General features: G+C 64.3%; 22 protein-coding genes and 3 pseudogenes. 16 read left to right on the forward strand and 9 right to left on the reverse strand.

All coding sequences use genetic code 11. The features are described 5' to 3' along the window. The 3 genes from F0Q45_RS07165 to F0Q45_RS07175 form a co-directional block, all read right to left on the reverse strand. Window positions 1-1,644: PE family protein (locus F0Q45_RS07165; protein WP_149653284.1), on the reverse strand; the 1,644-nt coding region annotated here is incomplete at its 3' end. Between the two features lie 225 nt (window positions 1,645-1,869). Beyond that, entirely contained in the window at window positions 1,870-3,621 is a 1,752-nt protein-coding gene (locus tag F0Q45_RS07170; protein WP_149653285.1) for a glycerol-3-phosphate dehydrogenase/oxidase, read from the reverse strand. A 79-nt stretch (window positions 3,622-3,700) separates the two neighbouring features. Continuing rightward, entirely contained in the window at window positions 3,701-5,128 is a 1,428-nt protein-coding gene (locus F0Q45_RS07175; RefSeq protein ID WP_149653286.1) for an NAD(P)H-quinone dehydrogenase, read from the reverse strand. A gap of 143 nt (window positions 5,129-5,271) precedes the next feature. On the opposite strand from F0Q45_RS07175, the gene F0Q45_RS07180 reads away from it, so the two are divergent. From F0Q45_RS07180 to F0Q45_RS07190, 3 genes are all read left to right on the forward strand, one after another. Then, window positions 5,272-5,751 (forward strand): gamma-glutamylcyclotransferase, encoded by a 480-nt coding sequence (locus F0Q45_RS07180; RefSeq protein WP_149653287.1) that lies wholly within the window; start codon window positions 5,272-5,274, stop codon window positions 5,749-5,751. A 280-nt stretch (window positions 5,752-6,031) separates the two neighbouring features. Further along, window positions 6,032-6,364, forward strand: coding sequence for a DUF1490 family protein (locus F0Q45_RS07185; protein ID WP_262490901.1), 333 nt, complete (start codon window positions 6,032-6,034; stop codon window positions 6,362-6,364). 55 nt (window positions 6,365-6,419) lie between these two features. Then, complete coding sequence (locus F0Q45_RS07190) at window positions 6,420-8,696, forward strand: copper-translocating P-type ATPase (RefSeq protein WP_149653303.1); 2,277 nt, start codon at window positions 6,420-6,422, stop codon at window positions 8,694-8,696. A 7-nt stretch (window positions 8,697-8,703) separates the two neighbouring features. Here F0Q45_RS07190 and F0Q45_RS07195 read toward each other — a convergent pair whose 3' ends face one another. Beyond that, window positions 8,704-9,876 carry an amidohydrolase gene (locus tag F0Q45_RS07195; RefSeq protein WP_149653288.1) on the reverse strand — a complete coding sequence of 391 codons (1,173 nt, stop codon included), beginning with the start codon at window positions 9,874-9,876 and terminating at the stop codon, window positions 8,704-8,706. Next, entirely contained in the window at window positions 9,873-11,060 is a 1,188-nt protein-coding gene (locus F0Q45_RS07200) for an amidohydrolase (protein ID WP_149653289.1), read from the reverse strand. Before F0Q45_RS07200 ends, F0Q45_RS07195 begins: the two co-directional genes overlap by 4 nt. A 379-nt stretch (window positions 11,061-11,439) precedes the next feature. On the opposite strand from F0Q45_RS07200, the gene F0Q45_RS07205 reads away from it, so the two are divergent. The 3 genes from F0Q45_RS07205 to F0Q45_RS07215 all read left to right on the forward strand — a co-directional run bounded on the left by F0Q45_RS07205 (window position 11,440) and on the right by F0Q45_RS07215 (window position 15,856). Beyond that, window positions 11,440-13,368 carry a PPE family protein gene (locus F0Q45_RS07205; RefSeq protein WP_149653290.1) on the forward strand — a complete coding sequence of 643 codons (1,929 nt, stop codon included), beginning with the start codon at window positions 11,440-11,442 and terminating at the stop codon, window positions 13,366-13,368. An 88-nt stretch (window positions 13,369-13,456) separates the two neighbouring features. After that, the gene (locus tag F0Q45_RS07210) at window positions 13,457-14,272 is read left to right on the forward strand and encodes a purine-nucleoside phosphorylase (protein WP_149653291.1); all 816 of its coding nucleotides are present in this window, start codon (window positions 13,457-13,459) and stop codon (window positions 14,270-14,272) included. 3 nt (window positions 14,273-14,275) lie between these two features. Next, window positions 14,276-15,856: a phospho-sugar mutase gene (locus F0Q45_RS07215; protein ID WP_149653292.1), complete on the forward strand. Its 1,581-nt coding sequence runs from the start codon at window positions 14,276-14,278 to the stop codon at window positions 15,854-15,856. Window positions 15,857-15,866: 10 nt separating this feature from the next. Here F0Q45_RS07215 and upp read toward each other — a convergent pair whose 3' ends face one another. Then, window positions 15,867-16,490, reverse strand: a complete 624-nt coding sequence (upp, locus tag F0Q45_RS07220) for a uracil phosphoribosyltransferase (RefSeq protein WP_149653293.1) — start codon at window positions 16,488-16,490, stop codon at window positions 15,867-15,869. Window positions 16,491-16,572: 82 nt separating this feature from the next. On the opposite strand from upp, the gene F0Q45_RS07225 reads away from it, so the two are divergent. Then, window positions 16,573-17,469, forward strand: a complete 897-nt coding sequence (locus F0Q45_RS07225) for an alkaline phosphatase family protein (protein WP_149653294.1) — start codon at window positions 16,573-16,575, stop codon at window positions 17,467-17,469. Between the two features lie 48 nt (window positions 17,470-17,517). Next, a complete protein-coding gene (gene satS, locus F0Q45_RS07230; protein WP_149653295.1) occupies window positions 17,518-18,831 on the forward strand; it encodes a protein export chaperone SatS in 1,314 nt (437 codons plus the stop codon). Window positions 18,832-19,268: 437 nt separating this feature from the next. On the opposite strand, the gene F0Q45_RS07235 is transcribed toward satS, so the two are convergent. The 3 genes from F0Q45_RS07235 to F0Q45_RS07245 form a co-directional block, all read right to left on the reverse strand. Further along, a complete protein-coding gene (locus F0Q45_RS07235) occupies window positions 19,269-20,402 on the reverse strand; it encodes a BTAD domain-containing putative transcriptional regulator (RefSeq protein WP_149653296.1) in 1,134 nt (377 codons plus the stop codon). 344 nt (window positions 20,403-20,746) lie between these two features. Continuing rightward, complete coding sequence (locus F0Q45_RS07240) at window positions 20,747-21,496, reverse strand: TetR/AcrR family transcriptional regulator (RefSeq protein WP_149653304.1); 750 nt, start codon at window positions 21,494-21,496, stop codon at window positions 20,747-20,749. A 297-nt stretch (window positions 21,497-21,793) separates the two neighbouring features. Further along, window positions 21,794-22,789, reverse strand: a complete 996-nt coding sequence (locus tag F0Q45_RS07245; RefSeq protein ID WP_149653305.1) for a LysR family transcriptional regulator — start codon at window positions 22,787-22,789, stop codon at window positions 21,794-21,796. A 452-nt stretch (window positions 22,790-23,241) separates the two neighbouring features. On the opposite strand from F0Q45_RS07245, the pseudogene F0Q45_RS07250 reads away from it, so the two are divergent. The 8 genes and pseudogenes from F0Q45_RS07250 to F0Q45_RS07285 all read left to right on the forward strand — a co-directional run. Beyond that, window positions 23,242-23,556 (forward strand): annotated as a pseudogene (locus F0Q45_RS07250) (DUF6262 family protein); the annotation flags it as partial. A gap of 473 nt (window positions 23,557-24,029) precedes the next feature. Further along, a pseudogene (locus F0Q45_RS30125) lies at window positions 24,030-24,131 on the forward strand (hypothetical protein); the annotation flags it as partial. Window positions 24,132-24,140: 9 nt separating this feature from the next. Next, window positions 24,141-25,913 (forward strand): PfaD family polyunsaturated fatty acid/polyketide biosynthesis protein, encoded by a 1,773-nt coding sequence (locus tag F0Q45_RS07260; RefSeq protein WP_223163882.1) that lies wholly within the window; start codon window positions 24,141-24,143, stop codon window positions 25,911-25,913. Then, the gene (locus F0Q45_RS07265) at window positions 25,906-29,250 is read left to right on the forward strand and encodes a type I polyketide synthase (RefSeq protein WP_149653298.1); all 3,345 of its coding nucleotides are present in this window, start codon (window positions 25,906-25,908) and stop codon (window positions 29,248-29,250) included. Before F0Q45_RS07260 ends, F0Q45_RS07265 begins: the two co-directional genes overlap by 8 nt. Before the next feature lie 251 nt (window positions 29,251-29,501). Beyond that, a complete protein-coding gene (locus tag F0Q45_RS07270; RefSeq protein ID WP_188112827.1) occupies window positions 29,502-31,559 on the forward strand; it encodes an SDR family NAD(P)-dependent oxidoreductase in 2,058 nt (685 codons plus the stop codon). Next, window positions 31,556-38,989 (forward strand): beta-ketoacyl synthase N-terminal-like domain-containing protein, encoded by a 7,434-nt coding sequence (locus F0Q45_RS07275; protein WP_188112828.1) that lies wholly within the window; start codon window positions 31,556-31,558, stop codon window positions 38,987-38,989. Before F0Q45_RS07270 ends, F0Q45_RS07275 begins: the two co-directional genes overlap by 4 nt. Window positions 38,990-39,259: 270 nt before the next feature. Further along, window positions 39,260-39,438, forward strand: a pseudogene (locus F0Q45_RS07280) (transposase); the annotation flags it as partial. 367 nt (window positions 39,439-39,805) lie between these two features. Further along, the coding region (locus tag F0Q45_RS07285) for an adenylate/guanylate cyclase domain-containing protein (RefSeq protein ID WP_188112829.1) at window positions 39,806-41,076 on the forward strand (1,271 nt) is incomplete at its 3' end.

The following is a 41,076-nucleotide window of genomic DNA, read 5'->3' on the forward strand; positions in this document are numbered from 1 at the left end:
CCCACCGGCCTCGACAACGAGTGTTCCGGTGTTATCGCCGCCAGCACCGCCGCTGCCGCCGATACCCCCAGCGCCCCCGGCGCCCCCGGCGCCGCCAACTCCGGCGTTACCACCAGCACCGCCATTGCCGAACAGCGGCGAAGCGGCGCCGCCGTTGCCGCCCACACCCCCGGCGCCGCCGGCGCCACCGACGCCAAGGGCGCTGCCGCCATCACCCCCATCCCCGCCGGTGCCGGCCGTTTGGTCTACACCGACAACAAGCTGGTCGACGTCTGTAGTCATGGCGCCCGCATTGCCGCCGACGCCGCCCGCCCCGCCAGCAGCGCCGAGGCCGCCCGTGCCGCCAGTGCCACCGCCACCACCGGCACCACCATTGCCAAACAGGAGTCCCCCGGCCCCGCCCCCACCACCGGCACCGCCTGCGCTCCCAGCGCCGCCAGAGAAGGGGCTATCAACACCATTTCCGCCGTTACCGCCCGACCCGCTCGCCGTTAGTATTCCCTCAATAAAGACGGTATTGAACGAAGCTTCGATATCGGCATTGCCGCCGTTGCCGCCGGCGCCGCCGGAGCTGCCGGGTGCCACGCCGTTGCTGCCGTTACCGCCGTTACCGGCGATGGTCTGGATGAGCGATATGTCGTTGCTATTCGGGGCTCCAGCGGCGACTGTGGCATCGCCGCCGTTGCCGCCGGGGGCCCCGGCCCCCCCGGCAATCGAGGTGCCGCCGTTGCCGCCATTGCCACCCGTGGCGCTGCCTATATCGCTAGCGTCGTATTGGTTGGTGTTCGCGCTTGCGCCGTCGCCGCCGGCGCCCCCGGTGGGAGTGAGCAGCGTCCCGTTAGCGCCGTTGCCTCCGTTCACGCCAGTCTGGGGACTACCACCAGTTGCGTCCGGCGGGGAGACACCAGGTTGGGCCGCAGGGCCGGGGGTGGGATTGACTGCGTTGGCCCCGGCCGCGCCCGTACCACCCATACCGCCGGCCCCGCCGTCACCGACCAACCCCGCATTACCGCCCAGACCACCCGAGCCGCCCATGCCCCCGTTAACGCCGGCCACACCGACCCCACCCACACCGCCTGATCCGCCATTACCGTAAAGCCAGCCACCAGCACCACCAGCACCACCGGCCGCGCCGCTACCCCCGGTGCCACCAGCTCCGCCACTGCCCCACAACCCCGCATTGCCACCCGAGCCGCCGACCTGCCCCGCCAACCCAGCCCCACCGGCCCCGCCGTTGCCAAACAACAACCCACCAGGCCCACCCGGCTGCCCCGGCCCGCCATTGGCGCCGTTACCAATCAACTGCCGCCCCAACACCGCCTGGGTGGGCCCATTGATCACACCCAGCAGCACCTGCTGAGCGTTCGCGGCCTCCGCAGCCGCATACGAGAACCCGCCCCCACGCAACGCCTGCGCAAACTGCTCATGAAACTCTGCCGCCCGCGCGCTCAGCAACTGATACTGCTGGGCATAAGCCCCAAACACCGCCGCAACCGCCGCCGACACCTCATCAGCGCCAGCCGCCAACACGCCCACCGTCTGACCCGCCGCCGCCGCATTGGCCGCGCCGATGCCCGCACCAATACCGACGACATCCGACGCTACCGCCACTAATGTCTCCGGCGCCGCAAACACAAAACCCATCACGCACCCACTTCCACCTCAGACGGCCGGCCATCACGAGCATCGGCTGGAAAATCGTAGCGTGACCTGGGTCACAACGTCTCGTTTTCCGACCAACCTTCGCCGGCACGGACCAAGCGCCCGGTCAGCAACGCTGCCCGATTGACTCAATCCACACCGAACGCGATTCGGCGACGTAATCTGCGCTCGGCCATGGCGTCTGCTGACCGTGTCAACCTGATGCGCTCAGTTGAGCGGCACCGGCTCCAGAATCTCAGCACGCGCTTCCGGTGCGCTGGCCCGCAACTCATCGGCCGACACATCGTCGGGCTGGGCTTGCGAGAGCACCTCGGCTTGCACCCGCGCTTGGTAGTTTGCGACCTCGCGCTCGCTGTCCTCAGCGGTCCAGCCCAGCACTGGTGCCACCGCGTCGGCCACCTCCCGAGCGCAGTCAACACCGCGATGCGGATACTCAATGGAAATCCGCATCCGGCGGGCCAAGATGTCCTCCAGGTGCAGCGCGCCTTCGGCCATGACGGCATACAGTGCTTCAACCCGCAGGTAGCCGGGGGCCTCCTTGATTGGGCTCAGCAGTCCAGGATCCTCAGCCGCCAACGCCAACACTTCGTCGATCAGTGAGCCGTAGCGGTCCAGCAGGTGGCGCACCCGGTACGGGTGCAGACCGTGCATGGCGCCGACATGCTCAACCTGGTTGACCAGCGCAAAGTAGCCGTCAGCACCCAGCAGGCTCACCTTCTGGGTGATCGACGGCGCCACCCGGGCCGGAACAAACTGCACCGCGGCGTCGATCGCGTCGGCCGCCATCACCCGGTAGGTGGTGTACTTGCCGCCGGCGATGGCCACCAGACCCGCCGCCGGCACCGCGACAGCGTGTTCGCGTGACAGCTTGGAGGTTTCGTCGCTTTCCCCGGCGAGCAGGGGACGCAAGCCGGCGTACACGCCGTCGATGTCGGCGTGCGTCAACGGGGTGGCCAGCACCGCGTTGACCGTTCCCAGGATGTAATCGATGTCGGCCTTGGTGGCTGCGGGGTGAGCCAGATCGAGGTCCCAATCGGTGTCGGTGGTCCCGATAATCCAGTGGCTGCCCCACGGGATGATGAACATCACCGACTTCTCGGTGCGCAGGATCATCGCCACGTCGCTAACAATTCGGTCCCTCGGTACCACCACGTGCACACCCTTAGACGCGCGCACCTGAAATCGCCCGCGCTGCTTGGACAACGCCTGGATCTCGTCGGTCCAGACCCCGGTCGCGTTGACCACGACGTGGCCGCGGACCTCGGTGATCGAGCCGTCCTCGGAGTCGCGAACCCGCACGCCGATCACCCGGTCGCCCTCGCGCAGCAACGCGACCACCTGGGTGGAGCAACGGACGACCGCGCCGTAATGGGCCGCGGTGCGCGCGACGGTCATGGTGTGCCGGGCATCGTCAACGACGGTGTCGTAGTAGCGGATGCCGCCGATCAGCGAGGTCCGCTTTAGCCCCGGGCTCAATCGCAATGCCCCGGCACGGGTCAAATGCTTTTGCGCCGGAACCGATTTCGCCCCGCCGAGGCGGTCGTAGAGGAAGATTCCCGCGGCAATGTAGGGGCGCTCCCAGCCGCGCTTGGTCAGCGGGAACAGAAACGGCAGCGGCTTGACCAGATGCGGCGCCAACCGGGTCAGCGACAGCTCCCGCTCGTACAGCGCCTCGCGTACCAGCCCGAATTCCAGTTGCTCGAGGTAGCGCAGGCCGCCGTGAAACATCTTCGACGAGCGGCTCGACGTGCCGGAAGCCAAGTCGCGGGCCTCGACCAAGGCCACCTTGAGACCGCGGGTGGCAGCGTCCAGCGCGCACCCGGAACCCACCACGCCGCCGCCGATGACCACCACGTCGAATTGCTCGGCGCCCAGCCGCTCCCAGGCCAACGCGCGCTGCTGCGGTGCCAGTGCCCCGGCGGACTGCTCGCTTTGCGGTGCGTGGATCGGGTTGCTCACGAAACGGGACTCCTGTCGATTACTGGCCGGTAGGGTTTGCACCACCAGGCTAGTTCGTGCGGGGCCTCAGGGCTGTCCATCAGTCCAGATCGTCGTGCGCCATTAACCGGCGCGCCGCCTCAGTGATCGACCCGGATAACGACGGGTAAACGGCGAGTGTCTGCGCCAACTCGTTGACCGTAATGCGGTTCTGCACGGCCACCGCGATCGGCAGGATCAGCTCCGAGGCGATTGGTGCCACCACCACGCCGCCGATCACCACACCGGTGGATCGCCGGCAAAAGATCTTGACGAAGCCTTGCCGCAGACCCGACATCTTGGCTCGGGCGTTGGTCCGCAATGGCAGCGTGATGGTCCGCGCGGTCACCGACCCGTCGTCGATTGCCGATTGCGGCACGCCGACGGCGGCGATTTCGGGCCGGGTGAACACCGTTGCCGCGACGGTACGCAAGCGGATCGGGCTGACACCTTCGCCCAGCGCGTGGTACATCGCGATACGGCCTTGCATCGCCGCGACCGAAGCCAACGGCAGCAGGCCGGTACAGTCGCCGGCGGCGTAGATACCGGGCACCGACGTCCGCGACACGCGGTCCACGGTCAAATAACTACCGGGCCCCAGCTCAATGCCCACCCGCTCGAGGCCCAGGCCGCTGGTATTGGGAACCGACCCGATGGTCATCAAAGCGTGGCTGCCTTCGACGGTGCGGCCATCGGTCATGGTGACCAACACACCGGCTTCGGTGCGGCTGACCGATTCTGCCCGAGCGTTTTTGACTAGCCGGACCCCGCGTTCGGCGAACGACTCTTCCAACACCAGGGCGGCGTCGGCGTCCTCATAGGGCAGCACCCGGTCCCGGCTGGCCACCACCGTCACCTGCACCCCCAATTCGGTGTAGGCGTGCACGAACTCGGCGCCGGTGACTCCCGAGCCCACCACGATCAGGTGGTGCGGTAAGGCGTCCAGCTCGTAGAGCTGCCGCCAGGTCAGGATGCGTTCACCGTCGGGTTGGGCCGATGGCAGTACCCGCGGGCTGGCTCCGGTGGCGATCAGCACGACGTCGGCGTCGTGCTCGCTGCTGGTGCCGTCGGGCCCCGAATCGGAATGGGTCGCCTTGACGCGGTGGCTGGCCAGCCCCGGCGTGGGGTCGATCAGCTCACCGCGGCCGGCAACGACGTGGACTCCCATGCCGAGCAGCTGGGTGGTGATGTCGGCCGATTGCTCGGCGGCCAGCGCTTTGACCCGGGCATGAATGTGCGGCAGCGAGATCTTGGCGTCGTCGATGTGGATGTCGAAGCCGAGGAGCCGCGATCGGCGCAGCTCGGTGCGCAGGCCGGTGGAGGCAATGAAGGTTTTGGATGGCACACAGTCATCCAGCACCGCGGCCCCGCCGATGCCGTCGGAGTCGATGACGGTGACTTGGACTGATTCGGGGCGTGCGGTGGCTGCCACCAGCGCGGCCTCGTAGCCGGCCGGGCCGCCACCGAGGATCACAATGCGCGTCACCACAGGCCTAACCTAGCGCGTCGTTAGGCCGCCGCTGTTGTCCAGACGGGACCCGCCACCGTGGTGCGAGAAAGGAGGTGTGCGTCACACCGAGTTCGGCCCCGCGGATGGACGCCATCCGTTCATGTGACGTTTAAGCTTTCTCCGTGCCGCTCTACGCCGCGTATGGATCGAACATGCATCCCGAGCAGATGCTCAAGCGCGCACCCCACTCGCCGATGGCCGGAACCGGCTGGTTGCCGGGGTGGCGGCTGACCTTCGGGGGCGAGGACATCGGCTGGGAAGGGGCATTGGCCACCGTCGTCGAGGACCCTGATTCCAGGGTGTTCGTCGTGCTTTACGACATGACACCCGCCGACGAGATGAACCTGGACCGCTGGGAGGGCTCCGAGTTCGGTGTCCACCAGAAAATCCGCTGCCGGGTGGAGCGACTGTCCTCGGACACCACAACCGACCCCGTGTTGGCGTGGCTGTACGTGCTGGATGCCTGGGAGGGCGGGCTACCGTCGGCGCGCTACCTGGGGGTAATGGCAGACGCTGCCGAAATCGCCGGCGCGCCAGCCGATTACGTGCACGACCTACGCACCCGCCCGGCTCGCAACATCGGCCCGGGCACGACTGCCTGACCCCGTCGGCGGGTGGGGACTCGGAAGCCTTACCCGACCCTGAGAGGCCATTAGAGTCGGTGTTTTAGGCCCAGGCCATGGCAATCATCATTGCGGCGTTGTAACAGCTAATTATTCGGTCACGCAGGGCCCCGCAACGGCGGACCGCCACAGGACGAACCAGGCGCCGGCCAACAGAAGAAAAGTTATCGAAACCCACCGTTGCATCCTGTGGATTTGCCGTGAACGGAGTCGATAGCGATCATGCCGATACCCTATAGGGGTATAGTACAATTACGCAATGCTGGTGGACATAGTTGAAAGGAAAGATCTAATGCTTGCCTGGCAGGGGTTATTGGCGAAGGCGGTACCCGCGGTGGTAACCGGCGTGGTGGGGGCAGCGACATATGAGGCGCTGCGTAGGGCGGTGGGGAAGGTTCCCGTGCGGGATGCGACTGTCACCGCGACCGCCTGGGGGTTACGTGGTATCCGCACGGCCGAGCGCAAGGCTCAGGAAGGCTCTGAGCACGCCCGCCTCACTTTCGCCGATGTGCTTGCCGAGGCCAAAGAGCGCATCGGAGAACCGGTTTCACTGTCCGCAGTGCCTGACGCCTGCCACGACCATGGTCACTGACACGTGCCCCGGCCCCGATGTCGCCTTGAGCGTCGTTTCCAACGCGGCAGGCCGGATGCGAGTGCATGCCAACGGGTTCCATTTCGACGAGGTGCGGGCGGTGGCGATCGAGGACACCGTCGCCAAGGTGGCCGGTGTGCGTGCCGTTCATGCGTATCCGAGAACCGCATCGGTGGTGGTGTGGTACTCGCCCGATAGCTGCGATACCTCGGCTGTCTTGTCGGCAATCACTGCTGCCGAACAGATTCCAGCAGAGTTGGTCCCCACACGTGCGCCGCATTCAGCTGAGGTGCGCAGCGCTGACGTGGTAAGCAGAATCATCGGCCGCCTGTTCGGCCGGCAGGATGATGCCGCCGGGAACCACGACGCGTGTGGACAGGTTCAGGTCGCGTCGTGCCATGCGTCACCGGGCGCAGATCCCGGGCATGAGCGGCGGACCTGGTTGCGCCGAGTCTGGTTGGCCTGGCCGTTTGGTCTGGCTTCGGCGGCCTTGACGATGATGTCCGCCCCGTGGGCGGGGTGGCTGGCATTGGCCGCAACGGTGCCTGTGCAATTCGTGGCCGGCTGGTCGATTCTCAAGGAGGCAGTACGGCAGGCGCGGGCGTCGAGCGCCAATATGGATACGCTCATCGCGCTGGGCACGCTGACCGCATTCACCTACTCCACGTACGAGTTATTTGCCGGTGGGCCGCTGTTTTTCGACACCTCGGCATTGATCATCGCCTTTGTGGTGCTGGGCCGCTACTTGGAGGCCAGGGCTCGGGGCAAGGCTTCGGAGGCGATCACCAAGTTGCTGGCGATGGGCGCCAAGGAGGCTCGGCTGCTTGTCGACGGCGAAGAGCAGCTGGTGCCGGTTGATCAGGTTCGAGTCGGCGACCTGGTGCGGGTACGGCCTGGCGAAAAGATTCCCGTCGACGGTGTAGTCGTTGACGGGCGTGCTGCCGTCGACGAGTCGATGCTTACCGGCGAATCAGTACCCGTCGAGAAAGCGGTGGGCGCCCGCGTCGCCGGGGCCACAGTCAACATCGACGGACTGCTGACCGTGCGGGCCACCGCCGTCGGAGCGGACACCGCGCTGGCGCAGATCGTGCGCCTGGTCGAGCAAGCGCAAGGCGGCAAGGCCCCGGTGCAGCGGCTGGCCGATCGGGTGTCGGCGGTGTTTGTGCCAGCCGTGGTAGGGGTTGCCGCGCTGACCTTTGCCGGGTGGAGCCTGTTCGCCGGCAACCCAGTGGCTGGCATGACCGCGGCGATCGCGGTGCTGATCATCGCGTGCCCGTGTGCACTAGGCCTGGCCACCCCCACGGCGATCATGGTCGGCACCGGCCGTGGTGCCGATATGGGAATCCTGGTCAAGGGCGGCGAAGTGCTGGAAGCTTCCAAGAAAATCGACACGGTGGTGTTCGACAAGACCGGTACCCTCACCCACGCCCAAATGCGGCTTACCGACGTTGTTGCCGGCAACGGGAGCGATGCTGACCAGGTGCTGCAGCTCGCCGCGGCGGTCGAGTCGGGCTCCGAACACCCCATCGGTGCCGCGATTGTCGCCGGTGCGCGCGAGCGAGCGTTGCAGATTCCGGCTGCTACGGCTTTTGCCAACCTCGCCGGGCACGGAGTGCGGGCCCAGATCAACGGCGAAGCGGTGGTGGTAGGGCGGCGCAAGCTCGTCGCTGAGCACGATTTGCTGCTACCCGGCCATCTTGCGGCGGCGGCCACGGAGCTCGAAGAGCAGGGCCGCACCGCGGTGTTCGTCGGGCAAGACGACGAGGTTGTGGGTGTACTCGCCGTAGCCGACACCGTCAAAGACGACGCCGTCGATGTGGTCCGCCAGCTGCACGCTATGGGGCTGCATGTCGCCATGATCACTGGCGACAATGCCCGCACTGCCGCGGCAATCGCCAAACAGGTCGGCATCGACCGAGTGCTGGCCGAGGTACTGCCGCACGACAAGGTCACCGAGATTCAACGGCTCCAAGCCGAGGGCCGGATCGTCGCGATGGTCGGTGACGGGGTCAACGACGCCCCGGCCTTGGTACAGGCCGACCTGGGCATCGCGATCGGCACCGGTACCGACGTGGCCATTGAGGCCTCCGACATCACCTTGATGTCCGGCCGGCTCGACGGCGTCGTGCAGTCCATTGAGCTCTCGCGGCGCACCCTGCGCACGATCTACCAAAATCTCGGCTTCGCCTTCGGCTACAACACCGCCGCGATACCCCTGGCCGCGCTGGGCATGTTGAATCCGGTGGTGGCGGGCGCCGCGATGGGGCTCTCCTCGGTTAGCGTCGTGACCAACTCGCTGCGGCTGCGCCGCTTCGGCCGCGAGCGGTCCTAGGAGCTCCTCAGCAGAAAGCGGCTGCCTGCTCGACGACGTTGACCAGCACACGCACCCCGATATCCAGGGCCCGCTCGTCGAGGTCGAAGGTCGGTTGGTGCAGATCCAACTGCGGTCCCTCGCCGGACCACACGCCCAGACGTGCCATCGCGCCGGGGACCTCCTCGAGATACCAGGAGAAGTCCTCGCCACCGCCGGACTGTCGCGTATCAGCCAGGACGTCGGGACCAACAGCTTCGATGGCGTGGGTCAGGATGCGGGTCGAGACGTCCTCATTAACCACCGGAGGCACGCCGCGGTGGTATTGCAGCGTGTGCTCGATCGCCAGCGGCGACAGCAGCGCGTGGACCGCTTGGCGGATGATGTCCTCGAGGTCCACCCAGGTCTGACGGCTGGCGGTACGAACGGTTCCGGAGAGAACACCGGTTTGCGGAATGGCGTTGGCAGCCACCCCCGCATTGACGGCGCCCCACACCAGCACGGTGCTGTTGCGTGGGTCAATGCGGCGCGACAGCACGCCGGGCAACCCGGTGATCAGCGTGCCCAACCCGTACACCAGGTCGGCGGTCAAGTGTGGACGCGAGGTGTGACCGCCCGGCGAATGCAGGGTGATCTCGATCGAATCGGCCGCTGACGTGATGGGGCCATGTCTGACCGCGACCTTGCCGACTTCCAGCCGCGGATCGCAATGCAGGGCGAAGATCCGCGACACCCCGGCCAACGCCCCGGCCGCGATCGCGTCGATGGCACCACCGGGCATCAGCTCTTCGGCGGCCTGGAAGATCAGCCGCACCCCGACCGGCAGCTCGGGCACCGACGCCAACGCCAGCGCGGTAGCCAGCAGGATCGCGGTGTGCGCGTCATGCCCGCAGGCGTGCGCGATGTTGGGCATTGTCGAGGCGTACGGCGCGCCGGTGCGCTCGGCCATCGGCAACGCATCCATGTCGGCTCGCAGAGCTATCCGCGGCTGATGCTCCGGACCGAAGTCGCAGGTCAGACCGGTACCGCCGGGCAGCACTTTGGGGTTCAATCCGGCGTCGGCCAACCGTTCGGCGACAAATTGGGTGGTGGCAAACTCCTGGCGGCCCAACTCGGGATAGCGGTGGATGTGGCGACGCCAGGCGACCAAGTCGTCGTGGTGTGCAGCCAGCCAGGATTCGGCGCTATCGACGAGGCTCATTGTGCCGCCGCCCGTTGATCGCGGGCCGCCAGCATCCGGTCGCGCTCCTCGGGGGTCTGCGCAAGACGAACAACAGTGCGCGCCAACATGATTGCGCCGTCAACGATCGCGCGTTCGGCGCTGGGTCCGGCGGCCGCCGCCGCGAAGGCACGCTGGTGGACGGTGGCCCCGCCGGCGTCGACACCGATCACCGGGTGGATCCCCGGCAGCACCTGGGTCACGTTGCCCATATCGGTGCTACCCATCGGGAGCGTGGATTCGACGGCGGGCGGGACCGGTTCGCGCCCGAGGCGGCACATTTCCGCGCGACAGGTGTCGACGAGCCAGCGGTCCGGCTTGAGCTCGGCGTATGCGGGTGCTGCGGTGTCGATGTCGTATTCACAACCGGCGGCCAGTGCTCCCGCGGCAAAGCAAGCGAACATCCGACCTTCCAGGTCGCGCAGCGATTCCGATTCGACCGCACGCATCGCATAGTGCAGCGTCGTATGTGCGGGGATGACGTTGACCGCCTGCCCGCCGTCGGCGACGATGCCGTGCGCCAGCTGCCCGGGCGCCAGTTGCTGGCGCAGCAGGCCGATAGCCACCTGCGCGATGGTCGCGGCGTCGGCGGCATTGACCCCCAGGTGTGGCGCGACGGCGGCGTGCGATTCCTGACCCCGGTAGCGCACGGTGACCTCGGACAACGCCAGCGATCGGGCCCCGGCGATATCGGTCGGCCCGGGATGCGCCATGACCGCCAGCGCGACGTCGTCGAAGACGCCGGCCTGCAACATCAGCGCCTTACCGCCGCCGGACTCTTCGGCAGGAGTGCCCAGCAGCGCGACGGTCAGGCCGAGGTCGTCGGCCACTTCGGCCAGCGCCAGGGCCGTGCCCACCGCCGAGGCTGCGATGATGTTGTGACCGCAGGCGTGTCCGATCTCGGGCAGCGCGTCGTACTCGGCGCAGATTCCGACCACCAGCGGTCCGTCGCCGAAGTCGGCGCGAAACGCGGTGTCCAATCCGGCTGCGGCGGTGGTGATGGCAAAGCCGCGTTCGGCGACCAGGACTTGCGCCTTGGCGCAGCTGCGGTATTCGGCGAAGGCCAACTCGGGCTCCGCGTGGATCGCGTGGGACAGCTCTACCAGTTCACCGCTACGGCGCCGCACCACTTCCTCTGCGCTGTCGGAAGCATTGAGTGCGGGCATCCTCGCAGTATCTCATCGACAGCCACGTACCCGGGGGCCCTAGGCACCAGGAACGCCCCTGGCAACCCGCGCCGGGTTCTTCAATTCCGCGGACATCACCACAAAATGAGAACTCCGGTCATAGGCCGCGGAAGCCAGCGGGTCTGTCGTTACCTCTCGAAGTGATTCGTTGGGGTCGGACGCGTGTAGTTTCGGGCAGGCGCCGGCACACGGAAATAAGCCGGCATCGGTCGCGTCCGGCCACGATGCGTAATGAGGCGAAACGGGCGTCAATAAGTGTTATTCACACTATTATCGAGTGACCGTCTGGGCGGCAGGTACGTGTTGAGATGCCGTGACCGTCCTGCTTGCCGAATTGCGTCGGAAGGCCAGGTGAACGATGAATTACTCAGTGTTGGCGCCGGAGGTCAACTCGGCGCTGATGTTCTCTGGTGCGGGTGCACAGCCGATGCTGCAGGCGTCGGCGGCCTGGGGTGGTCTATCCGAAGAGTTAGCGGTGGCGTCACGTGCTTTCGAACTCGTGACATCCGGGTTGTCCGGCGGGGCGTGGCAGGGGCCGGCAGCGGCGGCGATGACGGCCGCGGCGGCACCATACGCGGCATGGTTGGGTGCTGCCGCGAGCCAGGCCGCACGTACGGCAGCTCAAGCAACAGCAGTGACCAGTGCATTTGAGGCAGCACTGGCTGCCACGATCCACCCCATTGTGGTGTCGGCTAACCGTCAGGCGTTCATGGCCTTGGTATTGTCGAATTTATTCGGTCAGAACGCGCCGGCAATTGCGGCTGCTGAATTCGCCTACGAAGAGATGTGGGCCCAGGACGTGTCCGCGATGGCGGGATATCACGCGGCGGCGTCTACGGTGGCCGCACAACTTGCACCGCTCCAGGCCCTGCTGCCAAATCTCAACGGCATCGGCAACAAGGGTGCCGGCAACGTGGGCAGCGGCAACACCGGCAACTTGAACGTGGGCAGCGGGAACCAAGGCGACGCGAATCTGGGCAGCGGAAATCGCGGCAATCAAAACCTGGGCAGCGGAAACATTGGCAATCAAAACGTCGGCAGCGGTAACAGCGGCAATCAGAACCTGGGCAGCGGAAACATTGGCGGCCGAAACCTAGGCGGTGGTAACTTCGGCAGCAATAATGTCGGCTTCGGCAATGGTGGTCCAATAGCTACGCCGGCCAACGGCAACATTGGCAACGGAAACTTTGGCAACCAAAACTTTGGCAACGGAAACACCGGCAACCAAAATACGGGGATCGGAAACCACGGCGACAACAACATCGGCTTCGGCAACAGGGGCGACAACAACATCGGCTTCGGTAACAGGGGCAATGACAACATCGGCTTCGGCAACACCGGGTCCGGAAACATTGGCTTTGGACTCAGTGGCAATAACCAGATCGGCATCGGCGGCCTGAACTCCGGTAGCGGCAATATTGGCTTCGGCAACTCCGGCTCCGGCAATATCGGCTTCTTCAATTCCGGAAACAATAACTGGGGCATTGCAAACTCAGGCACCACAAACACCGGTATCGGCAACTCAGGCACCATCAACACCGGCATCGCCAACTCAGGCAGCCTTAACACCGGATTCGGTAACTCGGGCGGCTCATCCATCCTCTTCGACGGCGGAAACACCGGCTTCGGGAACTCAGGTAACTTCAACACGGGCGTAGGAAACGCCGGAAGCTTCAATGTCGGTAATTTTAATTCGGGTGGGTTTGCCACCGGTTCTTTTAACTCCGGCATTGATGTTACGGGGAGTTTCAACTCAGGGGACAACAACACGGGTTTCTTCAACGCTGGGCGATTTAACACCGGTTTTTGGAATTCGGGGAACACGAATACCGGCGGGTTCAACTCGGGCGCATTGAACACCGGCTTCGGCAGCTCGGTCGACCAGGCGGTCCCGAACTCAGGCTGGGGAAACACCGGTAATGGCAATTCCGGCTTCTTCAACTCAGGCATCCAGAACTCCGGCTTCCGCAATACCGGCGATCAAAATACGGGGTTCGCGAATGAAGGGAGCCTCGACAGCGGCTTCTTCAACTCTGGCGCCAACGCCCACGTAGGCGTCATGAATTCGGGCGGAAGCGGAGGAGCTGGCGGTATTAAAGCAGGCTTCTTCAATTCAGGAACCGGCGCCATAGTCTCAGGCTTCTTCAATTCAGGCAGCATTGGTGAAACGTCAGGTTTCTTCAACTCCGGCGGCGGCTTTAATTCGGGCCTGAACAACGCAGGGGGCGGCTCAAACTCGGGCGCCTTCAACCGGGGCACCGACCAGTCGGGTTTCTTCGGTCAATAGGACTCACCGGCGAGCAGACGCAGAGTCGCACTGCGGGGCCGCCTCGCGTGCGACTCTGCGTCTGCTCGCGCTGAGTAGGCTGCCCCCTATGCGCGGCCCGCAGGCTGATCCCAACGAACTCGCCCAGCGCGCAGCGCAGGTCATCGCGGAACGCACCGGAATCGGTGAGCACGGCGTCGCGGTAATCCTGGGTTCGGGCTGGTCCGCTGCCATTGCCGCGCTGGGCGCCCCCACGACCGTGCTGCCCCAGGGCGAGCTGCCCGGGTTCGCACCCCCAACGGCGGCCGGGCATGTCGGCGAGCTGTTGTCCGTGCCCATCGGCGAGCACCGGGTGCTGGTGCTGGCCGGCCGCATCCACGCCTACGAGGGCCATGACTTGCGGCACGTCGTTCATCCCGTGCGCACCGCATGCGCGGCCGGGGCGCACACCATCGTGCTCACCAACGCGGCCGGCGGACTGCGGCCGACGATGCAAGTCGGGCAGCCGGTGCTGATCGGCGACCACCTGAACCTGACCGCCCGCTCGCCGCTGGTCGGGGCGCAGTTCGTCGACCTGACCGACGCGTACTCGCCGCGGTTGCGAAGGCTCGCCCGCGAATGCGACCCGGAGCTGACCGAGGGCGTATACGCCGCCTTGCCGGGGCCACATTACGAGACGCCCGCCGAGATTCGGATGCTGCGCACGTTGGGCGCCGATCTGGTCGGCATGTCGACCGTGCACGAGACCATCGCCGCCCGCGCCGCGGGAGCCGAAGTGCTGGGCGTCTCCCTGGTGACAAATTTGGCGGCCGGTATCACCGGTGAGCCGCTGAGCCACACCGAAGTGCTTGCCGCCGGCGCCGCCTCGGCCGCCCGGATGGGCTCACTGCTGGCCGCTGTGATCGAGCGCGTGGCTCGGATCTAAGCCGTGACGCCCGAGGAGTGGATCGCCCACGATCCTGACCCGGCGACCGCCGCCGAACTCGCCGCATGCACCGCCGCGGAGCTGGCAGCGCGGTTCGCCTGCCCCCTGAGGTTCGGCACCGCGGGACTACGCGGACCGGTGCGCGCCGGGCCGGACGCGATGAACCTCGCGGTGGTGGTGCGGGCCAGCTGGGCAGTGGCACAGGTGCTGACCCAACGACCCGACCCGCATTCGCAATCGGTCGTCGTCGGACGCGACGCCCGGCACGGTTCAACCTCCTTCGCCACTGCGACAGCTGAAGTACTTGCGGCCCAGGGCTTTTCAGTCACACTGCTGCACGACCCGGTACCCACACCGATCGTGGCCTTCGCGGTTCGCCACACCGGCGCCGCCGCCGGCATCCAGATCACGGCGTCGCACAACCCGGCCGCCGACAACGGGTACAAGGTGTACTTCGACGGCGGCATCCAGATCATCTCCCCCACCGATCGCCGCATCGAAGCCGCGATGGCCGCGGCTCCCCCGGCCGATCAGATCGCCAGGACACCCGTCGGGCCCGCCCGCACCGACCTCGTCGATCGCTACATCGAGCGCGCGGCCGGAGTCCGCCGCTCTACCGGGTCGGTGCGGGTTGCCCTGACCCCGATGCACGGGGTGGGCGGTGCGGTGGCCGTCGAGACGCTGCGGCGGGCCGGCTTCTCGGATGTGCACACCGTCGCCGCACAGTTCGCGCCGGACCCGGACTTCCCCACCGTCGCGTTCCCGAATCCCGAGGAGCCCGGCGCCACCGACGCGCTGCTGGCCCTGGCGGCCGACCGCCGCGCCGACGTCGCGATCGCGCTGGATCCCGACGCCGACCGCTGCGCGGTCGCAATACCCACCGACACCGGTTGGCGGATGCTGTCCGGCGACGAAACCGGTTGGCTGCTGGGCGATTACCTGCTGGCCCAACCCCAGCCCGCGATCCCGATAGTGGCCAGCACCGTGGTGTCGTCGCGAATGTTGGCCGCGATTGCCGCTCATTACGGCGCCGGGCACGTCGAGACGCCCACCGGATTCAAATGGCTGGCCCGCGCCGACGCCGACCGGCCCGGCACCCTGGTGTACGCGTACGAGGAGGCGATCGGCCACTGCGTCGACCCCGCCGCGGTGCGCGACAAAGACGGCATCAGCGCCGCGGTATTGGTATGCGATCTGGTGGCAGCGCTCAAACAGCAAAGCCGGTCAGTGCCGGACGCGCTCGACGCCCTCGCCCGGCGCCACGGCGTCCACCAGGTTGCCGCAGTGCCCCGTCGTGTCGCCGATGCCGGCGAGGCCGCCGGTGTGCTGCGCCGGCTGCGTGCGGCTCCGCCGGATCGGCTGGGGGGGTTTGCTGCAGCGATGTCCGAGGTCGCCGATGCGCTGGTCTTCACCGGTGGCGATGCAGCCACCTCGGTCCGGGTGGTGGTTCGACCCTCGGGCACCGAGCCAAAGCTAAAGTGCTACTTGGAGGTTCGCTGCGCGGTTACCAGTGACTTGGCACCTGCTCGCCGACGGGCCCGGGAGCTGCTCGAGGTGTTGGTGTCCTTGGTGCGGAGCTGGTGACGGGGTCAGCTTAGCGGGGCCCGAACTGACGATCGCCCGCATCACCGAGACCCGGCACGATATACGCCGCCTCGTCGAGCCCCTCGTCGATGGCGGCAGTGAACAGCCGCGCGTGGGGCGCCACCTTCTCGAGCGCCGCAATGCCCTCTGGCGCCGCGCACACACACAGCACCGTGATGTCCGTCGCCCCGCGCGACAGCAGCAGACCGATGCAGTACGTCATCGATCCCCCGGTCGCCAACATGGGATCCAGGACCATGACCGGCAGGTCGGTCAGATCGTCGGGCAACGATTCGAGATAAGGAACTGGCTGGTGCGATTTCTCGTCGCGGGCGACGCCGACAAAGCCGACGTGCGACTCCCGCAGCACCGCGTGCGCCTCGTCGACCATGCCCAACCCGGCCCGCAGCACCGGCACCAGCAGCGGCGGTTTGGCCAGACGCACCCCTATCGTCTCCCCGCTCGGTGTGCGCACCACGACCGGTTCGGTGGGCGCGTCGCGCGTGGCCTCGTACACCAACACCAGCGTCAGCTCGCGCAGCGCGGCCCGGAAGGCAGCGTTGCCGGTGCGCTCGTCGCGCAGCACGGTCATTCGCGCCGCCGCCAGCGGATGGTCGATCACGTGGACATCCACGGGGTGTGACCCTATATAACGATCAGATTCAGGCCTGCTGACACGCCTGTTTTCGTCACCGCGGCGGCTCAGGGACGCCCCTATACTTTCCGGCGTGCGGGGGCTGCGAATTTGTCTGACCAGGTCTTATCGGGCCCTGGCGGTGTTCGGCGCGGTCGCCGTGTCAGTGCCGAGCCAAGGGGTGCCGACGCCCGGAGTGCAATGGGCGGCGACGTCCTTACCGACCTTTGCGCACGTGGTGATCGTGGTCGAGGAGAACCGCTCGCAGGCCGCCATCATCGGCAACCAGTCGGCCCCCTTCATCAACGCGCTTGCCGCCAACGGCGCGATGATGGCGCAATCGTTCGCCGAGACGCATCCCAGCGAACCGAACTACTTGGCCTTGTTCGCCGGCAGCACCTTTGGCCTGAAGTCGAACGCCTGCCCGGTCAATGGCGGGACAACACCTAACCTGGCCTCCGAATTGCTCGCCGCCGGGCACACGTTCGTCGGCTTCGCTGAAGATCTGCCCGAAGTGGGCTCACCAGTCTGCAGTGCCGGCAAATACGGTCGCAAGCACGTGCCATGGGTCAACTTCAGCAACGTGCCGCCAACATTGTCCGTGCCGTTCTCGTTGTTTCCGACGCCGGAGCGGTACGCCAGCCTGCCGACGGTGTCGTTCGTCATCCCCAACGCCGACAACAACATGCACGACGGCACCATCGCTGCGGGCGACGCCTGGCTCAACCGCAACCTCGCTGCCTACGCCAACTGGGCCAAGGCCAACAACAGCCTGCTCATCGTCACTTGGGACGAGGACGACGGCGGCAGTCGCAACCAAATTCCGACAGTGTTCTACGGCGCCCACGTACAGCCAGGTACCTATGACGAAACCATCAGCCACTACAACGTGCTTTCCACGCTGGAGCAGATGTACCGCCTATCCAGGACGGGCTACGCGGCGAATGCTCCGGTTATCACCGATCTTTGGGGCGAGTAACCACTACCGGCCCGGGCCCGCTGACCAGGCGTCGCTATTGTGTGCGGCATGGCTGCTGACCTCGTGCCCATCCGCCTGAGCCTTTCCGACGGTGACCGTTACACGCTGTGGGCACCGCGCTGGCGCGATTCCGGCGACGAATGGGAGGCGTTTTTGGGCAAGGACGATGACTTGTACGCCTTCGCGAGCATCGCCGACTTGGTGGCCTTCGTGCGCAGCGACACCGACAACGACCTGGTGGACCATCCGGCGTGGCAGGACCTGACCGAAACGCACGCGCACGACTTCGATCCGCCCGACGATAAACGCTTCGATCTGGTCGCCGTCGAGGAGCTGGTGGCTGAAAAACCGACCGAGGAGTCGGTGGCGGCGTTGGCCGGTGTGCTGGGGATCGTGTCGTCCATCGGCTCGGTGTGCGAGCTGGCGGCGGTCTCGAAGTTTTTCAACGGCAATCCCTCGCTGGGCACAGTGTCGGGCGGAATCGACAACTTCTCCGGTAAGGCCGGCCAGAAACGCTGGAATGCGATTGCCGAGATCATCGGGCGCAGCTGGGACGACGTGCTGCAGTCCATCGACGACATCGTCACCGTTCCAGAGGTTGACGCCGACCTCTCGGCCGAGGCTGCCGAGGAGCTGGAAGAGGAGCGCGAAGAGCCTGAGGCGGAGGCTTCGGACACCGAAGCTGTCGACGAGTCAGACGAACCGACCGACGCGGACTCCGAGGACGCCGAGGAGGAAGCCGTCGAAGAAGCCGACGACGAGGCCGATGCCGATGAACCCCGCGCGGCCGGTGACACCGCCGTCTTGGGTAGTGACGAGGACTTCTGGCTGAAAGTCGGCATCGACCCAATCCAGATCATGACCGGCGGCGGTACCTTTTTCACCCTGCGCTGCTACCTCGACGATCGCCCTATCTTCTTAGGCCGCAATGGCCGAATCAGCGTGTTCGGCTCAGAACGAGCGCTGGCCCGCTACCTAGCCGACGAGCACGACCATGACTTGTCGGATCTGAGCACCTACGACGACATCCGTACCGCGGCCACCGACGGTTCGCTGGCGGTGGATGTCACTGCCGACAACGTCTATGTGCTCAGCGGTCTGGTCGACGATTTCGCCGACGGCCCCGACGCGGTGGATCGTGATCAGCTGGACCTGGCCGTCGAGGTGCTCCGCGACATCGGTGACTACTCCGAGGAAAGCACGGTCGACAAGGCGCTTGACCCCGGCAAGCCACTGGGAAAATTGATCGCCCACGTGCTGGATCCAGACTCGGTCAGCAAGCCGGCAGCCCCGTATGCCAAAGCGGTACGCGAATGGGAACAACTCGAAAAGTTCGTCGAGTCCCGGCTACGGCGCGAGTAGGCAGCCAAGAGAAGTGCCAACGCCACAGTCCCGGCCAAGAGGTCTCGCTTAGGCCAGTTCGTCGGCAGTGCCGCCAAGCGACGTTCGACGGCTCACACAGACTCCGCGTCATGTCCGCCCTGGGAACTCGCTGATGTAGTTGCCCCAGCGGGCCGAGATTTTTTGCGGTGTAGGGATTTCGGCAGCTGTGATGAGCTTGGTTGGCTGATATAGCGGGGTGACCGAACAATGCCCCGCCGTGCTCGGGCCCGCAACCGATGGATACTGCCTGGCGCCAGCTGATCACCAACCAGCAGCATCACGTCATCCAACCGGCCCTGCCAATTCTCCCGTCCCAAAGCCACACGCCAGATCCTCCCCGCCCGCCAAACCAAAACTGCTACAGCACAACGAAACTCAGTGGCCAAAACAGCACCGCCCTAGTTTGCGACGAGCTCTCAGGAGGCGGTTTCGAACATTAGCTGGTGATCGGCAATGCGAATCCGGTCACCGTGGGTTAGGGCGGTGCAGGTATGGATACGTCGGCCAGAAACGCAAACGCCGTTTAGTGATCGCAAATCCACTATGACGAAACTGGAACCGGTGTCGACGATCGCAGCGTGGTGGCGGCTGACTTTGGCACCCGAAAGGATGATGTCGTTGTCCGGGCTGCGGCCGATACGGGTGGTGGTGGCGACCAGTGGATACCTACGTTCGTTCGCGTCGCGTAGTGAGGGGCCGCGGGCGACGCCCGGAAGCGCCGTCATGTAGTGCGACAGGGTGCTGATGGTGTCGTCAGCGTTCGCTTGAGCAGCCTTGCAGACGTCGAGCGGCTGCTGCCGAAGGATTCGCCCGTATAGCGCACGCACTGTAGGAGCGGGGTCGACGCCGAGGTCATCTGCCAGCCTGCCCTTCAGTCGACGATAGGCATCGAGCGCATCGGATTGACGGTCGGCCAGATAGTAAGCGGCGATCAGCTGTGCCCAAAGCGGTTCCCGGTAAGGGTGGTCAGTGGTGAGTGTCTCGAGCCCATCGATCACAGATTGAGGTCGGCCGCACGCGATTTCAACTTCAGCGCGAGCGATGTGTGTGACAACCTTCTCCTCGGCCAGTCCGGTAGCAAAGGCGTCGACGAAGTTGAAGTCGCGCAGGTCATCGAGCACTGGACCACGCCACTCGGCAAGCGCGGCCGAGAAGTGGCCGCTAGCCTGCTCAAACCGCGCAGCCGCGGCAGCCCGTACACCGGCGTTCTTTTCGGTCACAAATCTGCTGAGGTCGTAGTCGCCGTCGGCGACTGCGAGTCGATACCCTGGCGGCGTGTTTGCCAGGAATCCGCGGGTCTCGATGCCGGCGCCGGCCACCAGGCGACGCAGCTTTGACACATATGCATAAAGCGTGTCTCGCGCTCCTGCAGGAGCTCCCTGCGCCCACGCTGCTTCGATCAATGTATCGATTGCGACGGGTCGGTTGCGATTGATCAGCAACACCGCCAGCACCGCCCGTTGCTTGGGGGTACCCAACGGTACAGCTGTACCATCGATCGTCATCTCCAATGGCCCGAGGACGCCGAACCCAATACGATCTTGCGCCATCGAGCCTCTAATCCCCGCCTAAGGGAGTCGCAGCTTCCACAACTCCCTATTGTGAGTGAGACGCGAGTCGTTGGCGGTGGGATTACCGAATCGTGCCGGTGAACCGCCCAGCTGTACCGCTGTATCGCCGCCACGCGCTTGACCGCTGACCGCCCGGGTCAATTCGCCATCCCCGGATTGCCGTCGTTTCTCGGCTGGACGTGTGTATCGGCAAGACACCGGCGGTTTTCATCGACTGGTCCAAGACCCGCCGCCGCGAACTGCCTACCGCACCGGAAACAGCATCCCGGCGCTGCCGGTCGACAAGGCCCACCTTGTTGGTGACGACGGCGAGCACACCCGATTCATGACGCTTGCGGGACCTCTAGCTCCTCAGTGAGGTACCGCTGCAGGGTCGGCGCAATGGTTCGCGCGATATCCTGGGCCGACATTGACGCGAACGGCTCGATCTGCACGATGTAGCGAGCCATGAGCACGCCCAGCAATTGCGACGCGACGAACTGGGCACGGATCCTGCCCGTCCCCGGCGGATTGTCGACCAGAGAACCCACCTCGGCGGTGACCACTTCCTGCAGGAATGAACCTGCCAAACTCGCCTCGTCACCGGCAAGCAGCGACCGCAGGGTAGCGATCAACCCAACGCCAAGTTCGGAATCCCACATCGGCAGCAGCGTGGACGGCAGCTCGAACCCGAGTTCTTCGACCGGGGTTTTCCGCATGCGGCCCAGCACTTGCTTCGGGTCGATGGGAAGGCGGATCGCGGCGGCGAAAAGCTGCTGCTTGGTTCCGAAGTAGTGATGCACCAGCGCGGCATCTACTTCCGCCCCTTCGGCCACCGTCCGTATTGATGTTCGGTCGACGCCGTTGCGCGCAAACAGTTCGCGAGCAGTGGCGAGGATGCGCTCACGAGTGTTGGAGTTGTTGCCAGGGGGGCGACCGCGCCGTCGGCGCCGCCCGTCGGCGGTCACGCTGCTACCACTCACGTTGTCGACGTTCCGCGGGTTGTTGCGGGTCGATGCATCTGGCGCGCCACACAGTTCCCCAGAAGCACGGAATCCTGTGGCTTGGGCCGGGCGCCTGGTTGCTGGCTGCATGCCCGCCGCCGCGGTATTGGGAAGAACGGTATGTGCGCTGTTGCTTTCGGCATTGTCCATCACGGCCGCTTCCTTTCTGCGAAGCAGATTTTCGAAGATGCCACTTGCACGGGCAAGTGCCATCGCCTATTCCGCGCAAATTCGTCGCGGGGGCGTAGAGATATTGATGCGGTAGGCACGCCGCCCTTCGCCATTCCGCTGACGTGTTTCCGCTTCCGGTGGCTGAACTGAGTGAATGCAACTGAGTTGCTGCGATGGGGTCGCGAGCGAGCTGCTGCGGGGCACACGTTGACATTGCTAACAGCCGAATTTCGGGGACCGACCTGGCAAATTCGACGATCTGTGCCGATGAGCCTGATTACTGGTGCTTGTCATCACGTGGTCAAGCAGGCTTCGTATCGCTGTGGGCGGGATGCGCCCGCCGACCCAGATAGCTCGCAGCGTGCGTCGAAGGTCCAACTCGGGAATGGTGATGGCGTGTAGTCGGCCCGAAGCCAAGTCGTCGGCCACGGCCAACCGGCTGATGATTGCCGGTCCCGCGCCAGCGAGGACCGCGGCGCGCATTGCTGCTGCGGATCCTAATCCGAGTGCGGGAGGCGCTTGCTGCACCGTATCGCCCAGCGCCTGACATAGGGCGGTTGTGAGCGTATCGCGGAGGCGTGAGCGGGGTTCGCGGGTAACCAGCGGTGTTTGGGCGAGTTCGCGAGCACTTACCACTCGTGAGTGTCGAGTCCATTTGTGCCCTTGCGGCACGACGACTACCAGTTCGTCGTGTCCCACCACACAGTGGCCTAATCCCACAGGCGGATCGGGGTTTTCGACGAATCCGAGATCGGCAGTGCCGTCGCGAACCGAGGCAATCGCATTCTCGCTGTTGGTGTCAGTCACCATCACGTGGGGCGTGGTGCTGCCCGGCCCGCTGGCTGTGGCCTGCAGAGACAGCAACCAGTGGGGCATCAGCTGTTCGGCGATTGTCTCGCTGGCTACCACCCTGATTCGTTGGCGGCGTTCGTTTCGCAGCGAGTCCAGGACCTCGTCGGCTTGGTGGGCGACCTCAAGCACGCGGGCAGCCGACTCGGCGACGACGACGCCCGCCGGAGTCAGGTGTGAGCCCTGTGGCGTGCGGCAGGCCAGCGTCAGCCCGACCCTCGCCTCCAAGGACGCGAGCCGCCTCGACACAGCTTGTTGGGTCAACCCAAGTCTGCGGGCAGCACCGCCGAGACTGCCTGTCACAGCGACAGCATGAAAGATTTCGAAGGAGCCGAGTTCGGGCATCCGAGAACTTAGTGCCATCGTCGCCTGGGGGGCCGTGATCGGCATAGAAACCTCCTTTGCCTGGAATCTGGAGCGTCATGTTGAAGCCCTATGGTGCCGGAATGTCGCCGCGGTGTGACTGCGCGCTGAGCGGCGCGGCCGTAGCGGGCGCGCACCTTCGCCCACTTGGGTAGTCGGAGTCCTTGCAGCGTTGCCTTGCCGCCTCCCCGCAGCCTCGAGCGGCCGGTGTTGCGAGAGAACACGGAAGACAGAAGCTGGTGCCCTCCTCAATCCAGGTCCGATCTCACGGTGGATCCGGACTTGAAGCCTTGTTGGACTTGCATCTCATCACTATCGAGTCCCGACCTTTACAAATCCTTACCGTGTCATTTGCCACGAGGGTGGGACCACCGGTTGGCCAGTAACTATGGACCACATGTTTGGCTCATTGGGGATGAGCGGCGGTCGTTGGCCGGGTCCACCAACGTCACGAGCACACGCTGCAACGAGCCCGCGACGCGCTCACCGCCCTCGCTACCAGCGGCGAGCCGGTCACCATCGCCATGCTGGCCACCCGCGCCGGGGTGCCGCGATCCTGGATCTACACCCAGCCCGAAACGCGCGAACGGATCGAACATCTCCAGCAAACCACACCCGTCGCCCACAGCGGTGCGGGTGTTCACCGTGCCAGCGATGAATCACTGCGCCGCCGCCTCGACCTGGCATACCAACGAATCGGCCAGCTACGCCACGCGTTGGCCCGCGCCCACGGTCAACTGCGCACGGCCGGCACACCGACGGCCTAGCAGTGTCGTCATCGACACCAATCCACAACACAAATGCCCTGTTCAAAACGCATATCCTGAGCTACGAGGTCGAGATAAACTGGGCCAGCAGTGGGTCGGTCATGACGGCCAGCCATTCATCGGGGCTGCGGTTGGACGTCAGCACGGTCGAGGCCCGCTGGTGGCGGGCCACACAAGCTCGTAGAAACCCGTAACGGTTCCAACCGCAGGGCACAACGCTGCGTTGTGATGTCACAACATGATGGCGGCTACTCAAGGCATTGCGGGCGGCGAATGATCAACGGCACAGACCATTCCAACTTGCCCAGAGGCTGAAATGGCAACGGTCGCTAACCATCTGCATCGTCTTCTCGGTTGGGACGTACGTATTGGCGCGCCGTTGTTTGAGGCGCCCCGCGATGCTACATCGCGCCCGCGATACCGCTCGGGGCCTGGGTGGGGAGGCAATCGTCACGCCCGGCACCAGTGCGATCGGACTCCTCGAATACCACCAGGTGGACCGCGCCCGCGAGGCAGGCCGGATGGCGACCCGCGAAGTCCTGCCGCAGATCACGGAACTGCACACCGCTGAGTAGAGGTGAGCCGTGACGGGAGTGATCGCCAAATGTGGGCCGGCGGCCCACATGACAGTTGCCGGGATGCCAGAGCGCGGCGATGAGCCGCTTCTGATGCGCAATATGGCATCGACTGGATCAGCGACTCCGCTAGGCGGTCGGCAGCAGCCTTTGCCCGGCGCCGCGTTCGCCGCCGAAGACTTGGTTCACATCATTGCCTACATTCGTCACCCACTACTGGTCTTGCGCCATGATTCGACGCGACATCTGGGCTTAGCCACGGCTGCCAGCATGCCGGGCGCATCCTCGTCGGTGTCCGTGCTCGGTACTCTCCCGCCGATGTATCCCGAGTGGCTCGGCGATCGAACCTTTTGCGAGTCCCATGGTGTCCGCTTCCCATACCTTTGCGGATCGATGGCCAATGGCATCGCCACACCGGAGTTGGTGGTAGCGATGGGGAAGGCGGGAATGCTGGGGTTCTTCGGAGCCGGCGGTTTGTCCTACCACAATGTGGATCGGGCGTTGTCGATTGTCGAGGAGGGGCTTTCCAGGACCAGGGGAGTCGCTTGGGGCGCCAACCTGATCCATTCGCCGAATGAAGCGTCGCTGGAGAACCGGTTGGCGGAACTCTACATCTCCCGCGATGTCCGCAAGGTCGAAGCGTCGGCGTTTATGCGGATCACTCCTGCGATAGTGCACTACGCAGTTCGCGGTCTAGCAACTGATCCGGCTGGCCACATAGTGCGTAAGAACAGCGTCTTTGCGAAGGTATCCCGCCCGGAAGTCGCTCGCCAATTCATGGCACCGGCGCCACCGGCCATCGTTGCGGCGCTGCTGGAATCGGGCAAGATCACCGCCCGGGAAGCCGAGCTTGCGCGGGTCGTCGCCGTGGCCGAGGACATCACTGTCGAAGCAGACAGCGGCGGGCACACCGACAACCGAGCCTTGCCTGCGCTGTTCCCCGAGATTGTTGCTCTGCGCGACCAACTCGCAACGCAATATCGCTTACCGCGGCCGGTGCGAGTCGGCGCAGCGGGCGGGCTTGGTACTCCACTCTCGGTCGCCGGTGCATTTGCCATGGGCGCTGCGTATGTGATGACGGGATCGGTCAACCAAGCCTGCGTGGAGTCGGGTCTCTCAGCGCAAGGACGCAAACTGCTGGCCAGCGTCGGTGTCGCCGATGTCATGATGGCGCCCGCGGCCGATATGTTCGAACTCGGTGTCAATCTGCAGGTGCTCAAGCGAGGCTCGATGTTCGGACCTCGCGCAAGGAAACTTTACGAACTGTACGTAACCAAGTCGGGTCTCGACGAGATCGTTGGCGATCAGCGCACAGAACTTGAGAAAATTCTCTGCCAGAGCGTTGCGGAAGTCTGGTCGGAGACCGAGCAGTTCTGGCGCAGCCGTGATCCTGCTGTCCTGGACCTGGCTGCCCGGAATCCAAAGCAGCAGATGGCCTTGGTGTTTCGCTGGTATCTGGGTAAGTCAAGCCGTTGGGCAATAGATGGCGTCGCCAATCGCACGCTCGATTATCAGATCTGGTGTGGCCCGGCTATGGGGGCCTTCAATAGCTGGGTCCGCGATAGCTTCCTCGAGCCGCCCGAGCAACGGGAGGTGGTTCAAGTCGCACTCAACCTGCTGGAGGGGGCCGCTCGAATCATACGGGCACAACAGGCCCGCGCGTGCGGTCTTCCGATGCCCGCCCAAGCATTCAACTACAAGCCCCGCCGATTATCCGTCGAAGAAACAGCGGCAGTTTCAGCACCTCCCCAAGCTAGGAAAGGGATTGGCCAATATGTCTAAGCGTCCCCCCATCGCCGTGGTGGGCGTCAGCGCCCTGTTTCCGGGCTCTCCTGATTCCCAGTGCTTCTGGCGCAACATTGTTGATGGAGTTGATCTGCTCTCCGACGTACCCGAATCGCACTGGCGTATCGGTGATTACTATGACGCCGCATTAGATGAACCCGACAAGATGTATGCGCAACGTGGTGGTTTCCTTCCCTACGTCGAGTTCTCACCTGCTGAGTTCGGTATCCCGCCCAACGTTGTCCCGGCAACCGACACCGCGCAACTACTGGCGCTAGCGGTCGCCAAGCACGTCCTGCAAGACGTTGCGGGCGGGGCCTTCTCCCATATTGACCGGGACCGGGTCTCCGTAGTGCTGGGCGTGGCCACTGCCACCGAGATGGTCGCCCACATGTCGGGTCGATTGCAGGCGCCGCTATGGGAGCGGGCACTTCGTGATGTTGGAATTGCGGGCGAGCAGCTCAAGCTGTTCAACCAACGCATCGCTGCCGCATACGTTCCCTGGCAAGAGAATACTTTTCCGGGACTGTTGGCCAACGTCGTCGCCGGACGTATTGCAAACCGATTCGACCTCGGCGGAACCAACTGCGTCGTGGACGCTGCCTGCGCAAGTTCACTCGCTGCTGTCCAAATCGCGCTCAACGAACTATATCTCGGCGAATCGGATATGGTAATCACCGGTGGTGTGGACGCGCTCAACGACATCCTGATGTTCATGTGCTTCGCCAAGGTCACCGCATTGTCCCCGTCGGGGGACTGCCGACCGTTCTCGGACAAGGCGGATGGGACGATGCTCGGCGAGGGGATTGCGATGATGGCGCTGAAGCGCCTCGAAGACGCCGAGCGCGATGGTGACCAGATATATGCGATTATCCGCGGTCTCGGTTCATCGTCGGACGGTCGGGCGAAAAGCATCTATGCGCCCAATCCTTCCGGGCAGGCACAAGCGTTACGGCGCGCTTACGATGCGGCCGGTTACGGTCCGGAAACCGTTGGGCTGCTTGAGGCGCACGGGACCGGTACCAAAGCTGGGGACGCGGCTGAGTTTGCAGCGCTTCGAGAGGTTTTCGACGCGTCAGGACGTGAAGATCGACAATGGTGCGCCCTTGGATCAGTGAAATCGCAAGTGGGTCACACAAAGGCCGCTTCAGGCGCCTGCGGACTGTTCAAGGCGATAATGGCGCTTCACCACAAGACGCTGCCGCCGACCATCAAGATCGACCAGCCGAACCCCGATCTCGAGTTCAATTCATCACCGTTCTACCTCTCGACGCAATCCAAGCCGTGGATTGCGGAGGAGGGCATGCCGCGACGGGCTTCCGTCAGTTCGTTTGGCTTCGGCGGAACCAATTTTCATGTGACGCTCGAAGAATACACCGACGGCGGTACCCGTCAGAAGCCATATCGATCCTGGAAGTCCGAACTGGTAGTAGTGGGCGCGGATACCGCGCCGGCCTTGGCCGACGAAGCGGCACGCCTATCAGCGTCGCTCACCGACCATGATGACATGCTCCAGTACATCGCCTACGCGACGCAGAAGAGCTACGACCCGGCCCAGCAACACCGTTTGGCGCTTGTTGCTGACAGTGTCGCGACTCTTCGTTCTATGCTCGATGAAGCTGCTAACAGGCTAGCCACCGAAAACAATGCGGCAGCATTCGCATCGCCCAGGGGCTACTTTTTTTCGGCGCAGGAAGGGGCACCGGTTGCTCTGCTGTTTCCTGGCCAGGGTAGCCAATACGTGGGGATGGGCGCCGACGTCCCACGGCTATTCGAACCCGCGCTGTCCCCCTGGGAGATCGCCCGCGCATCACTTCTTGAAGCCGACTCGGATCTACATCAGATTGTTTGGCCGAGACCAGTTTTCACCGAGGAAGAGCAGGCGCGCCAGAGCGCCGAGCTAGCCAGAACTGAATGGGCACAACCTGCGATTGGCGCGCATAGCCTCAGCCTGCTGCAGGTTGTTCGCGCGTTGGGCATCAAACCTGTTGCCGTGGGCGGCCACAGCTTCGGGGAAGTCGTAGCGTTGTGTGCCGCAGGTGTTTTAGACGACGCAGCTGTACTTCGAGTTGCCCGCAAACGTGGCGCTCTCATGGCCGAAGCTGCCGGGGACAGGGCAGGGACGATGTGTGCGGTTTCGGCGCCGTGTGAGATAGTGCGAGAGCTCCTTCAGCGCTGGGGCACAGAGGTGGTGATCGCCAACCACAACAGTCCAACACAGGTCATCGTTTCGGGCGGGGTGCATGAGGTCGCAGACGCCATGGGAAAGCTGTCCGCCCTTGGTATCACATCGACACAACTGAACGTGGCCACAGCGTTTCATTCGCAGATCGTCGCCGAATCCTCGGCACCCTTCAAAGCCTACCTGGCCGACATCCCACTCCACCCCCCCTCAATCCCGGTGTACGCCAACGCCACTGCGAGACCTTACGACAATGACCCCGGAGCTGTTCGCGCCACGCTTGCAGCACAGATAGCACAGCCCGTCCGTTTCCTTGAGCAAGTGCGCTCAATGTGGACCGCGGGCGCACGAACCTTTGTGGAGGTCGGCCCGGACGGTGTTCTGACTAATCTGGTGAGTAAGTGCTTGGTCGGCCTGCCTCACTACGCTGTCGCGCTTGACCGTAAGGGCAGCAATGGAATTCGGGCACTGTTACTCGGACTTGCCCAGCTGGTAGCAGCCGGAGTGCCGATGAATCTTGCCAGTCTGTGGGCTGATTACCGCATCGTCGCGGATCCGCGAACCGGCCAAGAGCCCAAACTCATTCTCAAGATCAATGGCGCCAATTACGGCAAGCCTCAGATCGATGATCGTCCCACCAGTCCACCCGCGCCCCTTCCGAAGGGGAGCATGCCACCGAACACCGCAGCCGTGGCATCGTCGGCGCAACGACAGATCCGGCCAGTAGCCACGCCCGCGGATAGCGTGGCTTTGCCAGTAGCTGCGACAGTGATGACGGCGCCGACGGTAGCTGCACCCGCGCCCAGCGCGGGAGTGCTTGCGGCGGCTGCGGTGGGGGTCGGCACCGACCTGGTGGTTGACATGTTGCACGTTGTCGCCGACAAGACCGGTTATCCAGTGGAGATGCTGGAATTGTCGATGTCACTGGAAGCCGATTTGGGCATCGACTCGATCAAGCGCGTGGAGATCTTGTCGGCCGTACAGCAGCGGGTGCCGTCGTTGCCCGAAGTCGAGGCTTCGGCAATGGCCGGACTGACTACGTTGCAGGAGATTGTCGACTACCTCGCCACCCTGTTGCCGCCAACGACGCACGCCACCAACGGCAACACCGCGTCGTTGATCCAGCGGAGTGCTCGTCTCCCTTTCGTTTGACCGGAGCGTCGATCGCGCGCTACGTGGTGCGTGCGATCGCTGCTCCGGCTCGCGGAATGGGTGTTCCTGGCCTGCATGAAGCAAGCCGCGTGGAAATTGTCGGCGAGACTGCCGTCGGCTGCGCCTTGGCGAAGATTCTAAGAACGCAGGGTATTCCTGCCGTCCCCGTAGCGGAGACGAGCCCGGACTCGACCTGCGTGCTACACCTGGGCGGCCTTGCCGCGACCAGAGGCCGCGAGGAAGCCCTGGCCGTGAACCGTCAGGTCTTCGCCGATGCTGTGCGGGTTGCCGCCCAAATGGAGCTGAACGGGGGGGTCTTCGTTACGGTTCAGGACACCGGCGGCACATTCGGTTTGCTTACCGACGCCGGCCCCCGGGCATGGGCCGGCGGCCTGTCCGCGTTGACCAAGACCGCGGCACTCGAATGGCCCAATGCCCATGCCAAGGCCATCGACATCGACACCACGAATCAATCCCCGCAACACGTTGCCGAACAGATCGCGACCGAGATCATGACTGGCGGCCCCGAACTTGAAGTGGGCGTCGGCAGTATCCACGGTCGCGTGACGTTAACGACGGAAGAGTCCCGCATCAGCGCTTGGGACGCGAGGCTCGACCATCGTGACATCATCCTGGTCTCCGGGGGTGGCCGCGGTGTCACGGCCGCGTCGGTGATCGCGCTCGCTGCGGAAACCCAGGCCGGCTTGGTGCTGATTGGGCGTTCGGCATTGAGCGAAGAACCGGCTGCCGCGCACGGGTTGACGACGGCCGCGGACCTCAAGCGCGCGCTGCTCACCGAGGCCCAGAGGCAGGGCGCCAAACTCACGCCCAGACAGTTGGAACAGCAAGTCCAGCGGGTGCAGGCTGACCGCGAGATTCGCGCGACAATCGCCGCAATCAAGGCAGCCGGCTCGCGCGTCATGTACCAAGCGGTCGATGTTCGTGATAGCGCTCAGCTGGGCGTACTGCTGAACCGCGTACGAGCCGAGTTAGGACCGATTACCGGGTTGGTTCACGGCGCGGGTGTGGTGGCCGATGCGCGCCTGAGCCGCAAGACACTGGATCAGTTCGACCGAGTTTTCAGCACCAAAGTCGCTGGCCTCGGCGCCTTGCTCGATGCAACTGCGGGCGACCCGTTGAAGATCATCCTGTTGTTCTCATCGGTTTCGGCGCGCGGTGGAAATGTCGGGCAGTCCGATTATGCGATGGCCAACGAGGTCCTCAACCAAGTCGCGTTATCAGAGCAAGCTCGCCGCGGTCCTCGGTGTCTGGTGCGCGCGCTGGGCTGGGGGCCCTGGGAGGCCGGGATGGTCAGTCCGGCTCTGCGGGCGGTGTTTGAATCTCGAGGCGTCACGACTATTCCGCTCGATGACGGTGCACGCGCATTCGTGTCCGATGCGCTCGACAGCACGACGGAAGACGTGCAGATAGTGCTCGGCGGCGGCGTGGGCACAGGCGGGCTTCCGCACCCGCTATCTGGGAGCGGGCGAGTGGCCCGCGTGCTGGCGCACGCGGCGATACAGCCTTACCTACACGATCACCGCGTTGGGCAGCAGGTGGTGCTGCCGGTGGTGCAGGTAGCGGAATGGTTTGTGAGCGCGGCCGGGAGCTGCCGGCCAGGCCTGCGCGTCGAGCGGCTGCTCGACCTTCGGGTTCTTCGCGGCGTGCGACTGCAGGGCTTCAACGATGCGGGCGATGTGTTCTTAGTGCGGTGCCGGCTACTAGGAGGCTCCGCGCATCGGCTCGAACTGTCGTTGCTTAACGCAGCCGGCGCGGCCTGCTACTCCGCGACTGTTGAGATGGGCGCCGGCAATCGGGATATGCCGACCGTCGCGCCGCCGACGTTGAACGGGGAGCAGCTGGCTCAACAACGTTTCTATGGCGATGAGGCGCTCTTTCACGGTCCAGCCTTCCAAGTTATCGAGCGGCTTAGCTGGCGTGATCCATTCGGCGCCGTCGCGCACCTGCACGGGTCCAGAGAGGCAGGTTGGCCACAGCGGTGCTGGGCGACAGATCCAGCCGCGCTGGACGGCTGCCTGCAACTCGGTATCCTATGGGGCCTCAAACAAACCGGATATCGCATGCTGCCCATGCGCATTGGAGAAATTGTCCTCTCCCCTTACCCGCTCACGCACGGCACGCTGTGCTGCTACCTGGACAACGGGAAGTCAAACAGCAACGGCATCGTCTGCGACCTCAAGCTCACCGAAGCCCGCGGCACAGTGATCGCTGAACTGAGATGCGTCGAGATGTATCCGTATCACATCACTGCCAGCGAGGCGGGGAGCGACAAGGCATGGGCGAGATGAAATTTGAGCCAATCGCAATCGTCGGTCAGGGCTGCGTCTTTCCGGGCGGATTGAATCCCGATGAGCTCTGGACAACCATCTCCGAGGGTCGAGACGTCCTGGGCGCACCTCCGGAGGGCTACTGGGGGGTCGATCCGGCCAACATCATGCGGGAGCACATCAGCGGACCTTGCTTCGACCACACCTGGTCGGATCTGGGCGGTTATGTGCGCGGCTTCGACGACGTCTTCGATGCGGACGGCTTTATGCTCGCCGCAGACTCCTTGCGCAACCTCGACCCGCTTTGTCAATGGACGATGTATGCCGCCCGGCAAGCCATCGAGAGTGCCGGCTGGCAGGTGGGCACGGTTCCCGGTCGCGCCGGCGTCGTCCTGGGAAACCTGAGCTATCCCACCCACACGATGGCCGCTCTTGCCGCAACGGTGTGGCGGGCAGAGGCAACCGCCGTAGACTGGCGCAACCGATTCAATTCCGGACTGCCCGCACATCTTGTCGCGCGCGCCCTGGGCTTGACCGCAGCCGCTTTCTCGCTCGATGCCGCTTGCGCTTCGTCGCTTTACGCGATCAAGGTGGCCTGCGACCGTTTGCACGATGGACGAGCTGACATCATGCTGGCCGGTGGCGCCAACCGTGCCGACGCTTTGTTTCTGCATGTCGGATTCAGCGCCCTGCAAGCGTTGAGCCGTGCCGGCAAGTCGCGCCCGTTCCATCGCCAAGCCGACGGCCTGGTTCCCGCCGAGGGTGCCGGCTTCGTAGCCCTCAGGCGGTTTGACGATGCGCTCGCCTCGGGTCAGCAGATACTCGGCCTTATTCGGGCGGTGGGCGTTGCCAACGATGGCCGCTCAAGCAGCCTGTTGACACCTTCTCCGGAAGGCCAAGAGCGCGCCATGCGGTCGGCCTATGACATGGCCGACCTGGATCCGCACGACATTTCGATGATCGAGTGTCACGCCACAGGCACGCCGCTCGGGGACCTTACTGAACTGAAAAGCATGACCCGCATCTTCTCGAAATGCGAAGACCTGCCTATCGGTTCCCTGAAATCCAATCTGGGCCATTCCATTACGGCTTCCGGCATGGGTGGTCTCATCAAGGTTGTTGCGGCCATCCGCGCGAAGCTGCGCCCACCCACGTTGCACGTTGAGGACCCGGTGCCGTTCATCGCAAAGTCGCCATTTCGACTGCTCACCACGGCTGAGTCATGGACCAGCAGCGGACCACGCCGCGCCGCGGTCAACAACTTCGGCTTCGGCGGCAATAACGCGCACCTCATCGTCGAAGAATGGCTGCAACCAGCCGCGCCCACCGTCAGCGCCCCGAGATGGCGGGTGAACCCACATTCCGCCGACGCCGACATTGCGATCGTCGGGCTCAGCATCATCGCCGGCGACGGCTACGAAACATCGGAAGTGGCATACCATCTCGCAGCAGGGCAAAAAATTGTCACTCGAGAGTCCGACGGTGTAATCCGCGCCCGCATGTCCACCCTCTCGCTGGACGTGACGAAAGTCCGATTCCCGCCAAGCGACCTGAAAAATGCGCTACCTCAACAGATTGCCGTGCTCTGTGCCGCTCTGAATATCGGTGAAGTCATCAAGGGCCTGCCCGCGACGACCACTAGTGTTTTCATCGGGATGGGCTGCGATGCCGACGTGGCTCGATGGGGCGTTCGCTGGCGTCTTGCCGACACGGTTGATGACCCGCACCGACTCGCGCAGGCGCGCGAGGGTGTCGTTCCGGGTCTGGTTGCCAGCGCCGTGGTCGGCTCAATGCCCAATATCGTCGCCAACCGGCTCAACGGCCAATTCGACCTATGCGGTCCAAGCTTCACCGTGTCACGTGAGCAGCTTTCCGGCACAACGGCACTGGACTTGGCGGCCCGCGCGCTTCGACATGGCGAGATTGATGCAGCAGTGGTAGGAGCGGTCGACCTCAGCTGTGAGCCCGTCCACGAGGCAGCAGCACGCAACCTGCTCACCGCAGACGAGCAAATCCCCGGCGATGCGGCCGTCCTCATGGTGCTCAAGCGCGCCGACGATGCTCGTCGAGACAACGACACGATCTACTCGCTATTGCCCGCAACACGTGACCCGAATGGTCACTGCGGCACAGCACCGACAGCCTACAGCGTTACACCGTTACTGGGCCACGCCCACGCGGCCGCCGGACTGCTTCAGGTAGCAGCCGGCGTTCTTCTCGGCTTCCTTGGCACCGAACCCGACGGTCGCCCCGCAGCCTGCGCGCAACGTGCGGTCGTCATGACGCTCCATGGGATGGCCGGTGAACATCAACAACTGACTTTGCTTGCGCCATCGCGACAACGGCGCGACAGCACAACACAACGTCGCGTCCTCGTGCGCCAACTGGCCGCCGCACGCGGCGACACAAGAAATGCGAGGCTAGTCAACTTCGCCGCACATATGCCGCCGGTGCGGCTGCCCGCGGACCTGGACTCAGCCCGCGTGCCGGTGGGGACTGACAGACGTTCACTCGCCGATCAGGCGCTACCGCATCCCGGAAACGGATTACTGCTGCACAACGCAGGACCGATGTCCGTAGCCAACGGCTCGTCACCCGTCGACCACACCGCCGATCAGTCGACCGCCACCCTGCTGCCGAGGCCCCCCGTCATAGCCAAGGCCACTGACGCATATAGGTTGCCAGCTCTCGGCGAAACACTGTCATTGCCCGCGACGCTGCAGCCGCCTAGCAACGGTGGCCAGCGCTCTCGCGAGTTAGTTGCATCCGCCTCGAATGGCCGACCTTCGAACAACGATCCCGACGAGTTCGACGCCCCCTGCCTGCCGATAACCAACAGGCCACCACGCCAGGTCGACAACGGCGCACACCGGGCCGCTCAGCCGGAACCGCCGCCCGACGCGGTGCTCCCGGAGCCGACAGTAAAGCGCAACCCCACCGGGCTGGCATTGGACAAAGCGGGCTTACGGGTGCACGCCTCGGGCAAGATCTCGGAAATCTACGGTCCTGCCTTTGCCGTTCAAGACGGCTATGCAAGGCAGACGCGCATGCCTGAACCGCCGCTGTTGTTGGCGGATCGGCTACTGGGCATCGACGCAGAGCCGGGCAAGCCCGGCACGGGCACACTGTGGACCGAGACCGACGTTACCGCCGACGCGTGGTGGCTACACCAAGGTCGAATGCCAGCCGGCATCATGATCGAAAGCGGGCAGGCCGACCTGATGCTCATCTCCTGGATGGGTGCAGATTTCGCCAACAGGGGCGAGCGAGTGTACCGCCTGTTGGGCTGCGAGTTGACCTTCCTGGGTGGCTTGCCCGAGATCGGCGACACCCTTCGCTTCGACATCCATGTCGATGGTCACGCTCGCCAAGGTGACATCCGCCTGTTCTTCTTCCACTATGACTGCACCACAGGAGATGCCGTACGGCTGACGGTCCGCAATGGGCAGGCCGGCTTTTTCTCCGACGAGGAACTGGCCGCCTCCGGCGGGGTTGTGTGGACGCCCGAGCACGAGACCGTCACGGGTCGCCTTGATTCCCCACCTTGCCCGACCTCGCGACGCTCGTTGTCGGCGAACGATGTCAAAGCCCTTGCAGGCGGCCAGATATGGTCGACGTTGGGGGAAGGGTTCGAATGCGCCGCAAGCCACACTCGCACGCCAACTATCGCCGGCGGCAACATGTTGTTCATCGATGAAGTGACACAGATCGACTTCTCCGGAGGACCGTGGGGCCGGGGCTATCTGCGCGGCGTCCAACAAGTCACACCCGAAGCCTGGTTCTTCGATGGGCATTTCAAAAATGACCCCTGCATGCCGGGCACGTTGATGTTCGAAGGTGCGCTGCAGGCGATGGCCATTTACCTGACCGCGGCCGGCATGACACTAGGCTGCGACGGCTGGCGCTTTGAACCCGTTCCGTTTGAGACCTATAAATTGAAGTGCCGCGGGCAGGTCACTCCTACCTCGCGCACAGTCGTCTATGAGGTTCTCGCCCGAGAACTCATCAATGGGCCCGAACCGACGCTGTTCGCCGACGTGCTCTGCACTGTCGACGGCTTGGCGGCCTTCCATTGCCGCCGCTTGGGTTTGAAGCTTTCGCCGGGTTGGCCGATGGATCAGGGCCTGCCTGAACTTGATGACTATGCTGAGCCAAAGCCGGTCGTGGTGGTCGACAACTTTCGCCTCGACTACAAGTCCTTGCTGGCTTGCGCATGGGGTAAGCCGTCGCACGCCTTTGGCGCGCTCTACCAACGCTTCGATACCACTCGCAAAGTTGCCCGGTTGCCGTCACCCCCCTACCACTTCATGTCACGCATCACCGAGGTGGTCGGCGAGATGGGGGAGATGAAACCGGGCGCAAGTGTGGTCGCCGAGTACGACGTGCCGCCCGACGCTTGGTATTTCACCACCAACGGCTGCCCAACGATGCCCAATGCGGTCCTGATGGAAGTCTGTCTGCAGCCCTGCGGGTGGCTGGCCAGCTTCATCGGATGTTCGTTGTCCACCGACGTGGACCTGTTCTTCCGCAACCTCGACGGCACTGGCGTGCAACACCAGGAGGTCACACCTTCCACCGGAGCTTTGCGCACCGAAGTCCAGCTGAAGAACGTCAACAAGGTCGCCGACACCATCATCGTGAGCTTTGCGGTTCAAATCTATGCCGGTCAGGTCCTGTGCTATCGCGCCGACACTGTCTTTGGCTACTTCCCGGGCCAAGCCCTGGAGAAACAGCAGGGCCTGCGGACCAGTGACGAGGAGCGTGAGCACTTCTCGGAAGCGTCCGCGGCGGCCGACGTGGACTTGACCACCCGTCCGCATGGCTACTTCGGACGTGGCGCTCGGCTGGCCGAACCGATGCTGCTCATGATCGACCGGGTAACCGGACGCTGGCACACCGCGGGCAGAGCAGGTTTGGGACGATGGCGCGCTGTCAAGGACGTGAACCCCGCAGAGTGGTTCTTCAAGGCCCATTTCTTCTCCGACCCCGTACAGCCCGGGTCTTTGGGAATCGAATCGATGGTCAACCTTCTCCAGTTTGCAATGCTTGATCTCGGGCTCGGCCAGGACGCAGGCCCGGATGCGCAGTTCGAACCGATCGCCTGCGACCAGCCCATGACGTGGCGGTACCGCGGTCAGGTTCGGCCACGCAACAAACTCGTCACAACGCAGCTGGAAATCACCAAGATTGAGCGCAACGACGACCAGATTATGGCGATAGCTGACGCAGCACTGTGGGTGGACGGGTTGCGTATCTACTCAGCCACCGATCTGGGGATGCGCATCAAACGAACCCGGCGCAGTCAGCCGGTCGTGGCGGTCGAGTCGCCCGCCGCAGCGCGGCCGGTCACCGCCGCGGAAACGGTTATCGACCCGACGCATGACACCTGGATCACCGATCACCGCCCGACCTACACCGCCCCTGCCTTACCGCTGATGTCGGTCGTGGACCTCGTCGCCCAGGCTGCTCATGAAGCGGCTCAGGGAGCAAAGGTGGTGGAGGTTCGCGACCTGCGCCTGTCGCGCTGGATAGTCGTCGACGCAGCGGTGCGGCTTCGTACGCAGGTCGAACCCACCGGACCGGACACATACGATACGCGCCTGACGGTTTGGCGCGAGGCCGCCAACCCCAAACTGTCCCGATGGGAGACCATCGCGTGTGGCACCGTCTCGACAGCATGCCACTATCCGCAAGGACCGCCACCCTGGCCCGCGCCAAGTGAGACGTTCCCGCTACGCAACCCCTACGACTGCGGCGACGTCTTCCACGGCCCTGCCTTTCAATGCCTTGATGACGGCGCAAGACTCAGCCATGACGGCGCCACCGCGACCTTGACGGTCGAACGCTGCGCAGTCCCCCGCGGCCTTATTCATCCAGGAGTCCTCGACGGCGGGTTGCACATCATCCCGCACACCGAGATGAGCGTGTGGGCAGCGCGGGCACATCCCGGAACTGACGATCGCCCGACGGATTCCACTGTTGGTTTCCCACACCACATCACGTGGGCACGGTTCTACCGTGATGCGCCCCACCGCGGAAAAGTGACCGTGGAAGCGCGTTTTGCCGGTTATGAGGATGCGCAGCACGAGTATCCCATCGTCGATCTCTGGTACGGCGTCGACGGCCAACTGTGGGCGCAGATTCGAATCGTTGAGGTCCTGGTTCCGAAGTCGCCCCTCGGCAAGACCGATAGCAGGCAGCGGCGTGCCTTTCTCAAGGAGCGGCGGGCCGTGCCGGGGTTGTCGTTGGGTGAACGACAGGCTCCGGGTGAAATCACGCTCACAGCACAACAAGTCGCCCAAGCAAACTGGCTGCCGGGCACCGTTCAAGCCGTGTATTCCTGTAACAGCACCGGTGGCTTGCTGGTAGCCGAAGTAGCTGCCAAGGAGGCGGTTGCCCACGCCGCCCACGGCGCGATTCATCCCGCGCAGGTTCAGCTGCTAGATGATCAGGTCTGCTGCCCTGCGTTGCCGCTGGAGCAGGTCTTGCTTCGGATTGATCGCAGCGACCCACGAACTGTTCACGCCTCCGCGGAGCTGTATCGCGATTGGCAGCCGGTGCGCAGCTGGTGGGCGAAAAATATCGGCAGGGAAATGGGCTGGTTGGGAGATCTGCTCTTCTCGGCGCTGCTTTCGCGTTATGTGCGCCATGTCATCGTTGAGGATCCCGCTGCGACTCAGCAGCTTCGAGAACACAGCGTGCTATTGCTTGCCAATCATCAGGTTCAAATCGAATCGATTCTGGGATCGGGAATCGCCTCCTGGTTGACTGACACGACGGTCGTCACCGTATCGAACGCCAAACACGAAGATCGCTGGGTTGGAAAGCTTTCCAGGGCGCTCGGAGGGGGGCAAGACACCGGCTTGCGCAACATTTTGTATTTCGACCAGCGGAAGCCCCACAGTTTCTTGTCGATCCTCGACAGGGCCAAGCAAGACATCGCCGAACGCGGATCTTCGATGCTGGTCCATGCCCCAGGCACTCGACAAACTTCCTCAACTCAGCGCGTGTGCGCAATCACCTCGACATTGCTGGACATGGCGCTGGAGATGTCCCTTCCGATTGTGCCGCTGCATTTCGCCGGCGGCTTGCCGGTGCAGCCGCTTGAACACAAACTCCAAGTTCCCTATCGACACGCCGCACAGGACTACATTTTTGGATCGCCCATCATGCCTGGCGAATTGGCTGCACTGCCCTACGCCCAACGCCGAACCCGGGTCCTGAACGCCATCAATGCCTTAGCGCCTATCACTGATGAACCGCACGAGCCGAATCTAGCAGTGGAAGCGCGCATACGTGCCGCCGTGACGGATCTAGCGCCGCTTGACGCAATGTGGGCCGTCATCGAAGACGCGTTGGACGACTTAGCAGTCACGTGGCGAGATGCCGCAGGCTACAGCGACTGGCTGAAGATGCGCGGGGACAGTCAACCACCACCGGGATCACCATGACGAAACGCGTTCCACACTTACCGCGATCCGCTGCCGGGGTGCCCACGTAGCACTTCACCGGCGAACGAATACCGACCCGCTACCAGGAGGTTCGATGACGATCATGGCCGACGCGGTGGTTGGCGAATCGGTCGACCCGTGCCCGCGTTGCGGGTTGGCAAGGCGCGCAACAAGTTCAAAATGACCAAGCACTTTGACATCGATCTCACCAACGACTCTTTCACCTTCACCCGCAAAACCGATCAAGTCGCCGTCGAAGCAGCTCTTGACGGCCGTACCCTGTGGCGCCGCCGTGCCGACATGCTGGCGTTCTTCGACCACACCTCCAACGGCCCAATCGAAGCCATCAACGGAGGCCTGGAAGCACTACGCAGAAACCCCTCGGGTTCAGCAACATCACCCACTACCGACTACGCCCATTCTTGTACAGCGGCATCTGCACCCACTAGTCGAAGCACTCTGACATACCGAGAGCCGGTTTTCCTGGTTGTGCTGAGATGGCTCTGGGCGCAGCGCGGTCGATATGACCGATTCGGCTCACCACGCCGTTGACCAGCACGGTAGTGCCGTTCAGTTGTATAGCCGGGCCACAATGCTGCGTTGTGACGTCACAACATGATGGCGCTACTCAAGGCGTTGCGGGCGGCGAATGATCAACGACACAGACGATTCCAACTTGCCGAGAGGCTGAAATGGCAACGGTTGCTAACCATCTGAATCGTTTTCTCGGTTGGGGCGTATTGAGAGTGATGCGGATGGGGAGGCCGGCATCGGCCAGCTACGCCGGGGCTCGGCTGGAACATGGTAGGTCGCCGTATGAATGATTTGCCGCGGTCGGGCCGGTATTCCTCGGACGGCGTGATAGTGGATCAGGTCCAGACGGTTGTGGTGTTGTTCACCGACTTGGTTGATTCGACGGCATTAGCGTCGCGAGTGGGCCCGGAGCGCGCGGAAGAATTGCGGATCGAGCACTTCCGGCTGCTGCGGGCAGCAATCGCGGGTGCCAACGGGTTGGAGGTTAAAAACACCGGCGATGGGTTGATGGTGGTATTGCCATCGGCGGTCGCCGCCGTCGAATGCGCCCAAGCGATCCAGCAGCGCCACGAGCTGCGCAATCGCCGCGTCGGCGAGCAGTTGTTGGTGCGGATCGGGATGAGCATGGGTGATGCGACTCGGTCGGAGGGCGATGTGTTCGGTCCTCCGGTGGTGGAGGCGGCGCGGCTGTGCGCCAAGGCGAATCCGGGTCAGGTGCTGCTGTCGAATGTGACCCGGGTGATGGTCGGTCGTCGCGGCGAGCACAAGTTCCGTTCGGTGGGCGAACTGGAGCTGAAGGGGCTGCCTGAGCCGGTGGCGGCGTGCGAGTTGTTGTGGGCGTCGTTTGGGGTGGCTGCCATTCCGTTGCCGGCGCGGTTGCAGGTGTTGCCGTTGACCGCATATGTGGGCCGCGAGGGTATCCGCTCCCGTTTGTCGGAGGTGTGCCAGCTCGCGATTGACGGGGCCCGCCAGGTGGTGCTGATCAGCGGCGAGCCTGGCATCGGTAAGACCCGGTTGGCTGCGCAGGTGGTGTCGGAGGCCCACGCCGAGGGCGCGACCGTGCTGTTCGGGCAGTGCGACGAGGAGCTCGTGGCGTCCTATCAGCCGTGGGTACAGGCGTTGCGGGGGCTGGTTGAGCACTGCCCGATGGAGGTGCTGGCCCAGCATGTGGGTGAGCACGGTGGTGAGTTGTGCCGGCTGGTGCCCGAGTTGGCGCGCCGGCTGCCCAATGTGCCGGCCCCGCGGGCCAGTGACGCGGCGATGGAGCGCTGCCTGTTGTTCGGGGCGGTGGTGGGGATGCTGCAGTGTGCGGCCGCCCAGGGGCTGCTGGTGGTGGTGGTGCTTGATGACTTGCATTGGGCTGATAAGCCCTCGTTGGCGCTGTTGAAGCATGTGGTGGCCCATGTGGTGCAGGCGCAGGTGGTGTTCTTGTGCACTTACCGCGACAGCGATATCGATGCGGACCATCCGCTCAGTGCGTTGTTAGCTGATCTGCGTCGGGAAGCCGGTGTGGAGTCTGTCTCATATCCCCAGCTGACGCTGCCGACGATCGT

Source organism: Mycobacterium simiae, assembly GCF_008370645.1.
In the GTDB taxonomy this organism is placed as follows: Bacteria; Actinomycetota; Actinomycetes; order Mycobacteriales; family Mycobacteriaceae; genus Mycobacterium; species Mycobacterium simiae_A.

Bases quoted from the DNA above. Each gene is read 5' to 3' on its own strand.
- satS (WP_149653295.1), top strand. From the start codon at position 17,518: ATGGCTGCTGACCTCGTGCCCATCCGCCTGAGCCTTTCCGACGGTGAC.
- F0Q45_RS07210 (WP_149653291.1), top strand. From the start codon at position 13,457: ATGCGCGGCCCGCAGGCTGATCCCAACGAACTCGCCCAGCGCGCAGCG.
- F0Q45_RS07205 (WP_149653290.1), top strand. From the start codon at position 11,440: ATGAATTACTCAGTGTTGGCGCCGGAGGTCAACTCGGCGCTGATGTTC.
- F0Q45_RS07235 (WP_149653296.1), bottom strand. From the start codon at position 20,402: ATGGCGCAAGATCGTATTGGGTTCGGCGTCCTCGGGCCATTGGAGATG.
- F0Q45_RS07200 (WP_149653289.1), bottom strand. From the start codon at position 11,060: ATGCCCGCACTCAATGCTTCCGACAGCGCAGAGGAAGTGGTGCGGCGC.
- F0Q45_RS07265 (WP_149653298.1), top strand. From the start codon at position 25,906: ATGTCTAAGCGTCCCCCCATCGCCGTGGTGGGCGTCAGCGCCCTGTTT.
- F0Q45_RS07185 (WP_262490901.1), top strand. From the start codon at position 6,032: ATGCTGGTGGACATAGTTGAAAGGAAAGATCTAATGCTTGCCTGGCAG.
- F0Q45_RS07195 (WP_149653288.1), bottom strand. From the start codon at position 9,876: ATGAGCCTCGTCGATAGCGCCGAATCCTGGCTGGCTGCACACCACGAC.
- F0Q45_RS07240 (WP_149653304.1), bottom strand. From the start codon at position 21,496: ATGCAGCCAGCAACCAGGCGCCCGGCCCAAGCCACAGGATTCCGTGCT.
- F0Q45_RS07275 (WP_188112828.1), top strand. From the start codon at position 31,556: ATGAAATTTGAGCCAATCGCAATCGTCGGTCAGGGCTGCGTCTTTCCG.
- F0Q45_RS07190 (WP_149653303.1), top strand. From the start codon at position 6,420: ATGCGAGTGCATGCCAACGGGTTCCATTTCGACGAGGTGCGGGCGGTG.
- F0Q45_RS07245 (WP_149653305.1), bottom strand. From the start codon at position 22,789: ATGGCACTAAGTTCTCGGATGCCCGAACTCGGCTCCTTCGAAATCTTT.